The sequence below is a fragment of the Niallia sp. Kr1 genome (assembly GCF_050389805.1).
In the GTDB taxonomy this organism is placed as follows: Bacteria; Bacillota; Bacilli; order Bacillales; family Cytobacillaceae; genus Bacillus_BD.
In genome coordinates this window covers 5,095,687-5,151,560 of sequence record NZ_CP130945.1, presented here as the reverse complement: position 1 = coordinate 5,151,560, position 55,874 = coordinate 5,095,687, and the positions used below count along the sequence as shown (strand labels likewise).

The following is a 55,874-nucleotide window of genomic DNA, read 5'->3' as shown; positions in this document are numbered from 1 at the left end:
TGATATCCCTCCTTTTGTTGATGTTCGCATAAAAAACAATAGGTCATACGTGAAAGTACAACCTATAAATCATTACACGAATTTTATCTATGTGGATAAGTATATAATAAGGATAAATAACAGTTTTAGACAATATCCACCAATTGTGGACAAGATTTATTAACCTGCGTGGATAACTTATCCACATGTTATTAACAATTTGTGGATAAAATTTAAGTGTGGATAACTTGTTAAGGTGAAAACAAAAATATAATACCAGATAATATCGAGGTTAGCAATGGTTTTTAGAGGTTTATCCACAACCTAAACAACCTGTGGTTTAAAAATGTCCACAGGTAGTGGGTTTGTGCAAATCCTGTCAATATATGTTGTGGATAAAAGTTTTTTTGTCGAAAAGTATCCACATTTTTATAAAAGTAGATTTAGAGAAACCATTCATAGAAAAATTCTATGGTTAAAATTGTTAGTTTCCATTTTGAAGAAGTTCCATTATAATTTTGATCTGTAGTTGACAAATTTTAAATGGATTCTTTATAATAGTAATACTGTGTTTTTAGAAGCTAATTCCTCGAGGGAGGTGTAATATATGAAAAGAACATATCAACCAAAAAAACGTAAGCATAGTAAAGTACACGGATTCCGTGCACGTATGAGTACTTCAAACGGTCGTAACGTACTTGCTCGTCGTCGTCGTAAAGGAAGAAAAGTATTATCAGCTTAAGCCACTGACATCTCAGTGGCTTTTTTTCTCATTAAAAAAGAAATGCGCAAGTGCCTTGCTCAGCTCCGTATGGACTGGACCGGTTCTGACTTATCGTAGGGAAGAAACGGGAAGTTCGCTAGGAGCTAGGCGTTGGAGCTAGACAACTATCTAACTTCAAAGATTGCTTTTTTTATAAAATAGAATATGACTTTCTCGAGGTAAGCTTGTTTTGTAACGGGACAAAAGCTAAAATAGTCAAAGTAGCAAAGGACCAGGTTGATGGGAATGATGAAACACTGACAACCACTTCCTATTTAAAGATCATTTGAAGGTGTAGCGGATGAGAAAAGAGTATCGAATTAAAAAGAATAAAGAATTTCAGGATATATTTAAAAAAGGGAAATCTGTAGCAAATAGACAGTTTGTTTTGTATACATTAAAACAACCTGAGCAAGCACATTTTCGTATAGGGCTTTCTGTTAGCAAGAAAATAGGAAATGCTGTTACGAGAAATAGAATTAAAAGATATATTCGACAGGTTTTTCATGAATTAGATGAACAGATACATAATGAGTGGGATTATATCATCATTGCCCGTAAACCTACAGCAGAAATGGACTTCTTTGAAGTTAAACAAAGTCTTACGCATGTATTAGGGTTAGCTCGTGTTTTGAAAAAGTCAAAGAATATGTCGAAAACTGTAGAATTAGAAAAGAGAACCCATTAAATTGTAAATATTTTTCTTCTACTATTTTTACATTTTTAAAAGCGTTTCCTAGTAAAAGGTGGTAGAATGAAATCTAGGCAAAAATAACAAGTGAAAAAATTTAAAATAAAAGAACCCAAGTGTTTTAAGGAGGAAAATACGTTTGAAGAAGCGAACTGCGTTAATAATCGGTCTTATTCTTATTGTAGCTTTCTTATCAGGCTGCACAGAAACAAATGAACCGATCACTTCTGAAAGTGAAGGATTTTGGAATCAGTATATCGTCTATCCACTTTCGCTATTAATTATAAAAGTAGCCGAGTTTGCGGGTGGAAGCTTTGGTTTATCCATTATTATTGTAACGATTCTGATTAGACTAGTCATTTTACCGTTAATGATCAAACAAACGAAAAGTTCTAAAGCCATGATGGCCATACAACCGGAATTGAAAAAACTTCAAGAAAAATATAGTTCGAAGGATCAAAAGACACAGCAAAAATTGCAACAGGAAACGATGGAACTATTCCAAAAACATGGTGTTAATCCAATGGCAGGCTGTTTACCGTTATTTGTACAGATGCCAATTTTAATTGGAATTTATCATGCGATTATGAGAACACCTGAATTGCAACAACATGCAAACTTCCTATGGTTTGACTTAGCAGCACCTGATCCAATATTTTTACTTCCAATCATTGCGGGGGTTACAACCTTTATCCAGCAAAAAATTACGATGGTTGGTATGGAGAACAATCCGCAAATGGCGATGATGCTTTGGTTAATGCCTATTATGATTGTTGTGTTTGCTATTAACTTCCCAGCTGCGCTCGCTCTATACTGGGTAGTGGGGAACTTATTTATGATTGTTCAAACGCTTTTAATTAAAGGGCCAGATATGAAAAAGGCAAAAGAAGCTGCCAATGCGGGAGGAGCGAAAAAGTAAGTGAAACAGATTACTGCTACAGGACAAACTGTCAAAGAAGCAGTGGAATCAGCTTTAGCTCAGTTACAAATAACAGAGGATCGTGCAGAAATTTCTATTGTTGATGAAGGTAAAAAAGGGATCTTCGGGATTTTTGGATCACGTCCCGCTGTTGTGAAGGTATCCGTCATTATTGACCCTATTGAAGAAGCAAAGAAATTTTTGCAGGTTGTAAGTAAAGAAATGGGTGCTCCGATCACAATTGATGTAGACCAAAGTGGAAAACAGGTCAAATTTGTATTATCGGGTGAAAAAATTGCCTTATTAATAGGGAAAAGAGGGCAAACTTTAAATTCATTACAGTATTTGACTCAACTTGTGATTAATCGCTATTCCAAACATTATTTACATGTAACACTGGATGCTGAGCATTATAGGGAGAGACGGAATGAAACATTGGTCCATTTAGCACAGCGTCTTGCTCAAAAAGCTGTCCAAACGGGGAAGCAAGTAGCTTTGGAACCAATGCCATCCTATGAGCGAAAAATTATTCATACTGCTTTATTGGAAAATAAAAAGATTAAGACATATTCTAGCGGTGAAGACCCACATAGACATATCATCATAGCGCCAAAATAATATGAAATGGTAGGCACCGAAGCTAGACGTCTTAATTTAGCTTCAATAAATACTCTCATGACATAAAAATACTCCTGAAGTCTTTTCAGGAGTATTTTTATGTCTTTTTAACTTCCTTCAGCAGCGGGATCCTAATTCAAAAAGTGACGAGATGAATGCATGCTTTTATCAATCCAGTGGGGGTCCAAATTCTGGCTGAATGAAGTGAAAGCTTCCGGTGGATGTCTTGGATTTTTTAAATAAATTTCTCAAGTGAGATCAGAGATTGTATCCGGATGCAAATTCGACGGGTGAATTTGATACTATGTTTTTAGATATGAAAGACTGAATGAATGTGGATAATTCATACGTGATTTATTGTTATTCACATGTGGATAAGTTAAAATGGAATAATGGTAATCTTGTGCTTGTGTATAAGAAAATTAATATTAGACTGGATGATAGGTTTGAAAATGAACTTAGAGTATGGTCTTTTAGGTAGGTGTAAAAGAAGAAATGGAATTTGATACAATTGCAGCGATTTCGACGCCGATGGGTGAAGGAGCTATCGCTATTGTTCGATTAAGTGGAGATGAGGCTTTTCCTATAGCTGAGAAGCTTTTTAAAAGTATAAATGGTAAAAAAATAACGGAGGAAAAATCGCATACGATTCATTATGGTCATGTCGTGGATCCAATGACATTAGAAGTAGCAGAAGAAGTCATGGTTTCGATTATGCGAGGCCCTAGAACTTTTACAAAAGAAGATGTGGTGGAAATTAACTGCCATGGTGGGTTAGTTTCGGTAAATAGAGTATTACAGTTATGTTTAAAACATGGAGCAAGACTTGCGGAGCCTGGTGAATTTACGAAACGGGCCTTTTTGAATGGAAGAATCGACTTATCTCAGGCAGAAGCAGTCATGGACTTGATTCGTGCAAAAACGGATCGAGCTATGAATGTAGCGTTAGGGCAAATGGAGGGGAGATTATCTAGGCTTATTCAAAGACTACGGCAAGAAATCCTTGAAACATTAGCTCAAGTTGAGGTAAATATAGATTATCCTGAATACGATGATGTCGAAGAAATGACCCATAAGATGCTTAAGGAAAAATCTGAGTATGTAAAAAAAGAAGTTCAACGTTTATTGCAAACCTCTCAGCAAGGGAAAATTTTACGAGAAGGATTGTCTACGGTTATTGTAGGTCGACCGAATGTCGGAAAATCCTCTCTTTTAAATAGTTTGGTACAAGAAAACAAAGCGATCGTGACGGATGTTCCTGGCACAACTCGAGATGTAATTGAGGAGTATGTGAATGTACGAGGTGTCCCACTAAGGTTATTAGATACAGCCGGGATCCGTGAAACAGAAGATATCGTAGAAAGAATAGGTGTTGAACGGTCAAGACAGGTTCTGAAAGAAGCGGATTTAATTTTATTAGTTCTTAATTATTCAGATGAGTTAACGCCTGAGGATGAAAAACTATTTGAAGCAGTAGCCGGTATGGACGTGATTGTTATTGTCAATAAGACAGACTTGCCACAGAAAATTAATATGGATCGAGTACAACAGCTTGCAGGCCATCATAAAGTGATCACAACGGCGATTATTGAGGAAAAGGGAGTTGAAGAGCTTGAACAAGCGATTGCAGACCTTTTCTTTACGGGCTCTATTGAAGCAGGAGATATGACGTATGTATCTAACAGTCGCCATATCGCTCTATTGAATCAAGCCTATCAGTCCATTAATGATGTTTTAGAAGGAATTGAGTTAGGTACTCCAATTGATATTCTGCAAATTGATTTAACAAGAACATGGGAATTACTTGGGGAGATTATTGGTGATACTGTACAAGAAAGTTTAATTAATCAATTGTTTTCACAATTTTGTTTAGGAAAATAGTGATTCGGAACACGAATAAAAGTTTCGCAACCCGTTCTGAGGTTTTTCGGAAGGCCTTCGAAGGGTTCCGAATGTCCGCTATAGAAGTAGATTTGTTTTTTATTAAGAAAGTATAAGTTTTTTGAAATTTGATTATGTATAGCGCAAGCAGTCATCCCCCTCTATTCGCCACAAGCTTGTCTAGTGTCGGCTCCTAGTGCTCGGGTCTAGTCAAGTACTTCTAAAGGCAAAGAACGCCTTAAGAAGTACTTGTCAAGACATAAGTCCCTGGGTAGTCACCTATACATTTCTTACAATTCGTCAAGAAGATTAAAGATCAATCTTCTTGACGACTCGTCTTGTGCAGACTTCAGGGGGAGCATGCGCTTGCGCTTTTCAAAAGGGAGGCACTTTTATGCAATATGATGCAGGAAGTTATGATGTGATCGTTGTAGGGGCGGGACATGCAGGCTGTGAGGCAGGACTTGCAGCTGCACGTCTCGGTGCCAAAACATTAATGGTCACGATCAATTTAGATATGGTTGCCTTTATGCCTTGTAATCCATCTGTTGGTGGACCGGCAAAAGGGATCGTAGTAAGAGAAATTGATGCACTCGGTGGTGAGATGGCAAAAAATGTAGATAAGACCTATATTCAAATGAGAATGTTGAATACAGGCAAAGGTCCTGCCGTTCGAGCCTTACGAGCTCAAGCAGATAAAAATGCTTATTCAATGGAAATGAAAAAGACACTTGAAGGTCAAAAGAATCTCACATTAGTTCAAGGAATGGTTGAGGAGCTAGTTGTTGAGGACGGCATTTGTAAGGGAATTATTACGCAGACGGGGGCTGTTTATTCAGCTAAAACTGTCATTATTACGACAGGTACGTATTTGCGTGGTGAAATTATTCTCGGTGAATTAAAGTATTCAAGTGGTCCCAATAATCAGGTACCATCGATTAAACTGTCTGAGAACCTACAGGAGCTGGGTTTTAATCTAGTTCGTTTTAAAACAGGAACACCACCAAGAGTAAATAGTCACTCAATCGATTACAGCAAGACCGAAATTCAACCAGGTGACGATGTTCCACAAGCATTCTCATATGAAACAACGAAATATATAACAGACCAATTGCCATGTTGGCTTACTTATACGAATGAAACGACACATTCCATTATCAATGAAAATCTTCATCGTGCTCCTATGTTCTCTGGCATGGTAAAAGGCACGGGGGCTCGTTATTGTCCTTCGATTGAGGATAAAATTGTCCGTTTTAGTGATAAACCGAGACATCAAATCTTCCTTGAGCCTGAGGGGCGTAATACAGATGAGGTCTATGTTCAAGGGTTATCGACGAGTATGCCTGAAGATGTCCAGCATCGGATTTTAAGAACGATACCAGGCTTAGAAAACGCTCAAATGATGCGAGCAGGATATGCCATTGAATATGATGCAGTTGATCCATCACAATTATGGCCTACATTGGAAACGAAGATTATTAAAAACCTTTATACAGCAGGGCAAATTAATGGGACATCCGGATATGAAGAGGCTGGAGCTCAAGGGCTAATGGCAGGGATTAATGCCGGATTAAATGCGTTGGATAAAGGGGATGAATTAATTCTAAGTCGTTCAGAGGCCTACATTGGAGTTTTAATTGATGATCTTGTTACAAAGGGGACAAATGAGCCTTATCGATTACTAACTTCAAGAGCGGAATACCGACTACTGCTGCGACATGATAACTGTGACTTACGCTTAACTGAATATGGATATAAAATCGGACTCATTTCAGAAGAACGTTATGAGAAGTTTAAAGTGAAAAAGGCGGCAATTGAAACTGAGATTAAACGTTTAAAGAACTTGATTTTAAAGCCAAATGAACAGGTACAAGAGCTAATCAAGAGTGTTGGCGGAAGTGGACTTAAAGATGGAATCAGAGCTTCTGATTTATTAAAACGACCTGAAATGAATTACGGTCATATTGAATTACTTGCTAAAAGTGACCAAGAGCTTGATTACGAGGTAAAAGAACAAGTAGAAATTCAAATAAAATATGAAGGTTATATCGAAAAGTCATTACAGCAAGTAGAACGACTCAAAAAAATGGAGGATAAAAAAATCCCCGAAAATATCGACTATGACGCAATAACAGGAATCGCTACAGAAGCTAGACAAAAATTGAAAAAAATCCATCCACTATCCTTAGCACAAGCATCACGAATATCGGGTGTTAATCCTGCTGATATTTCAATTTTACTTGTCTATTTGGAGCAAGGAAAGATAGCACGAGTATCTAATGAATGAAAGATAAAGATATAACGGTTTAGCTTTTACTTTTTTTTGCTGTGTTAAAGGTAAATGTTGATTTAGAACTACTGTTGATTTAGGGAAAGCACGAAGACTCTGCGGGGGAATTGCTATCCCAACACAAAAGTGTCAAGGTAGCTCAGGTGTAGCTGAGCGGAAGGTGAAGTGTATGAAATGGAAATCAACAACGGAGTTTAACCGAGCATTTCTTTTAGAAAGGATTGACCCATGAATAAGGAACAGTTTATTACAAGTTTAGCGGAGAAAGGGATTGCTCTTACTCCGCTCCAAGTACAGCAATATGAATCCTATTATGAAACGTTGGTTGAATGGAATGAAAAAATGAATTTAACCGCTATTACAGAAAAAGAGGATGTTTATTTAAAACATTTTTTTGATTCCGTTACAGCTGGATTTTATTACGATTTTAATCGTCCACTTAAGATTTGCGATGTTGGGGCCGGTGCAGGTTTTCCTAGCATACCAATTAAAATTGCCTTCCCAACGATAAAAGTAACAATTGTTGACTCGCTTAATAAAAGAATAAACTTTCTTCAACATTTAGCAGATGGGCTAAAATTGGAAAATGTCCAATTTATCCATGACCGTGCAGAAACCTTTGGTCACCTCCCTGAACATCGAGAATCCTATGATGTGGTGACAGCAAGGGCTGTTGCAAGAATGTCTGTATTAAGTGAACTATGCCTACCGTTAGTCAAAAAGGGCGGGGTATTTATTGCGATGAAAGGTGCTGGAGGGGGAGAAGAACTTCAGGCTGGCAATAAGGCTATTTCATTATTAGGAGGACAAGTAAAAGAGTCATACTCCTTTACCTTGCCTGTGGAGGAAAGTGAACGGAATATTTATATCATTGAAAAGGTAAAGTCTACTCCAAAGAAGTACCCTAGGAAACCCGGTACACCAAATCGAAGCCCAATTGAATAGTGTACCCTTTTCTATCAAATTATGGCATAATTTTTAATAGACATGAAAAATATTAGGATAGTGATAGAAGGACTTGTCATTTTTTTCAAGAATAAATAGTATAGGGACTTTCATAAAGGTGGTGCAGGGTGATGAAAAATTCTTTTTCACGACTTTTTGGACTAGGTGAAAAGGAAGAACGGGAAACAATAGAGGAGTCAGTTGAATCTGCCGAACTAGACGAAATGGTAGAAAATGAAGAAGTTAAAAAAATTCCAATAGATCAAATTATCCCAAATCGGTTCCAGCCAAGAACCGTTTTTGATGATGAAAAAATTGAAGAATTAGCTCGTACAATCCATACCCATGGAATTATTCAACCCATCGTTGTTCGAGAGTTTGATCCAAAAAACTTTGAAATTATTGCTGGTGAACGACGATGGCGTGCGATGAAAAAACTAGGCTGGGATTTAGTCCCGGCAATTGTTAAAAATTTTAATGATACGGAAACGGCATCCGTTGCATTAATTGAAAACTTACAAAGAGAAGAGCTCTCACCAATTGAAGAGGCCATGGCCTACGGAAAACTGCTCGAATTACATCAGTTAACACAGGAAGCATTAGCCCAGCGCTTAGGAAAAGGTCAATCAACGGTTGCAAACAAGCTTCGCTTACTGAAGCTTCCTCAAGAAGTACAGGATGCACTCTTAAATAAAACCATTACGGAAAGACATGCACGAGCACTTATTCCATTAAAAGATCCCGAAAAACAAATCAAATTGCTGCATGAAATGATTGAAAAAAATCTCAATGTAAAACAAACAGAAGATCGTGTTGCCAAATTACTTCAGCAAAATAATGAGAAACCAAAGCCAAAAAGAAAAGCATTTAGTAAAGATATGAGAATAGCGGTTAATACCATCCGCCAATCATTATCTATGGTTTCAGATAGCGGGATTAACCTTGACTCAGCAGAAGAGGAATTTGAGGATTATTATCAATTTACAATTAAAATACCAAAGAAAAAGTCTTAATGATATTTTTTATTCTCTTAAACTACTTTAATATATACCTCAGATATGAAAAGAAACTAAACATGTGGATTTTAGTTTCTTTCTTTTTTGCAAATCATTGATTCCAAATATCCATCTATTATTTTATTAATCATGATAAAATAGATAATATGATTTACAATCTTAAATTCTTGTAAATTAGATTTTCCTTAAAGCCTCCGGCGGATGTCTCGGATTTTTTAAAGGAAATTCGACGGACAAATTTGATTGATTTCCATGGAAATAAAGGTAGGTGACAACATGGGCAAGGTGATATCAATAGCCAATCAAAAAGGCGGCGTTGGAAAAACGACCACTTCTGTTAATTTGGGTGCCTGTTTGGCTAATATTGGTTATAAAGTGTTAATGGTTGATATTGATCCCCAAGGTAATGCTACTAGCGGAGTTGGTATTGAAAAAGCGGATGTTGACCAATGTATTTATGATGTATTAGTAGATGATGTAGAGGCAAGTATTGTTATTAGACCGACAAATGTTGAAAACTTATATTGTATACCAGCTACAATTCAATTAGCTGGAGCGGAAATAGAATTAGTTCCAACCATTTCAAGAGAAGTTCGTCTAAAACGAGCACTTGAAGGTATCAAAGATGATTTTGATTATATTATCATAGATTGCCCTCCTTCATTAGGGCTACTGACATTAAATGCACTTACTGCTTCTGATTCCGTTATGATCCCTGTTCAATGTGAATACTATGCATTAGAAGGTTTAAGTCAGCTTTTAAATACAGTTAGGCTCGTTCAGAAGCATTTGAATGAGGATTTAAAGGTTGAAGGTGTTCTTTTAACGATGCTTGATGCTCGTACCAACTTAGGGCTACAGGTCATTGAAGAAGTGAAAAAGTATTTTCAAGATAAAGTGTATAAGACAATTATTCCGAGGAATATCCGTTTAAGTGAGGCTCCAAGTCATGGAGAACCAATTATTGTTTATGATCCTAAATCTCGTGGTGCAGAAATGTATATCGATTTAGCAAAGGAAGTGGTGACAAATGGCTAAAGGTCTAGGAAAAGGTTTGGATGCAATCTTTTCTAAAACGGATATTACGGAAATAGGAAAAGAGGAAGTCATCAGAGAAATAAAGACTTCAGAATGTAGACCTAACCCTTATCAACCACGGAAATTTTTTGATGCAGTCGCGATTGAAGAATTGAAACAATCCATTATTGAACATGGGATTCTTCAACCTTTAATTGTTCGTAAGTCTATTAAAGGTTATGAGATTGTGGTTGGTGAAAGACGCTTCCGTGCTGCCAAAGAGGCTAAATTAGACAAGGTTCCAGTCGTTGTACGGGAACTTTCAGAGCAGCAGATGATGGAACTGGCTGTTCTAGAAAATCTACAACGCGAAGATTTGACACCGATAGAAGAGGCATCAGCCTATCAACTGCTATTAGAAAAATTAAAAATTACGCAAGAGGAATTAGCCAAACGGTTAGGAAAAAGTCGCCCACATATTGCCAATCATGTTCGGCTACTCTCGCTTCCAACAAAGATTCAAGAGTTAATTTCTGATGGAAAAATTTCGATGGGTCATGGTCGTGCCCTTCTAGGACTTCGCAAGAAGGAAGCTCTCCCTTCTGTAGTTGAAAAGGTTATTAATGAAGGATTAAATGTACGTCAATTAGAAAAGTTAATTCATCAATTAAATGAACCTGTTTCACGTGAAACACAAAAACCGGTTCAAGAAAAAGATATCTTTATCAAAGAGCAAGAATCAAATTTAAGAAATCGATTTGGAACACCTGTTACCATTAAGCAGAGTAAAAATAAAGAAAAAGGGAAAATCGAAATTGAATTTCTCTCAACAGAAGATTTAAATCGGATTCTAGAATTATTAGAAACCCACTAATGATAAACCATCATAAATGAGATGGTTTATTTTTTTGTATTGGGCTCCATAGCCTAGTGAATAGTGAATTCCCGTTTCTTCCACAACCATTACGATAACATCGATTCGCCCTGTCGTGCCTATCGTTTTTCCTCTTGCGCTTTTCTCATTTAGTGATAATATGTTCATATTCATTTTGAAATTTTTCTTATAGAGATTATGGGGTGGAATCAATGGTTCTGTTAGGTACGATCGTTAATAGTGCACTTATTATTGCAGGGGCCTTTTTAGGAAGGGTTCTTAGTAATATTCCAGAAAAAACAAAAGAGACGGTCATGGGTGGAATTGGACTCGCCGTCATTGTGATGGGACTGCAAATGGGCTTTGAAAGTAATAATTTTCTTATTGTTATATTAAGTATTGTTTTCGGAGCGATTTTAGGAGAGTTTTTTAAATTGGAAGACCAATTGAATAATCTCGGGCTTTGGTTAGAAAAGAAATTGGGAAAGATATTGAAGTCAGGTGGTAGTATTTCACAAGGTTTTGTATCTGCTACATTGATCTTTGTCATTGGTGCCATGGCCATTCTAGGGGCTTTAGATAGCGGAATTAGAGGTAATCATGATATCTTATTCACAAAAGGGATTCTTGATGGTTTTACGGCTCTTATTTTAACAACAACTCTAGGGTTAGGTGTATTATTTTCAGCAGTCCCTGTCTTCTTATATCAAGGTTTGATTGCCTTATTTGCCACTCATATTAATCAGATGGTTCCTGCTGCATTAATGGATCAATTTATTACTGAGATGACAGCAACTGGTGGAGTGATGATTTTGGCAATCGGTCTAAACATGCTAGGGTTAACCAAAATCCGTGTTGCAAATCTTCTTCCGGGAATATTGATTGTTGCGATTATTGTGACCCTTCTCCATTACATGAACTAATCATTTTTAAAGAAAGGCCGCTTTCATACAAATTTGTTAGAAAGCGGCTTCTGTTAAGGGGTTTTTTCTTGTTCTTTATTAAGTATCTGTTGAAGATCCACAAATGTAGGTTTTCGATGATAGTGTAGGCTAGTTTGGTAGATTCCATTCGCAATGGTTTTTGCCATTTCCATGACAAGATGTAATCTTGTATTCTGCAAAACGAAATACTCCATAAATCCACTAACATTGACAATTCCTGTTATATGAATGTTACCTACTTCAGGAAGCTCTTTATTAACTCCAGTACCTGGTTTAACAGGACCATTTGCAATTTGTATGATTCCAACACTTTTCATTCTTCCTAAGCAAGCATCAATTCCAATAATAAAGGGATTGATATGAGTCAGTTGAATTTCTTCGATTCTATCTGCTAAATTTAAAGCATGAATGGGATCATCTAAAGTTCCGTACACATGAAAGGGATGAGGTTTTTTATCCTTGAGCAAGGTTCCAATTAATGGTCCTAAGGAATCTCCTGTTGATCGGTCTGTTCCAATACATACAAAAACAATAGGTCTTGAGCTCAATGTTGAAGGCAATTGTGCAAATAAAGCTTTGGAAACTAAATTTTGTGCATCCTGTTCGTTATGATGTATTCTAACCTCTCCATTTTTTGATTTATGAAATAAACTACTGTTTGATTTAAACAAGCACTTCACCCCTATTGTTAAGAAGCTAGGATAAATATTTGGGAAGTTTATGGTCTCTGTATGTCTAGGATTCCTACTCGAGAATCGCTTCTTTTAGTTTTACTATCATTATACGGTTTTTTTTTATTTTCTATACGTAACTGCTATACTAAATTTAAAATAAAAGATACTTATGCTTAAATGATCCTTTTATAAGGAATCGTTTTGTCCTTTTGTCTTTAATTGATACGAAAAAAACATCCCCAATATTTTGTGGAAAAGCGCTAGAGGAGGAGTTTAGAAATGGAAGAAAAAGAATTTGGATTGAATGATATTGTTGAAATGAAAAAAGCTCATCCCTGTGGAACCAACCGTTGGAAAGTAATTCGACTAGGGATGGACATTCGCATCAAATGTGAAGGCTGCGCCCATAGTGTTTTAATTCCAAGGAAAGAATTTGCTCGTAAAATGAAGAAGATATTAGTGAAGCATGAAGAATGAGATTTGCCCTTTTTCAGTAAAAAAACTATAATGGTGTGTGTTTATTATTCTTCAATATATTCATTTTATAATTTAAAAATTAGAAAGTGGTCTAGCTGCAGCGCCTAGCGTCTAGTGGACTTCCCATCCTTCCGCAACGATTGCGTCAACATCGATTCACACTGTCGTGTTCATCGTGTTTCCTTTATCTTGTGGAGGAACATCGACTAAAAACCGCAACATCTTGTTGCGAACGTCGATGTCTGCACATCCTGTGCAAGTCAGTCCACACTCTGCTTAAGCAATGCGCTTCCGCTTTTAATTTAGGGAGTGACGAGGATGGCTTTAACAGCTGGAATAGTGGGTTTACCGAATGTGGGAAAATCTACGTTATTTAATGCAATAACACAAGCAGGTGCGGAATCTGCCAATTACCCCTTTTGTACGATCGATCCTAATGTAGGAGTCGTAGAGGTTCCCGATGCTCGGTTGAACAAATTGACTGAGCTTGTCGTACCAAAGAAAACTGTGCCAACAACCTTTGAATTCACGGATATTGCCGGAATTGTTAAGGGAGCTAGTAAAGGAGAAGGATTAGGGAATAAATTCCTATCCCATATTCGTGAAGTAGATGCCATCTGTCAAGTAGTGCGTTGCTTTGAAGATGAAAATATTACCCATGTTGCTGGTAAAGTAGACCCAATTGATGATATTGAAACGATTAATATCGAGTTAATTCTCGCTGATATGGAATCTGTTGAGAAACGAATCGGTCGTGTTGAAAAATTAGCGAAACAAAAGGATAAAGAGGCGGTTATTGAATTTAGTGCGCTTCAAAAGTTAAAAGAGGCATTTGAAGCAGAAAAGCCTGCAAGAACGGTAGAATTTACAGAGGAAGAAGAGAAGTTTGTTAAAGCCCTGCATCTCTTAACTATAAAACCGGTTCTTTATGTAGCCAATGTTGGAGAAGATGACGTAGCAGATCCGTCAGAAAACCAATATGTCCAAATGGTAAAAGAATATGCTGCTAAAGAAGGGGCAGAGGTTATTACCATCTGCGCCAAAATTGAGTCTGAGATTGCTGAACTTGAAGGCGAAGAAAAAGAAATGTTTCTTTCAGAGTTAGGCATTGAAGAATCAGGATTAGATCAGTTGATTCGAGCAGCTTATAGCCTGCTTGGACTAGCTACTTATTTCACAGCAGGTGTTCAAGAGGTTCGCGCTTGGACTTTCCGGAATGGGATGAAAGCACCTCAGTGTGCCGGAATCATTCACTCTGATTTTGAGCGAGGTTTTATCCGAGCAGAAACCGTTTCTTACGATGATCTTGTGGAATATGGTAGCATGACTGCTGCTCGTGAAGCAGGCAAAGTGAGACTGGAAGGGAAAGAATACATTGTAAAAGATGGCGACATCATGCTATTCCGTTTCAATGTATAATATTATTTTAAAATTATTTTGATGAACATTGATTATCCTTATCTAATGTGATATAATTTGAACTTGCGAGTAATGAAAATTGCTCCTTGCCCGTTTAGGGCCGTTTAGACCAAAAGGAGGTGAACGTGATGAGAAAGTACGAAATTATGTACATCATCCGCCCAAATATTGAAGATGAGGCTAAAAAGGCTCTTATTGAGCGTTTTGACGGAATCTTAACTGATAATGGTGCGGAGATTGTAGAATCAAAAGAATGGGGTAAGCGTCGTTTAGCTTACGAAATCAATGATTTCCGTGATGGTTACTATCAATTAATTAAAGTTAATGCAGAACCAGCGGCTATTGAAGAGTTCAATCGTTTAGCAAGAATTAACGAAGATATCATTCGTCAAATTGCTGTTAAAGAAGAAAAATAAACTGATATAGAGGTTTTCGATTTTACATGTTTTTCCGTATAAAACATGTACTAATAGGAAGGAGTTGATTCTGATGATCAATCGAGTAATTCTAGTTGGTCGTTTAACAAGAGACCCTGAACTACGCTATACCCCAAACGGAGTAGCCGTTGCTACTTTTTCGTTGGCTGTGAATCGTACATTTTCTAACCAACAGGGTGAGCGTGAAGCCGACTTTATTAATTGCGTAGTTTGGAGAAAACAAGCAGAAAATGTCGCAAACTTTTTGAAAAAAGGAAGTCTTGCCGGTGTTGATGGCAGAATTCAAACACGTAATTATGAGGGACAAGATGGGAAACGCGTATACGTTACTGAAGTTGTAGCGGAAAGTGTCCAATTTCTTGAACCAAAAGGTAGCAGTTCAGGTGGTAGAGGCGATTACGCTTCTGCTTTTGGTGGAGCTCCACAAGCAGCGCCATTCGGAAATGACCATCAGAATCAACCACAGAGTCCAAATCGAAATAACCAAGGCTACACTCGTCTAGATGAAGACCCTTTTGCCAACGACGGTAAAATCGATATTTCTGACGATGATTTGCCATTCTAAAATATATGTTACGGAATAAAAAAATGAGTAAAGGAGTGAAATCACTATGGCAATGGGTGGACGCAGAGGCGGACGTGCAAAACGTCGTAAAGTTTGCTACTTCACAGCAAACGGAATTACTCACATCGATTACAAAGAAGTTGATTTACTTAAAAAGTTCATTTCTGAGCGTGGTAAAATCCTACCTCGTCGTGTAACTGGTACAAGTGCTAAATATCAACGTAAATTAACGTCTGCGATTAAACGCGCACGACAAATGGCATTACTTCCATACGTATCTGGTGAGTAATCCTAAAGGGACATCATTCTACATGGTGTCCTTTTTTTATTGATTATTTGTTTTTGAAGTAAGATTAATGTCTAGCTCCAGCTCCTACCATTTCGAGGTCATAAGGTTTTTCTGAGGGCTTCAGCCCTAAAGGATTGTTCAATCAGACTCTGTATGACAAGTTGACTAGTGGCTGCTCCCCGGGCACAGTCACCGATACATTTCGTTCATTCTGCAAGAAAATAAAGGGCAATATTCATGCCGGATATCGTCCTGTGTTTGGCTGTACCGGCATAAGTGCAACTACTCCTAATCTCCGCCTAAAGGCTTGCCGGTCGGAGAATTTTCTTTATCGGGGTGAGCAAAGCGCTTGCGCTTTTCTTGGTCTATATAGTTGAACCTCGAAACGTTGGTCGTTAAAATATAAGTACAGAATAAATTTTAGAAGGAGTGTAAAATTGAGAAATGTACATAGACTGACTGAAGGTGCAATCATACTTGCTATTTTTGTTATCCTTTTGTTAATCACCATTTACGTACCGATCCTTGGGACTGTCGTTAACTTTTTTCTTGCTTTACCCTTTATGATGTTTGCGGCCAAAAATAATCGGAAAGATGCTGCGGTTTTTCTTATTGCATCCCTCCTCTTATCTTTACTAGTTGGTACATTATTGGCTATTCCGTTAACGCTCGCCTATGGATTAACGGGAATTGTGATTGGTGATTTTATACGTAATGGAAAATCAAGAAATGCTGCACTTATAGCAGGGTCCCTAACATTCCTTCTTAATCTTGTTCTTCAATATGTCATTTCAATTTTATTTTTTAACCTGAATTTTATTGAAGAAAGCATTCTATTATTAAGGGAAAGCATTGATCAATCGATTTCTATGATTACTCGTTTCGGGCAAGAACCTAATGAAGCAATGGTCCAACAACTATATTCTTCTATTGATTTAATTGGAACACTCATTCCTACATTGTTTGTGTTGTTCTCGTTCCTCATTGTTATCATTATTCAGCTTGTTTCATATCCAATCTTAAAGAGGTTTGGTCTGAAGGTAGCTTTGGGCAGCCCTTTTAGAAGTCTTAAATTGCCAAGAAGTATTCTTTATTATTTTCTTATTGCCTTTTTGGCAAGTTGGATCATTCAACCAGAACCAGGTAGCTATTTTCATTTAGCTTTATCAAACATCTCATATATATTACAATTATTAATAATTGTACAAGGATTATCTTTCATCTGGTTCATTTCTTATCATAAAAAGTGGTCAAAGGCAGTACCGGTATTAGCTACCGTCACTCTATTCCTCATGCCAATGGCACTTTATATTATTTGGATTTTAGGTATAATTGACCTAGGTCTAGATTTAAGGAAAAATTTGATTCATTAGTATAACACTACTGTTTGGGAGCTGAAATTATGCCGTTTAACTTAAATAAGAAACCTATTTATTCCTTTTTATATGGATTAATAGGGATAACAGTGGTGCTTCTTGGGCTATTAGCCTTCTATAATTGGATATTGAGTGTAGTTGGGGCTGTTTTAGTTGCAATCCCTTTCACGTTTATCTTTATACTTGATCAAAAAGAAAAAAAAGAAATTGAAGATTATATTGCGACTTTGTCCTATCGAGTAAAGAAGGTTGGAGAAGAGGCATTAATGGAAATGCCGATCGGGATCATTTTAATTAATGATGATTATTATATTGAATGGGCCAACCCGTTTATCGCCTCTTGTTTTTCGGAGGATAAATTGATTGGAAGGTCGTTATATGATGTTGCAGAATCACTTGTCCCGTTAATTAAACAAGAAGTGGATACTGAAGTTATTTCCTTACATGAACGAAAGTTTCGTGTGATCCATAAGCGTGAAGAAAAACTTCTCTATTTTCTAGATATCACGGAGCAATCTGAAATCGAAACGCGTTATGAAGAGGAAAAGACTGTTATAGCTCTTATTTTTCTAGATAATTATGATGACGTGACTCAAGGAATTGACGATGCTACGAGAAGTAGTTTAAACAATTCGGTTGCCACAATTCTAAATAAATGGGCACAAGAATATGGCATCTTCTTAAAACGTATATCGTCTGATCGGTCTGTAGCTGTGTTTAGTGAAAGGATCCTTCAAGAGCTGGAAAAAGGGAAATTTACGATATTAGATGAGGTCCGCGAAACGACGGCTAAACAGAACATTGCTCTAACGTTAAGTATTGGGGTAGGTTCAGGGGTAACCTCACTTCCAGAGTTAGGGGCACTGGCTCAATCAAGTCTTGACCTTGCTTTAGGTAGAGGCGGGGATCAAGTAGCCATTAAGCAAGCAAATGGGAAGGTTAAGTTCTTTGGTGGAAAAAGTAATCCCGTTGAAAAACGGACTAGAGTTCGTGCTAGAGTAATTTCCCATGCATTAAAGGAATTAGTGATTGAAAGCGAAAAGGTATTTATTATGGGGCATAAAAGCCCTGATATGGATGCAATTGGCGCTTCCATTGGGATATTGAAGGTTGCTCAGGCAAATAACCGTGAAGGCTATATTGTCATTGATTCCAATGATATTGATACGGGTGTAAGAAGGTTAATGGACGAAATTCGTAAAAATGAAACCTTATTTTCACGATTCGTGACGCCAGAGCAGGCCATGGAAATTGCCACAGATGATTCACTACTCGTTATTGTTGACACTCATAAACCATCAATGGTAATAGAAGAAAAGTTACTTTCCAAATTGGATCATGTAGTGGTGATTGACCATCACCGACGCGGGGAAGAGTTTATTAAGCAGCCTTTATTGGTTTATATGGAACCATATGCTTCATCAACATCAGAACTGGTTACAGAGCTGTTAGAATATCAACCGAAGCAAGGTAAAATTGAGATGCTAGAGGCAACAGCCCTTTTGGCTGGTATTATCGTCGATACAAAAAGTTTTACTCTTAGAACTGGTTCTAGAACCTTTGATGCCGCCTCCTATCTCAGGGCACATGGGGCTGACACGGTTTTAGTACAAAGGTTCTTAAAAGAAGATATACAAACGTATATTCAACGAGCGAAATTAATTGAAAATGTTACAATGATTCAAGAAGGTATTGCGATTGCAAAGGGAAGCAACGAGGATATTTATCATCAAGTCCTCATTGCCCAGGCTGCTGATACATTATTATCAATGAATGGAATTAAGGCCTCCTTCGTTATTTCAAAGCGGTCTGAAGATGTAATTGGGATTAGCGCTCGTTCATTAGGTGAGATTAATGTCCAACTTATCATGGAAGCCCTTGGTGGAGGCGGACATTTAACAAATGCGGCAACACAATTAACAGGGGTTCCCGTTGAGGAGGCCGAAAGACAACTAAAATTGGCCATCGATGAATATATTGAAGGGAGAAAGCAAGCATGAAAGTAATTTTTCTAAAAGATGTAAAAGGTAAAGGTAAAAAAGGTGAAGTGAAAAATGTAGCCGATGGCTATGCACATAACTTTTTAATTAAACAAGGGTTAGCGGTAGAGGCGAACCCGTCGAATGTCAGCTCATTAAATGCCCAAAAGAAGAAAGAAGAAAAACTTGCGGCTGAGGAACTAGCTGAAGCGAAGGAATTAAAGGCAAAACTAGATGAAATTACAGTGGAGTTAACTGCTAAATCTGGTGAAGGTGGTCGTTTGTTTGGCTCCATTACGAGTAAACAAATTGCCGAGGAATTGCAAAAGAAGCATTCAATTAAGATTGATAAACGTAAAATTGAACTGCATGATGCTATTCGTACACTAGGATATACAAAAGTACCTGTTAAACTTTATCCAGATGTAACAGCTACTCTAAATGTTCATGTTAAAGAGGCGTAAAGTACCGTTCCTTTATTTGACAGTCCTTTTTTAACTTAAACATGTTATGATAGTCAGGTAAGTAGATGTGATCGGATGTTTCTCCGGTCACATCTACAATAGAATTCAATTCAATTAAAAATGATTATTAGTTCCCTCTTTCACTTTTTGTTAAGCCCAAATCACATTCATCTTTTGTGATCAGTGTTTAGTAGTCGAAAAAGGGTTTTTTATTTTGAGATAATAATTTAATTATAGTGTTATAGTTTTGGAGATATATTTAGGTTTTAATAGATTGATATTCATATCATTATATTTTATATCTATATATCGTACTCTTAAAGTCTGAAGATGCTTTTCTAGCAAATTATAAGTATATTGAAGTTAGAAGATGTCTAGCTTCCGCGCTTAGATCCTAGTGGATTTACCGCCTCTACGAAAGTGTCAACACCGATTTGAACTAACGTGCTTATCGTGTTTCCTTTTATCTCAAAGGGAGAGCATCGTCTAAAAGCCGGCACATCCTGTCAAGCAAGGCATGAACAAGTTCTTTCGGGATGAAGCCTAAGGATCCTATCGCGAACGTCGATGTATGCATATTCTGTGAAAGGCAGTCCATACGGAGTAGAGCAAGGCGCTTATGCTTTTTGAATAAGGGGGTTCATTTAGTGAGTGAAATTAGAGCAGATCATTTACCACCACAAAATTTAGAAGCTGAGCAGGCTGTATTAGGGGCGATTTTTCTAGAACCCTCATCTCTTACTACAGCATCTGAAATTTTGGCTCCAGACGATTTTTATCGTGGAGCCCACCAGCGTATATTTGAAGCGATGTTAAAGCTGAATGATAAAGGTGAGGCAGTCGATTTAATTACGGTTACCGAAGAATTATCTTCAGCCAATATTCTAGAGGATATCGGTGGTATAGGTTATTTAACAGAACTAGCGGGTTCTGTTCCAACAGCATCTAACATTGAATATTATGCAAAAATTGTAGAAGAAAAGTCGATTCTCCGACGCTTAATTCGAACAGCGACGAATATTGTTCAGGACGGATATACTCATGAGTCTGAAGTTGAGGCCTTATTAAGTGAAGCAGAAAAAAGTATTTTAGAAGTTTCACAAAAAAAGAAATCTGGATCCTTCCATCATATCAAGGATGTACTTGTACGGACTTATGATAATATTGAAACCTTACACAGTCGTGTAGGTGATGTTACAGGGATTGCAACAGGATTCGCTGAACTTGACAAAATTACAGCTGGTTTCCAACGCAATGATTTGATTATTGTAGGTGCCCGTCCATCGATGGGGAAAACAGCCTTTGCCTTAAATATCGCTCAAAATGTGGCAACGAAGACTGGTGAAAATGTAGCCATCTTTAGTTTAGAGATGGGTGCAGAACAACTGGTTATGCGTATGCTGTGTTCAGAGGGAAATATTGATGCTCAAAGACTACGTACAGGTTCTTTAACGGATGAGGATTGGGGAAAACTCATTATGGCGATGGGAAGTCTATCAAATGCTGGAATTTTCATCGATGATACACCAGGAGTGAAAATTCAAGACATTCAAGCTAAATGTCGTCGTCTTAAGCAAGAACAAGGTGGTCTTGGAATGATCATGATTGACTATTTACAACTTATCCTCGGTAGCGGAAAAAATCCTGATAACCGTCAACAAGAGGTATCAGAGATTTCTCGTTCTTTAAAAGGACTTGCTCGTGAATTGCAAGTACCTGTTATAGCACTTTCCCAGCTATCTCGTGGTGTTGAGCAGCGTCAGGACAAACGCCCGATGATGTCTGATATTCGTGAATCAGGAAGTATTGAGCAGGATGCCGATGTTATCGCCTTTTTATACCGTGATGACTATTATGATAAAGAATCGGAGAATAAGAATATCATTGAAATCATCATCGCGAAACAGCGTAACGGTCCTACTGGTACCGTATCCCTTGCCTTTGTGAAAGAGTATAATAAATTCGTCAACCTTGAGCGGCGGTTTGACGACTCCTCGCTCCCGCCAGGAGCATAGAATTAGACTGGGTGACAGGCGCCATTTACATGATGGAAGGCGCCTGTCACCCCTTTTCCGTATGAAAAACATTTTTTTAACATAAATGTTCGTGTTTAGTTGCTTTTACCTCCATTGTTTTGATACACTTTTAGTTGTTAGAAAGCTAAAAAAATTGAACAAGAATTCTTGGAGGTGCTTTTCGTGTCATCAGTTGTAGTTGTTGGAACTCAATGGGGAGATGAAGGAAAAGGGAAAATTACCGACTTTCTCTCTGAAAATGCAGAAGTAATCGCACGTTATCAAGGTGGAAATAATGCAGGGCATACGATTAAATTTAATGGTGAAACCTACAAGCTTCACTTAATTCCTTCAGGCATTTTTTACAAGGATAAGATTAGTGTCATTGGAAATGGCATGGTGGTTGATCCGAAGGCATTAGTTCAAGAATTAGCTTATTTACATGATAAAGGAGTAACAACAGACAATCTTCGTATTAGTAATCGTGCGCATGTGATTTTGCCTTATCATATCCGTCTTGATGAAGTAGAAGAAGATCGTAAAGGGACAAATAAGATAGGTACGACGAAAAAGGGAATTGGACCTGCTTATATGGATAAGGCAGCTCGGATTGGAATTCGAATCGCTGATCTTTTAGATCATGAAGTGTTTCAAGAAAAGTTGACCCAAAATTTAAAAGAAAAGAATCGAATGTTAGAAAAGTTTTACGAAACGGAAGGCTTTAAACTAGAAGATATTTTAGAAGAATATTATGAGTATGGACAACAGATTAAGAAATATGTATGTGATACTTCTGTTGTGTTAAATGATGCATTAGATGAGGGGCGCCGCGTACTTTTTGAAGGGGCACAAGGGGTTATGTTAGACATTGACCAAGGTACCTATCCATTTGTTACCTCATCTAACCCTGTTGCTGGTGGTGTTACAATTGGTTCTGGCGTAGGTCCATCAAAAATCAAGCATGTTGTTGGGGTATGTAAAGCCTATACCACTCGTGTTGGGGATGGACCATTTCCTACTGAGTTAAATAATGAAGTTGGGAATCAAATTCGGGAAGTAGGTCGTGAGTATGGAACCACAACAGGACGACCACGTCGTGTCGGTTGGTTCGATAGTGTCGTCGTACGTCATGCGCGTCGTGTTAGTGGTTTGACAGATCTATCTTTAAACTCAATCGATGTTTTATCTGGAATTAAAACATTAAAGATCTGTGTAGCTTATCGCTACAAAGGTGAAGTGATCGAAGAGTTCCCGGCAAGCTTAAAAGTATTATCAGAATGTGAACCAGTCTATGAAGAACTACCAGGCTGGCAAGAGGACATTACGGGCTGTCGCTCACTAGATGAACTGCCAGTAAACGCTCGCCATTATGTAGAACGTGTATCACAGCTTACTGGAATTCCATTAACGACTTTTTCTGTAGGTCCCGATCGTACACAAACCAACGTTATTCGCAGTCCTTGGCGTCAAAACTAAATGTTAATTTTAAAAAAAGAGAGGTCCTCTCTCTTTTTTTAGTTTTTTTCAGAAAAAGTATTGTCAGTTCCTACTTTTCTATGTTAGTATAGAAAACGTCCTGTTAATTAAGATGAGCCATTAGCTCAGTTGGTAGAGAAACGAATCGTCCCATAGGGGATTCGTTTTGCGACAAAAGCCTGAAGCTTTTGAAGCACAAGACCACAATCAAGCTTTAGGGGCAAAAATTTAATTACGAGCCATTAGCTCAGTTGGTAGAGCATCTGACTTTTAATCAGAGGGTCGCAGGTTCGAATCCTGCATGGCTCACCATTTTTCATTGGCCCGTTGGTCAAGCGGTTAAGACACCGCCCTTTCACGGCGGTAACACGGGTTCGAATCCCGTACGGGTCATCTAAAAAGCGAAAGCGCCTTACAACATTTGAGGGGATAGGCGCTGTCGCTAGGTCATATAAACGGTCCGGTAGTTCAGTTGGTTAGAATGCCTGCCTGTCACGCAGGAGGTCGCGGGTTCGAGTCCCGTCCGGACCGCCATTTTCTTTTATAATCTTAATGAAATCTTATATAAATATGTAATGAAAGCTGGTTAGTAGTTCAAAATAGAAACTGCTAATTGGCTTTTTTGTTTTTACAGAGAATCTTTCTCCTTATTCTAGTTCAATATAGCTATAACGATAGTAGCAATTCCATCCAACTCTCTTAAATAGATGAAGAGAACGGGAAAAAGTGTTAAAGTAAAATAGATATCGTCTATTCATTAAAGAAACTATCTAATAAATATGTTCCTATGTAGATGAAATGGAAAGGAATGTCTGTCTATATGAATAAAAAAATACTTGTTGTAGATGATGAAAAGCCAATTGCAGATATATTACAATTTAACCTTAAAAAAGAGGGCTATGAAGTAGAATGTGCTTATGATGGCAATCAGGCTCTTGAAATGGTCGAGGACATTAAACCAGACTTAATTCTATTAGACATCATGCTTCCACAAAAAGATGGCATGGAGGTATGTAGAGAAGTTCGGAAAAAATACGAAATGCCAATCATTATGCTAACTGCTAAAGACTCCGAAATTGATAAAGTTCTCGGTCTAGAACTAGGAGCAGATGATTATATTACGAAACCTTTTAGTACAAGAGAATTAATTGCTCGAGTAAAAGCTAATTTAAGAAGACATACTCAAGTAGCAACTGCACAAGAGGAAGAAGACAATAATGAAATCGTTATTGGTTCTCTCACAATCCACCCAGATGCTTACATTATTTCTAAGCGTGGAGAAACCATTGAATTAACTCATCGTGAATTTGAATTGCTTCACTATTTGGCTAAACATATAGGTCAGGTGATGACTCGTGAGCATCTATTACAAACGGTATGGGGATATGACTATTTTGGTGATGTTCGTACGGTCGACGTAACGGTAAGACGCTTAAGGGAAAAAATTGAAGATAACCCAAGTCACCCACTTTGGATCGTAACAAGAAGAGGAGTTGGCTATTACTTAAGAAATCCTGAGCAGGAGTAATTTCACATGAAGAACGTAAAGATTTTTCAATCGATGCACTCAAAAACGGTGCTCATTTTCATGTTATTAGTTCTTCTAGTCATGCAGATTATTGGCGTCTATTTTGTAAGGCAATTAGAAACGACACTGAAGGACAACTTTAAAACTTCGATACAAGATAAGGTAAACCTACTCTCTTATTATATTGAGGAGCAATTAACAAAGGAAAGATCAGAGGATAGTCCATCATTAGAGGCGGAATTAAGGAGCCTATTGCAAGGAGAATATCCAACAGAAGATATTCTTGAGGTTAAGGTCATTGATGGACAAGGTCAATCATTGAAAATACTAGGGATCTCTGATACAAATAACCAACATCTTGTTGGACAAAAGTATACAGACACGAGAATTAGAAGAGTGATTGCAACAGGTCAACCAGATAATCAAGAATTCATTGATAATGATAATGGCAATCGTATTTGGGTCTTGTCAACGCCGATTACAAAGGACGGACAAGTAATAGCGGCCATTGATTTTGTCACAAATATAGAAAGTGTTTATAAGCAAATGCGTGATATTAACCAAATATTTGTTACAGGTACAATTATCGCTTTATTTGTGACGATTATGGTAGGGATCCTCCTTGCTAATGCCATTACCAAACCGATAAAAGATATGAGAAAACAGGCCCTTGCTTTATCAAGGGGCAACTATTCTCGAAAGGTTAAAATTTATGGCAATGATGAAATTGGCCAATTAGCGTATACCTTTAATAATTTGACGAAAAAACTTCAAGAAGCTCAATCGACGACGGAAAGCGAAAGAAGAAAACTATCATCTGTCCTCTCATATATGACAGATGGAGTGATTGCTACTGACCGTAGAGGAAGAGTCATTTTAATCAACGATATAGCAGCAAAGATGCTAGATGTTTCACGTGAAACGATACTGGCAACTCCGATTGTAGAACTGCTAGATTTAGAAAATGATTATACCTTTGAGGAATTAATTTCTGAAACGAACCATATTCTTCTTGATTATAGTACCCAATCAACCCCGTATATTTTACGGGCTAATTTTTCTGTCATTCAAAGGGAAACAGGATTTGTAAATGGTCTTATTGCTGTTTTACATGATGTAACTGAGCAGGAAAAGATCGATATGGAACGTAGAGAATTTGTAGCGAATGTTTCGCATGAATTAAGAACCCCTTTAACAACAATGAGAAGCTATTTGGAAGCGTTAAGTGACGGTGCTTGGAAGGATGAAGAGATTGCTCCTAACTTTTTAGAGGTCACTCAGACTGAAACAGAGCGGATGATTCGTTTAGTTAATGATCTATTAAAGCTATCTAAACTAGATAGTAAGGATTACAAATTATCTAAAGAGTGGGTTGACTTAACAGTTTTCTACAATAAAATTATTGACCGCTTTGAAATGACAAAGGAACAGAATGTTATTTTTGAAAGAAAGCTACCTGATAAGGCCATTCTGCTTGAAATTGATCCAGACAAAATCACACAGGTGTTGGATAATATTATTTCAAACGCCTTAAAGTACTCACCAAAGGGTGGGAAAGTTACATTTAGAATAAAAGAACAAGAAGATGAAGTGATTCTTAGTGTGACGGATCAAGGAATGGGGATTCCAAAAGGAAACGTTGAAAAGATTTTTGGACGCTTTTATCGCGTTGATAAGGCGAGGACGAGGAAACTTGGAGGAACAGGACTAGGTCTTGCAATTGCAAAGGAAATGGTTGAGGCGCATAATGGGCGAATTTGGGCGAGAAGCATTGAAGGAAAAGGGACAACCATTTTCTTTAGTCTGCCATATGAAAGGTATGAGGGGGATGAGTGGAATTGACATATGAAAAAGGAAAATCCATCATCTTAACCGGCCTTGTTGTGTTAAGTAGCATTTTAACGTGGAATCTATGGACTTACCAGCCAAATGTCGAGGAGTTTGAAAAAAAATCCACGATTAAAGAAGTAATGCTAAGTTCCCCAAAGGAGATTAAGGAAATTGTTAAAATAGACCAAGTCCTTTTTACAATGGATGAGAAATATTACGGAACTGTATCAAGTGAGAAAATTAATTTGGTGATGAATGAGATTAGCAATTTGGAATTTAATGCTTTTACTCGTATCCCTCCCCATCAGGTTAATCCGAATGCAATAACAAGACAACATGATTCAGTTCTCATTCAATATCCAAGTGATATATCTACCAAATTATTTTCAACCATTTATAAACTAACCGGGGAATTTCCTGCATTTCATTTCAACCAAATTTTAATAGACTTTGAACATTCTCACGGGCAAGATGGAGTCGTTTATTTTATTTCTCAGGAAAATGATGAGATTTATTCATCTAATGTATCATTAAGTTCAATCCATTATTTCGAGAATGCCTTACTAAATGAAGTGAAAGACTACGCTCAATATTTCCCTTTAACTTTAGAAACAGGGAAAACTATCTATTTGCCAGAGGGTGAAACAGAACTCGTCTTTAATCAATATTTAATTAAAAATAATGTTGATGCAGACCAGTTAAAAAATGCCTTATTTAGCGACCCTAGTCTTGTACAAAAGAGTATTATTTCGAATGTCGAAGAGTATACCGATGGTCAAAATCTATTGAGGGAAGATAATGACAATCATATGATTATGTACATTAATCCTTCAGAGGATGAAAACAATGATACTCCTAATGATAATAACTTAATCCAGAAAAGTATTGATTTCGTAAATGACCATGGGGGTTGGACAGACCAATATCGGTATTTTGAATTGAATAAAGAGCGGGACACTGTTCATTTTCGCATGTATGGTCCTGACGGGTATCCTGTTTTTAGTGAAAATAGTAGGATCTCTACACTTGAGGTAGGATGGATTTCATCGGAAGTAAGCCGTTATAATCGCAATAATTTCTCCCTTGGGCAATTGGCAATCAATCAAATAAAGAAATTAGATTCTGGTCGTGTTGCTTTAGAAAAAATTAAGGCTCAAGAAGCATTTAATCCAGAGAAATTACAAGATATAAAAATCGGTTACAAAATAAATTTGAACGCTCAAACTCGATTGGTGTCTTTAGAACCTAGTTGGTTCTACCTTTATGAGGATAAATGGGTGCCTCTTGCCGAGAGTGAGATCGGAGGGGATGAAGTTGGACTGGAGTAAAATTAAGAACATATTCATTTTTACTTTTCTCATTCTTGACTTGTACTTGATTTATGAGCTTATGGGTGTGCACCAATTAAGTAAATATGATGTGAAGGCTGAAACGGAATCTTCCATAGAAATGAGATTAAAAGCGGATGGAATTGAGTACGTAAGCTTGCCCAAAAATTTTACACAGGATTATTATTTAAAGGCAAAACCTAAGACGTTTTCGACTGAGGATACTCAAGAAGCCATTCTCTCTAATCAACATGTAACCCTTCAGAATAATGGAACTATGCTTGAATCGATGCTAAAAGAACCCATTAAAATAACAGAAAAATTTGGAGTCAATGAGTTAAACCAGTATATAAAAGAAAATGTTTTATACGGGTCTCAGTATCAATTTTGGAAAAGAAGTAGTGACGGGTCGGTCATTACCTATACACAGCAATATCAAACGAAAAAGTTATTTGAAAATGATTATTCAAAGCTCACCTTTTATGTAAATGGTGAAGATGAAATTTATTCTTATACTCAAACCTACCTTGAAGAAATTAAGGAACTCTCAAATGCAAATGCAGAAAAAATCATACAGCCGATCAAGGCTATTGAAATTTTATTTTTAAAAGGGGATCTGCCACCAAAAAGTAAAATAACGAATGTGGAGTTAGGCTATTATACACTTGTTCCGAATCTATCTGATACAAGGCAGGTATTAAATCCAGCCTGGAGCTTTGAGGTAGAAGGAAAAGGAAGATTGTATGTAAATGCCTTTGAAGGTGAGATTGTTAAAGAATTAGATCAAAACATACAGAAAAAAGCAATGGAGTGAGGAGAAATGGCGTTAAATTTCAGTGTCCTCGCGAGCGGGAGTACGGGGAATGCTATCTATGTGGAAAACGAGGAACATTCTTTTTTAGTTGACGCCGGTTTAAGTGGAAAGGCTATGGAAGGTCTGTTTCAACAAATTGGACGTAACATCAAGGACCTTTCAGGGATTTTTGTAACCCATGAACATAGTGATCATATAAAAGGAGTCGGAATCCTTGCACGGAAATATCATTTGCCCATTTATGCGAATGAAAAAACGTGGAAGGCAATGGACCCGCTTATTGGAGAAGTACCAACGGAACAAAAGTTTATTTTTAATATGGAAACGGTCAAAAGTTTTGGCTCTGTTGATATTGAATCATTTGGAGTTTCCCATGATGCGGCTGAGCCGATGTTTTATGTTTTTCATCATGAGGAGAAAAAAATTGTTCTTATTACCGATACGGGTTATGTAAGTGACCGAATGAAGGGCACGATTTCAAATGCCGATATTTATGTGTTTGAAAGTAACCATGACGTAAGCATGCTGCGAATGGGCAAATATCCTTGGAATATTAAACGTAGAATTTTAAGTGATGTTGGACATGTATCGAATGAAGATGCAGCGCTTGCTATGAGTGATGTAATTGGGGACCAAACAAAACGAATATATTTAGCTCACTTAAGTATGGATAATAATATGAAGGATTTAGCAAGAATGTCCGTAACACAAACGTTAAAGAGTCAAGGGATTATCGTCGGTGAACAGTTTTCCCTTTATGATACAGATCCAAAGAATCCAACCCCTTTGACTGCGGTCTAAGGGGGTTTTTATTTAATTTTTTTGAAGTTGACGAGTATAATAATAATTATAAAGGTAAAATAAGACATAGTGAATTAAGGGAGAAAGGATGGATGTCAACTTGGGTTTTTATGATCAGCAAGAAGACGAATATCGTTATAGACCTCAGAAAGGGAAAAAGAGGAATTATTTTCTCATTAGTTTAGCAGGTGCTATTATAGGGGGCTTGCTTGTCATTTTAACTCTGCCCGCCCTTTCAAATTCTGGACTCCTTCCCTATTCGATCCAACCTACGAACGGGGTTAAAATTGAACAAGGTAATACCGGGAATAATGGGGTTACACAAAATGTATCGCTTGAAGTGGAAACGGGCATTACAGAGGCAGTTGAAAAGGCAGGAGATGCTGTTGTTGGAATCACCAACCTCCAATCCTCCAGTTTTTGGCTAGATCAAGGAGCAAACCAAGAAGCTGGAACAGGCTCTGGTGTGATTTATAAAAAGGCAGGAGATAAAGCGTACATAGTGACCAATAACCATGTTATTGAAGGGGCAGATCAACTGGAAGTGACATTGGCTGACGGAACAAAGATCCCAGCTCGTTTAGTTGGAACAGACCCTTGGACAGATTTGGCGGTTATTGAAGTGGATGGAGCCTCTATAAAAACAGTTGCGGAATTTGGAGACTCGGATACATTAAAAGCAGGTGAACCCGTAATTGCCATTGGAAATCCATTAGGTTTAGGTTTCTCAGGCTCTGTTACAAGTGGAATTGTTTCAGGTTTAGAGAGAACCATTCCAGTTGATTTGAATGGTGATGGTGTTGAAGATTGGCAAGTAGAAGTACTTCAAACCGATGCCGCTATCAATCCTGGTAATAGTGGAGGTGCTTTAATTAATATTGCTGGGCAGGTTATTGGGATTAACTCGATGAAGATTGCCCAAGAAGCAGTTGAAGGAATTGGGCTTTCCATTCCCATTAACTCAGCGATTCCAATTATAGAAGATCTTGAGCAATTTGGAGAAGTAAAAAGACCAACAATGGGGATTACACTTCGGAATTTAAATGAAATTTCCTCCTATCACCAACATCAAACCTTATTACTACCTGATGATGTAAAGGCAGGGATTATTATTGAAAGTGTTCTACGAAATTCCCCGGCTGACCGTGCAGGTTTACAGGAGTTAGATGTGATTGTCGAAATGGATGGAGAAAAGATTACGGATGTCATTTCATTGCGAAAGCATCTATATAATGAAAAACAAATTGGAGATAAGATGACGGTGAAGTTTTATCGTGATGGAAAATTACAAGATGCTGAATTAACGTTAACCGGTGAAACTTACTAAATGTGGATAAGTAAAGGAGAGCAGTAGATGCTCTCCTTTTTTTGGGTGTTATGGTAAAATAGCGAGGATATCCACATGTTGATAAGTCTTTAAATGATGTCGATAATGATAAGATACTTTTGAGATGTTAAAAAGGCATTTTTTTATACAAATGTTGATTTATCAAGGTTTTTAGAGTAAGAAATGAGACAATTTTCAGATACTAACAACCGTAAAAATCATGTCGAATTAAGGCGCATATCTTGTAGGGAACGAATGCTCTCCCACAAGATGTGGAAAAATTTGTGGATATGTGGATAAGTATTGTGGATATGTTGTTTGTAAAATGTTTGTAAAGTGAGGATAAACTGTGAATATCTCAATTATTACGATAGGAAAGTTAAAAGAAAAATATTTAAAGGCAGGAATAGACGAGTATTTAAAAAGACTTTCAAGCTATGCCAAAATCGAAATAACGGAATTGGCTGATGAAAAGGCTCCAGAAGAGCTAAGTCCGGCAGAAATGGAACAAGTGAAACAAAAAGAAGGAGAAAAAATTCTGAGTAAGATCTCTCAGGATACATATGTGATTGCCCTTGCCATTGATGGCAAAATGAAATCTTCAGAAGAACTGGCGGATTCTCTAGATAAGCTTGCTACGTATGGGAAAAGTAAAATAGCTTTTGTGATTGGTGGTTCCCTTGGTTTAAGTAACGATGTATTAAACCGGGCAGATGAGAAACTATCCTTTTCAAAAATGACCTTCCCCCACCAGCTCATGCGACTCATCTTATTAGAGCAGGTGTATCGGGCTTTTCGAATTAATCGGAATGAACCGTATCATAAGTAAATGAGGTTTTTTCAAAAATAAAAAAGCAAGGAAAACTTTAAAGTGTACACATTGTAAAAGATAAGGTTTGTTGTATGTATGCGCACTGACAAAAGTCTTGCTGAATGACTCAGCAAGACTAAGTATTGTGATAAGAATTAGAGCACCGGGGTTTACTAAAAAATTACATTTATTTAATTTAGTTTATCGTTTAGATGGCGATTTAATGCTATATCTCCATTATTATCAAGTAAATGATTCATCCCACGTACTAACGAATCATCTTCTAGTAGACTCCACAGATGATACCCTAAATCTTCTCTTTTTAATAATACTTCTTCTAACACTTGGACGGTGCCAAAGTCATTAAGCTCATGAGCACGCTTAATCGTTTTTCTTAGCATTCCTTGAATTTTAATTTCATGCTCGAGGTCATTCCGAAGAAAGTCTCGCATGGTGTATCGACCTTCTACTTCATGTTTAATATAAGATATTTCATGCTGTGTAACCGGGTGAGCTGTTGGAACGACTCCTAGTCGTGCCACACGTTCCCCTACTTTATCAATATGATCCTGAGTTACATCTATATGCTCATCTAAAATATGGTGTAGACTACCAAAAGATTCAGCTCCCTCAGTAAGCCAATGATGCTTTGTATATTGATGTAATGCTACGTTTAAGGCGCATAAATGTTCATCAAGCATTAACCCCATTTCTAACCGTGTATCATATGGAAGACTAATTCCAGAGCCTTCTTTTCTAGCCGTTCTTGGCTCTTGACGCAGAATCATTTCATTTACATGGGGACTGTCATGTCCCGGCATTTGTGGATCGAAACCTGATTTTGATAGTTTAAATTCATCTGGTGAAAACCCTTGTAGATCGTGATTTTGCAATATAATCCCTCTTCTCTTATGATGGGTTATTTATATATCTTTAACTTTGTACTTTATATTTTAAAAATAATGATCACCGAATCATCTCAAGTTTTGTTGAATCAATTGATTTGTTTGCATTTGTGTTTGTTGATACGTTTGTATTTGCTTATTAATCTCCATATTAGTTGCAGTAGAAGATGTATTATACCAGCCCTGCTGAGACATTAATTGGTACGTTTGACTCTGAAGGTTTAACGTACCTTGTAAAAGTTGTTCAAACATTTGACGAACGACTGGGCAGTTCGCCTCGGTTGCTGCTGTGGTGTATTCTCTTGCAGAACGTTTCAAGTCGGCTAAATAAGAATAGACAATGTCTTTTTCTTGGAGTAAAGGTGTTTGTTGATTCACTGTTAATCCTCCTTATTGGTTTCACTGCATTTTTGGTGCAAGTGGGACATGCTGATGAAGAGTCGTCAACAATTGTTGATAATGCTGCTGGTGTTGTTGGGATAATTGTTGAAATAATTGTTGAACGGCTGGTGTTTGTGAATGTGATAAGGACACAATAGCTTGTTTAATGAGCAAATCTTCATTTGACATTGAATCAACAATATACTCAACTTCCTTTGTAGTCATTGGTTGTGGCATATATGATCTCCTCCTTTTTACATATTCTATTAAATTTTCTCCTTTTGCTTTATTTTCATTACTGTTACTATGTGTAAAATACATTAAAAATTGGTAAAAGATAATGATTTTAAATAGGTTGTCCATTGAAGTTGTTGGTAACGATACAAAAATGGTGGATTGTAAGGTGTGGAAGAAAGGTGAAATATACCTATCTTTAAAGTGTTACAAATTTCGTTGTTGTTGTGGTGGATAAGCGTAAAGAGGGGTAAGAAGAAAAGAAAACCATCTCCTATAAAGAAAGCTAAAGTGAACTGGACACTGGAATATTTAACAAAGCACCGTTCTGAGGATAATACTATAGATAGCAGTAGGTATTAAAACTTAAGTATGTAACTAAATGAGATTGTTAACGGTAAGACGAGACTTAAACATAACCTCCTTAATGCTTCTTTCTTGGAAAGAAGCACTAAGATTTAATAGATTATTATCTTTTTAATTGAACATTGGTAGATGAACATTTTACTTAAACTTGAGGTTCTAATGTTCGCTTTTTTTACCATTCTTTTGGCTCATAATTCAATTCTCTAAATAATTGAGTTCGCTCTTTTTTTGATAAATCTCTCCATTGTCCTGGAGGAAGATTGCCTAAATGAATATTCATAATTCGAATTCTTTGCAAACGGTAAACCTCGTATCCCAATTCGGCACACATACGGCGAATTTGACGATTTAGTCCCTGTGTCAAAATGATTTGAAAATCGAATTTTGATAATTGAACTACTTTACAAGGAAGTGTTTTTGTCCCTAATATTTTGACTCCCTCTGACATCTGCTTCAAGAATTCAGGAGTAATAGGCTTGTCTACTGAAACGACATATTCTTTTTCGTGCTTATTTTCAGAACGTAGGATTTCGTTAACAATATCGCCATCGTTCGTAAGAAGGATTAAGCCCTCTGAATCTTTATCCAGACGCCCAATATTAAATATTCTTAATGGATGGTTGACTAAATCAACAATATTCCCCTTAACACTTTTTTCTGTCGTGCTAGTGATGCCTACAGGTTTATTTAAGGCAATATAGACATTATTCCTTGCCACTCGGATTGGATTTCCATCTACTCGGACGTCATCCCCAGGTTCAACTTGGCTCCCTATCGTTGCACGTCTGCCATTAATCGTAACTCTCCCATCAGTAATTAATTTATCAGCACCACGTCTAGACGCTTTTCCAGATTCACTTATATATTTATTAATACGCATGTTAACACATCCTTAATCAGAAGGGTTGGATTGTTTGATTAGATACTAACTATACTTTATTTTAAGGAGGTATCGCAAACTTCTTATATAGACATAACGGATAAAAGTTTGTTTCAAAAGAAACTTCTTTTTTTCAAATGCAATTGTTATTTTTATTTTCAAGACTAATTCCTTTTAAATAAAGTTAAAAGTTTAATATTCTTAAGTAAATCGTAATATAGGTTTATATGGATTTTAGAATTTAAAATAAATTTTATAACCTGTGAGGGGGAAAGGAAAAGTGAATAGTATTTTATTTAATATTATGAATAAATACACTACCCTCAGCGAAGAGGAACAACAGGATATCGTGAAAAATATTCTTATAGAAGAATATAAAAAGGGAACAGTGCTCCTCAGACAAGGAGATTTTCCAAGTAGATGTTATTTTGTGTTGAAAGGTTGCATCAGACAGTACTCAATAGATAAAAAGGGAAAAGAGGTAACATCCAATTTCTACATTGAAGAACAAGCCTTTGGATTATTCAATGATCATAAACTAGAAAAACCTTCAGAGTACACGTTTATTTGTCTTGAGGACTCTGTATTAGTTGTTGGTGACCTAAAAACAGAAAAAGACATGTATAACAAATATAATCAGTTGGAATCAATGACACGCCAGATGATGAAAGAAAACTTAGGTAAAGTACAAGATGAGTTTGCTGCATTTATTGCTACTACACCTGAAGAACGTTATAAAGCAATATTACGGAAACGACCATATTTAATCAATCGCGTCCCCCAGCATCAGTTAGCCAGTTTTCTGGGGATGACCCCTGAGTCATTGAGCAGAATTAAAAAAAGAGTCCGTATGGATGGAAATCAGGAATAAATTAACCCTTTTTTATAGGGTACTTCCCACCTTGTAATAATAACCATAATCCAAATCCAAGTTCCCCTAAAATCATGGGTACAGTAAAAATGACCTTTAGTGTTTTAATCATGACATCAAAATAAGGAAGGAAAGTGATGAATAGGTGAATGGCTATATAACCTAATGAAGCAATCATTAATAAGATGCTAATGATTTTAGGTATTTGTTTTGAATGAAAAGCTAAATATCCCACAATTATGAGGTGCCCTCCGAAAATAATCAAACCGATAGACCAGATAAAATGAAATGCTTCCAACAAAAGCAAAATGAGGGTTTGAAGTTGTTGTTCGCCAAATAGAAATAAATAGTCAGTGCTACTTGAGAGAAGGGATACAAAAACTAAATTTAGTATGGCAACACCTAATACAGCCGTATAACTTAGGCGTAACAAAGCCCCGAGTAATGAAATGTTTTTATTTATCGGTTGCAGGAATATATAAAGGGCCCAAGCCACTACTACATCACAAATAAATATGAGAAGCCACCCAAAAATTCCAGCGTTGAAAAGTGCGGTAGAAGAAATGATATTGTTAAACGTAACTGTGGCATCATTGGGCACCACAAGTTTTCCTTGGACATAGCCATTGGAAAAAGATGCTGCAAGTGCCATAATAATGAGAGCTATGCCAGCAGTTAGAGCATATTTTCGATGAAATTGTTTATTTTTTTCAAAGTTAACCATCTATGAACCTCCTCTTTTTTCCTTATAAGGGCATTATAAAAGATAAATTCTAGATGATCATTAACTTAAATCAATAAACTAAACCATTGCGAGGATTTACAAATAGTTGTTATGAACTGTAACCATAAATAAAGGAAGTTGTTTTGCAAAAAATGACATAAAATTAGGAGAATAGCCATGAAATTTAAAAAAGTACGTTGGGGAATTATTGGATGCGGTGATGTGACCGAAGTGAAAAGCGGACCGGCATTTCAAAAAAATGAAAATTCAGAGCTGGTTGCCGTCATGCGGAGAACCGCTGTGTTAGCTAAGGACTACGCAGAAAGACATCACGTTCCAAAATGGTACGATAATGCGGATGATTTGATTAACGATCCAGATGTTGATGCCGTCTATATTGCGACACCCCCTAGTTCACATAAAGAATATACCATTAAAGTTGCACAGGCAGGCAAACCAGTCTATGTAGAAAAGCCAATGGCGCTAAATTTCGATGAGTGTAATGAAATGATTGCCGCATGCAAGGCTGCCGGCGTTCCTCTTTATGTTGCCTACTACCGCAGGGCTTTGCCCAGATTTTTAAAAGTAAAACAGTTATTAGATAGTAAAAAAATCGGAGATGTTCGTTTCGTATCAACGACCCAGCATCAAAAGGCGTCGGATGATGTATTGGATTCAAGTAATCTCCCATGGAGAGTTCAAGCTGAAATAGCCGGAGGTGGTCTATTCTTTGATTTAGCCAGTCACACACTTGATTTATTAGACTTTTTATTAGGACCCATTGAGGATGTTCAAGGCTTTGCATCCAATCAAGCAGGTTATTATCGTGCGGAAGATATCGTTACAGGTACCTATCGATTCCAGTCGGGAGTCCATGGAATAGGTAGTTGGTGTTTTACTGCTTTTGAAGATGTGGATGTGAATGAAATCGTTGGCAGTAAAGGGAAAATTACCTTTTCAACCTTTGGTAATGAGCCCGTTCTTTTGACAACATCTAGCAGTAAAGAGCAATGGAGCTTTGAAGCGCCGATGCACGTCCATCAACCCCTTATCGAAACAATGATGGCTGACTTAACAAAAGATAGCACAAAGTGCCCGAGTACTGGAATGACCGGTGCGAGAACGAGTTGGGTCATGGATGAAATCGTTAAGAACAGAAAATACCAACGTCCTCTCGCCTAGATTTTAGAGAGGGATCGGGGTTTTATTGGGAATGATATAAAAAAGTAGGAATGGCGAGGTAAAAATATGAGTGATATAAAAGTCGGTATCATTGGAATCGGCCATATGGGAAAGACCTATGCGCTACAATTGGATAAAGGACTAGTAGAGGGAGCTGTATTAACAGCGGTTTGTGGCCGAACAAAGCAGCTTGAGGATCTTAAAATGCAAGTGAAGGGCAATGTACAATCTTACCAGGATGAAGCTGTGTTTTTTCAAGAATCGGGAATTGATGCGGTGATTATTGCAACTCCGCATTTCAGTCATCCGGAATTAGCTAAGAAGGCATTTGCCAAAGGAATTCATGTTCTTGTTGAAAAACCAGCAGGGGTCTATAGCAAGCATGTAATGGAAATGAATCAGTCGGCAAGAGAAAGTGGAAAGGTATTTTCCATTATGTTAAATCAACGGACAAACCCATTGTATCAAAAATTAAGAGAAATGATTCAGACGGGAGAACTAGGGGCAATAAAACGGACAAATTGGATAATTACAGATTGGTATCGACCACAAAGCTATTACGATTTAAGTAAATGGAGGGCTACCTGGAAAGGTGAAGGTGGTGGGGTCTTATTAAATCAAGCACCACACCAATTGGATTTGTGGCAATGGGTAACTGGACTTAAACCTAAGCGTGTCCATGGATTCTGTCACTATGGCAAATATCATGATATTGAAGTAGAAGATGATGTAACGGCATATGTTGAGTATGAAAATGGTGCGACAGGCGTGTTTATCGCTTCAACAGGGGAAGCCCCTGGAACGGATCGCTTTGAAATTGCCGGTGATCGTGGGAAACTCGTAGTTGAAAATAATGAATTGACATTTTTTAAACTAGCTCAATCAGAACGAGAATTTAATGCTACATACAAAGGCGGATTTGGTATGCCTGAATACGAAAGAATAGATATACCTGTCGAAAGTGATAATCCAGGCCACCTTGGAATCATTCAAAACTGGATCAATAGCATCCTGCAAGGGACACCTCTCCTTGCCCCTGGAGAAGACGGTTTACAAAGCGTCGAAATTGCGAATGCTATTTATTTATCTTCCTGGATGAACGAAACGGTTGAATTCCCGGTTGATGCTGATCTTTATTACGAAAAGTTGCAAGAAAAGATGAGATAATTGAATTTAAATTTATCGAGATGAGTTAGATAGATATTAACAAAAAAATGATAGATAACAGGAGATTTAAAATGATAAGAGTGGTTTGTAAAGGAAAGCTTAAACCTGATGCGAGTATCGAAAAATATATGAGTCTTGCTAGAGAAGTGGTCCTAGAAACAAGAAAAGAAAAAGGATGCATCATGTACACCTATCATCAAGATATTCATGACCCAACTATCCTTACTACGATAGAAGAATGGGAGAATGAAGAGGCGCTTCAGCAGCATAATCAAAGTGAACATGTCAGAAGAATCGTTCCCAAACTAAGAGAAATGCGGGAAAGTACAGAAATGAATATATATCGCGAAATATAAAGAATAAATGACCTTTTCTTGGAAGAGTATCCAAGTTATTTTTGATTTTGTATAATTATTTAACAAGGATCATACTGTAAAAAACAAACTTCAACTATATCGCTGAAACAGTCTAATTCGAATGATTAGGCTGTTTTTTTTATTATAGAATTTAATATTTTTCTCATTTTAACTATCGATATGTTAAAAACCATTGTTTTTTTACGAAGATGATATATAATAGGTTTTATTAATTTTCGTAAATAAATTAAATTTAACCTATAAACTTAATAAAACCCTTAAAATTTTATGCAATAGTCGAACGTATACTTTGTTAAATAAAATTAATATTCGTATTTAATTTTTAGGTTGGTTGAATAAGAAAAGGAGTTTGGATATGAGGAAATTTGATAATAAGTGGATTCGTGCTGTACTTCCGGCATTATTAATTCACTGTAGTATTGGTACAGTTTACTGTTGGTCATTATTCAAGGGTGATATTGCCGCTTATATTGGCAGTTCTGTCAGTGAAGTAGAATGGGCATTTAGTATAGCCATTTTTGTTCTGGGTATGTCTGCAGCTTTTGGAGGAAAACTGGTTGAAAAAGACATTCATAAGTCGTCACTGATTTCCGCATTGTTTTTTGTCGTAGGAATGGCAGGCACAGGGTTTTTTATTTATCAAAAGTCATTGATTGGTATTTATGTTTCTTATGGAGTTGTGATGGGGATTGGACTTGGTATCGGTTATTTAACACCGGTTAAAACATTAATGCTTTGGTTTGAAAAGCAAAAAGGGTTAGCAACAGGCCTTGCTGTTGCGGGTTTTGGCTTGGCGAAGGTCATTGCAAGTCCTTTAATGGAAGAACTACTTGGAGAAAGAAACAATACTGGAGTTTTAGCCAATCCTGAAAATATATATACCATGTTTTATATATTAGCAGGGATATATTTAGTGATGATGGTAATGGGACACTTGCTAATAAAGAAACCAGCAGGACATGAAGAAGAAAGTGTACAAAGTGCAAGCTTTAGCTATCGAAAAGTATTAACTAATAAAACATTTATCGGAATTTGGTTCATGTTCTATATTAATATTACATGTGGATTAGCGTTAATCGCACAAGAAAAAGGCATCTTAGCATTCATTGGATTTGGGGCAATTGGTTTAGTTAGTTCGTTAACAGCTGTTTTTAATGCAGGCGGACGAATTGCTTTCTCCTCATGGGCAGACAAATTAAAAGATCGTAATTCAATCTATAAAATCATTTTCATTTTATCGATTGCATCCATACTGTTAACCGTAGTTTTTGATGCAATCAATAATTCGGTTGCGATCCTTATTATCGCTTTACTTTGTATTGTTAATGCTGGATATGGTGGAGGATTTTCTTCTTTACCACCATTATTATCTGACCGCTTTGGGTTAAATAGTGTTTCTACCGTACACGGACTAGCTTTATCTGCTTGGGCATTTGCAGGACTGACAGGGAATCAGCTAAGTGCTTTTGTTCTTGATAAGACAGAATCCTATGACATGGTGCTGTATGTTATTTTAGCTCTCTTTGTGATTGCGACATTAATTAGCATCTTCGTTGTTAAACCTGATAGAGTAACTTTGGAAAGTGAAGACGCAAAAAAGGAAATATTAGCAGGTTGAGTATATATTCAACAAAGCAAACAAGGATGCTTCCATTTAGAAGGCATCCTTGTTTCTTTTTACTAAAGGGCGGTCTTGTAAGTATAAAGCAACATCTGGACAGTCTCCTTCAACAATCTCGTTTACAATCAGTTTCGACAGCATTTGGCTATAAACCGTCCCATTATCTCCAAAGGCAAATAGGAAATAGCTATTAGGATATTCATCATACTGACCGATAATCGGTATGCCATCCAATGTACCTCCGTAAAATGCGGCTAAGTAATATTCTGGCTGTACTTTTATATGGGGAAACATTTTATTAAATTCTTCAATGAGTTTATTCTTCTTGTGTACTAGTTTACTATCGCGATCTTCAGAATATGTAGCATTATCATCAAGTCCGCCTATGATAATCCGGTTATCCTTAGTTGTACGCATAAATAAATAGGGACGAGCCGTTTCCCAAATCAGTGTCTGGTTATACCATTCGGAGAGATCTTCTACTGGGTTGGTTGTAACCGTATACGTGCTCACAAAGGAAGTTTTTTTCTCTTGTTTAATTTCTACTCCTTCATAACCTGCTGCAAATATAACATAGCTTGCTTGTATCGAATGTCTATTTTTCGTAGAAACAATCATTTTTTCATTTTCTTTATCATAATGGTGACCGTTCATTTCTGTATTTTCATATATACGGACTCCTTTTCTTGCGGCATAATCTAATAGTGCATGAGTGAATCTGAAAGGATTGATCTCTGCATCATTGTATGAATAAATAGCAGCATCCCTACTAAAAGGATATTTTGCTTCAATATCTTCCTTGGATAAAAAAGCAACATCACAGTTTTGCTGCTTTAAAAATTCATATTCCCTTTTTAGACTTTCAACGTCTTCTGCACAGCTCGCCGAATATAAGGTATCTCTTCTCTTAAATTCACAATCAATTGTGGCGTTCTTTGAGGCTGTTTCCATTTCATTAATGGCTTCTTTTAGTAATTGTAAATGCCTTTCTATGTAGCTTTCTCCAAAGGTGTTAATCAAATTTGTGAACATTTTTTCACCGGAATATTGAATGAGGGCTGTATTCGTACTTGTACTACCGCCACCAATTTCCCCCTTTTCAATTACAACCACGTTTAAATCTGTGTCGGCAAGATAATAGGCACACTGTGCCCCTGAGCTTCCACCCCCAATGATTAATACATCACAAGATAGATCTTCTTCTAATGCTGGATATGATGGAGCATCAGGAAAGGTGGTAGGCCAATAATAGGTTCCAGATTTTAAATTCATTGATGAATATCCTCCAGTTTTTAAATAAGTATAAAGTTACTATTTCCAACTGGACTCTAGGTATGCAGTAATCATACTCACAGTTAATGAATAGTACAAAAAAGGAAGGAGTTACTTTACCCTGATGCAAATGAACTTGAAGCGGAATTAAATTTAAGTATTGATGCTTAGGAAAGTCCCCCAGTTTTCCTGAATTGTAAACTGAGGATAAGCTGATAAGAAGTGAATGATGATGGAGGCGTTATCTAAATAGGGGTATGTGTTAAATAACAATCGATCGCCATATCGAATAGCCTTTAATGCAAGTGGTAATTCACGTCTAAATATTTCAATGCGTTTAGATGCTATATGTTGATTGTATTCTCCTTGATCAATATACAGATAAACACAATAGTATAAGGTACTTCCATTTGATTTCCATTCCCCTAATACTTCATCTCTCATAGGGTTGATTTTATTCCAGGCATAATTCATTCCAATGTTTAAAAATAATTCTCCGGTTACATCAGAGTGAGTGAGTGTGTAACGCCTAGGAATAATGGGTTTTGTAAAAGTAACACCATCCATATATTCCACAGATAGTTTTCTTGGATCAAAAGTGCTCAAGTCATCAACTCCCATCGGTTTATTAACAAAACCAGCATGATTAATGAAAGCGGTGATTCAATACAAACAGTTTGTAGAATTAAAATGGCTATGATAAGGGAGTCTGGCTCCCTTATCATTTTATTAAATTGCAGAATGATTTAGAATGGATTTCAAATAGGCTTTGTAGTTTAGAATGAAAACCAACAGATTCATTTTTTCTTTTATGAATATCATTCTATTATTTGGTTAGGGGACAATTTAACAAAACTTAAGGCTTTAAAATATCTTCAACAGAATTCGTTATACGAATAGCCCGTGGTTTATAGTCGAAGTGATAATGAATGGTCCCTTGGCCGCCAAGATAGAAAGCGATGTTTTCTTGCTTTTGAGCAAATTCATCTAATCTTTGCAGTAGTGTAGGATCTGTTTCAAATGGGATTGTGGTTGTAGCAGATAACAAAACGACACTCGGTTTTAGTTTACATACCAAAGATTCAATAGACCCCGGGGCGGGAGAAGCTCCAACCAGTTGAGTTTTCCATCCTTTCATCATGAATTTCATGAGGACTAGATGTAATGGGACCTCATGATGTTCATATGGAAGACACGCTCCGAGCACAAATGGGGCAGAATCTCGGTATTGATAATTTCGTCGAATTTGGACTAAGAAATCCCTAACAACCAAACTTGATACAGATTCTTGATATTCACTCCACTCATGATTTTCCCACTTTCTACCCACTTCTTTTAAAAAGGGAATCGCGATATCAGTTAAAAAATGATCGATCCCTAAGTGATGATAGGCTTGATTAAGGATAAAGTTTAGTTCAATCTCATCACAGTGATTCCCTTTTTCTAAAAGGCGTAAAACATATTCATTCCATTGTTCATAATTGGGGGATTTTTGTTCATCCTTAAATAATGGCATTTTAGGTTCTTCTTCAACCTCTTTTACAAGAAGCGCCGCTTGTTTAAGCGAGTGACCCTGTTCCGAGAGTAATTTCACTTTTAAAAGTGTTTTAACATCCTCGTGACTATAGACTCTATATCCATTATCCAATCGCTTCGGTTGAATAATACCGTACCGTTCTTCCCATTTTCGAATGACTTGCTTTGATAATCCAGTCATATCGGCAACTTGTTGTATGGAAAATAATCCATTTTGGTTGGATTGCATCACTTTTATTTCATCCCCTTAGTAAGTCCAAATTCCTGTAGGCATCATTAGTATAACGAATTTGTATTTTTTGTACAATGTTATATCTACAAACATTATACAGTAATTAGTTTAAATCGTATTTATTAGGAATATAATATTGTATAATTAATTGTAAATTAGATTATACAAACATTTGACAAAAGAGGTTGTTTAAGTTCATAATAGGGTTAATCATGATTTTAATAATTTAAAAGTAAGGGCAGTGTTAAACATACAAATGTAACAAGACCCTAATACAAAGGAAGTGACGCTGTGTTTTTAGCTTGGAATGAAATAAAAAAAAATAAACTTCGCTTTGCTTTAATTACTGGCATTCTCATGCTTGTTTCCTATCTTGTATTTTTTCTCTCTGGACTTGCAACAGGACTCGCTAATTTAAATCGGGAAGCGGTCGACAAATGGGATGCATCAGCCATTATTTTGACCGAAGAATCGGATAAAAACCTGTATCAATCATTCATGTCAACCGATCAACTAAAGGATATTACAGCGCAAGAAACAGCTGTAATTGGGCAGTTAAATGCCATCGCTAATAATGGTGATCAGAAGCAAAATATCTCTCTCTTCGGTATTCATAAAGAGGAGTTTTTAATGCCAAATGTCACGGAAGGAAGGGCGTTTGAAAAGACTAATGAGGTGATTGCCGATGATTCGCTTAAAGAAGAAGGATTCAAACTAGGTGATACATTATCTCTATCTTCTAGTGACGAAACTTTAACCATTGTTGGGTTTACAGACAATGCTCGATTTAATGCGGCACCTGTTCTCTATGCGGACCTTATAACTTTCCATAAAGTAAAATTTGGTGAAACCGCTGATCAGAATAAGGATCAAATCAATGCAATTGTTGTCGGGGATGAATCGATCTCTAATCACACACAGAATAAGGAGCTAGAAACGATTGAAATCCAATCATTCATAGAAAATTTACCTGGATATACGGAACAAAAATTGACACTCAATTTTATGATTTACTTTCTTTTTGGGATTTCATCGATTATCGTCGCTATTTTCTTATATGTGTTGACTGTACAAAAGATTAGCATGTTTGGAGTTATGAAGGCTCAAGGGATTTCTAGTTCGTATTTATCCTGGTCTGTAGTAGCTCAAACTTTCATACTATCATTTATCGGAACGGCTCTAGGCTTTGCTTTAACCATTATTTCAGGAGCCTTTTTGCCAGCAGCAGTTCCAGTTTCGTTTGATCTGACCTTGATGGTAATCTATGGTCTCATCTTGATGTTGGTTGCAACGGTCGGTGCTGTTTTTTCCGTTTTAACCATTGTTCGGATCGATCCATTGAAAGCGATAGGAGGGTAATGTTATGGCAGTATTAGAGTTACATGGAGTTAAAAAGAGTTATGGGAGTGGTCATAAAAAAGTGGACGCTTTAAAGGAAACCCATTTTCTTGCTGACCGAGGGGAGTTAATAGCCATTATTGGTCCATCAGGTTCTGGCAAAAGTACATTTCTCTCCATTGTCGGAGGATTATTATCCCCAACCTCAGGTGATGTAATGATCAATGGGAATAACTTAACCGTTTCAAATGAAAAAGAACGATCCAAAATTCGACTCAAGGAAATCGGTTTTGTGTTACAAGCATCTAACTTAGTCCCGTTTCTTTCCGTATCTAATCAATTGAAGTTGTTAGATAAAGTAAAAAATGGGAATCTCTCGAAAGCAGAGCGGGACCAACTTTATGAGGACCTAGACATCGCAGGCTTACTTAAGAAATATCCTTCTGACTTATCTGGTGGACAACGACAGCGTGTAGCGATTGCTAAGGCTTTGTATAGCAACCCTTCTATTATTCTAGCTGATGAACCTACAGCTTCTCTTGACTCCGACCGTGCCTATGAAGTTATGAGTCTATTTAAAAAGATCACAAAACAGAAAAAAACAACAACGATTGTAGTGACGCATGATATTCGGCTTATAGACTATTGTGATAGAGTTTTTAATATGACAGATGGTGTTCTGTTAGCGGTAGAAAGGGAAGATAAGAGGATTCAGATTGCGGGGAAATCTCATTAAATCAAAGACATAAAGAAGGTATTCGATAGGTTATCATATCGAATACCTGTTTTTGTTTTAGCATCTTTCTTGATTTGAAAATTATATAATCCCTTGTATTTGTGATATAGTATACACAAATGACAAAGTAAATGAGGTAATTAAGAAAATGAAATTAATTGCATCAGATTTAGACGGGACTCTTTTAAATGAAAAAGGTGAAGTCAGTAGAGGAAATGTCGAGGCAATAAAAAGTGCTGAAGAAAAAGGACTGACCTTTGTTGTCGCAACAGGAAGATCCTATGATTCTGCTAAAAGAATCTTAACGAAAGCAGGAATCTCATGCCCCATTATAAGCCTTAATGGCGCTACTGCATATGACATTGATGGAAACTTAATCAGAAGTATCCCAATGGATAAGGCGGTTTGCCGTAGGATTATTTCAGTTTGTCAGAAAGCGGAAATGTATACAGAGTTATTTATGGAAAACATTGTTCTTTCATCCGGGAAAGATGATTTTATGAACGTGGCCATTCAGATGTTTAAAGACGCCATGCCTAACTCTACAGAAGAAGAGATTTGGCAGGTCGTGGAACAAAGATTTCAAGATGAAAACGTGCAGGTCATTACAAATCTAGAAAAAGTTCTTTCTAGTGAGAATCATGAGGTTTTTAAAATACTCGGTTTTTCCCTTGATGAGAGGAAATTAACAGAGGCGTACAATGAATTAAAAAATGAAGATGGGATCATCATAACATCTTCTGGTCATTTAAATCTTGAGTTTAACCATCCTAATGCAAACAAGGGACTTGCATTAAAGGAATACGTTGATAACTTAGGGATTGAGATGAAGGATGTCATGGCGCTTGGAGATAACTTGAATGATAAAACTATGCTTCAGGAAGCCGGTCGTGGCGTTGCAATGGGAAATGCTGCAACAGAAATAATTGAATTGTGCAAGTATAGAACGAAACAAAATACAGAGGACGGCGTAGCATATGCCATTGAGGAAATGCTAAAGGAGTATCATCTTTAAGAAATAGGCATCATCCAAAACGGATGATGCCTATCGTCTTTTGCCATTAAAATAATCTAGACCTAGTGACTTAACTACAATCTGCTACGTATTCATATTTAGTGAATGATTTTCCCAAAAAGAGTGGGAATTCCTGTTTGTATGATTAAAAGTCTCCCATAGGTTCCAAGGGAAGGTGCTAGGTGGAAAGGAAAAACCTCCAAGTGGTTCTTTCTTAACTGGGTGCTCGAAATGAAGTGAATGGGTCCACAATGCCCGTTGTTGTCCAGTTTTAGTAAGATGCTCCCCATATTTTTGATCCCCAAAAATGGGTGTTCCCATTGTTGATAACTGAACTCGAATTTGACGAGGTCTCCCCGTGTGTAGATTTACAGATAGTAGACTATATCCTTTTTTTGATTACAACAGCTCGAAATATAGTACGGCTTTTTTAGCGTTTGGATGTTTAGAAGAAACCACATACACCTTATTTTTTTGATTATCCTTATAAAGATAATTCACGAGTTGCCCTTTTTTTATTAGGGGTTCCGCGAACAACAGCTACATAATTCCGTTCAATCATATGTCTGCGATCATATCTGATAATCTAGAAGCAGCTTTAGAAGTTTTGGCAAACACCATGGCACCCCCAACAGGGCGGTCTAGGCGATGTACAAGTCCCAAATAAACATTACCAGGCTTTTGGTAGCGTATTTTAATGTCCTTTTTTAACATGGATAAGAAATCAAGATCCCCACTACGATCTGCTTGTACTGGAACATTAATTGGCTTTTCTACCAAAAGCAGATGATTATCTTCGAATAATATTGGTATTTTCATAGATTGTTCGATCTCCTTAAGGCATATTGCCTCTATCATAACATTGTTTTTTGAATGAAGGCTAATAACTGTTATTTCCACTCCATTGTTTGTTAAGGGTTAATAGATTACATCGTTCGTCCCACAATACCCTCTGTAAAGTTCATTAAATTGACTTTATTTTATTATTCTGAAATAATTGTATATAAGATGCTAATACAATTAAAAGTATGTGAGAAGGGAGATTGCGATGGAATTAGGATTAACAGGCAAAGTAGCCTTAATCACAGGTTCAAGTAAGGGAATTGGATTAAAAACGGCGCTTTATTTAGTGAGTGAAGGAGCTCAAGTGACGATTTGTGCAAGAAATACGGATCGGTTAACAGAAGCAGCCTCCTATATATACCAGCAAACAGGGAAAGAAGTATTTTACATAGAATGTGATGTAACAAAAGAAGCGGATTGCCAAAACGTAGTATCTGCTACTATTGAAAAATATGGGCGTTTAGACATTTTAGTCAATAATGCTGGCACATCTCAAGCGCAGCCATTTGATAACGTGAGCACAGAGCTTTGGAAACAGGATCTTGATTTAAAGCTTTTTGGTGCTATTCATTGTTCGCGTTATGCTGTTCCTTTTATGAAAAAAGTTGGAGGTGGTGCCATTATTAATGTGACAGCTGCTATTGGGAAAACCCCTCCGGAATCATCTTTACCTACGTCAGTTAGTAGAGCAGCTGGTATGGCTCTGACTAAAGCAATGAGTAAAGATCTTGGTCCAGACAATATCCGAGTGAATACGGTATGTATTGGGTGGATTCGAAGTGAGCAAGTAGAGAGAATGTGGAAGGAACAGAGTTCAAATCTATCTTGGGAACAATTTTCAAGTCAGGATCGTCAAATTCCTCTAGGTCGTATTGGGGACACAGAAGAAGCAGCCAAAGTCATTACATTCCTTGTATCAGATGCAGCTTCCTATGTCACAGGTACATCAGTCAATATTGATGGTGGAATGATTGGTACTTTGTAATTCTTGTTAATGAAAAATATGTTGACAACATATTCTTTTCCTGTAATAATAACGGTAATTAAATACTGGTACCTTTAAATCAGTCCCGTGAGGCTGACAAGGACAGCGGAAATAGATCATCATTGTGTGCATACCCTATGGATATAGGTGTAGGCTCACTTTGTTCTCTATGCAAAACGGGCTTCTTGTCAGATAATGACAAGAAGCCTTTTTTGTTCCGAATTTTTATCGAAGCTATCTTCGGTACCAGTTTCTTAAAAACCTATTTATTGGAGGAATTGGTATGTCAAAAGTAGATAAAGAATTTTCATTACAGGCAGTGCCGCAAGGAAACCGAAACGGATTTTGGAAGGTTCTAGCGGTCATGATGTCCCTTAGCTTTTTCTCAGCAAGTATGATGTCTGGGGGAACATTAGGATTGGGACTACAGTTCAAACAGTTTATCTGGATTGTTTTAACAGGCAACCTTGTTCTTGGACTTTATACAGGTGCGCTAGCCCATATTGCCGCAAAAACAGGGTTATCTACTCATTTATTAGCTCGGTATTCATTCGGAGAAAAAGGTTCTTATCTTTCTTCCTTTTTACTCTCTTTTACACAAATTGGCTGGTTTGGCGTTGGTCTAGCAATGTTTGCTGTTCCTGTCGCAAAAGCGACTGGTGCAAATGTGTATGTTCTTATTACAATCTTTGGATTAGCCATGACCGCTTCTTCTATTTTTGGAATCAAGGCTTTAACGATTTTAGGAATTATTGCAGTCCCTGCGATTGCTATCTTCGGAAGTTACTCCATGTTCGATGCAATTGGAACGGTTGGTGGATTTCAGGAATTATTCGCTTATGAGCCAACACAGGCAATGAGTGTGGCATTAGCTCTAACGATTTGTATCGGGTCCTTTATTAGCGCGGGTACACTTACTCCCGATTTCGCTCGTTTTGCAAAAACTTCTCGTGCCGCTGTATCTTCAAATATTCTTGCTTTCTTTCTAGGAAACTCACTTATGTTCCTATTTGGTGCAGTCGGAGCGATGGTATTTAATAAGGCTGATATTTCAGAGGTGATGTTTTTACAAGGCTTAATGATTCCGGCCATTATTGTTCTTGGATTAAACATTTGGACAACAAATGATAGTGCCTTATATGCTTCTGGATTAGGAGTTTCTAATATTACAAAATTGCCAAAGCATAAAGTGGTTGTTTTCAATGGGATAATTGGAACACTAACAGCAATGTGGCTTTATAACAACTTTGTCGGATTCTTAACGATTCTTGGTTCAACACTGCCATCAATCGGAGCAATTATATTAGCTGACTATTTCTTATTAAAGCGTGGAAAGTACCAACCATTTGAAACCATGAAATTTAAAGCAGTAAATTGGATTGCAATCATTGCCTGGGTCGGTGGGGTTGTAGTTGCAAATCTTGCACCGGGAATCCCTCCTATTAATGGACTTTTAGGAACAGTAGTTATTTATGTTGTAGCGATGAAGTGTGTACCGCAACAAGCAGCATCTACGAGCAAACTAAACGGTAAGGGTGAGATGATCAGTGATTATTAAAAATGCAACGCTTAGAGGAAAAGATGGAGTTTGGCACATCCTTATACAGGATGGAAAAATTGAAAAGATTACACAACAACTAGAGCATTCAGACGGAAAAGAAATCATTGATGTCGATGGTTGTCTAGTTCTCCCGCCTTTTATTGAGCCGCACATACACTTAGATACAACTTTAACCGCAGGGGAACCCGAGTGGAATATTAGTGGGACATTGTTTGAAGGAATTCAAAGATGGGCGCAAAGAAAAGAAACATTAACAATTGATGATGTGAAAACAAGAGCGAAGACGGCTTTAAAATGGCAAATGGCTCAAGGTATTCAACATGTTCGTACACATGTCGATGTAACCGATCCAGAGTTAACGGCATTAAAAGCCATGCTTGAAGTGAAGGAAGAAATGGCCCCATTCGTTGATATTCAATTGGTTGCTTTCCCGCAGGAAGGGATTCTGTCGTACCCTAGCGGAGCAGAATTGCTTGAAGAATCGTTGAAAATGGGTGCAGATGTTGTAGGTGGAATCCCTCACTTTGAATTTACAAGAGAATACGGAGTGGATTCTCTAAAAATGGCTTTTGACCTTGCGGAAAAATATGATCGATTAGTTGATATTCATTGTGATGAAATTGACGATGAACAGTCACGTTTTGTAGAGGTTGTAGCGGCAGAGGCTTATAAACGTGGGTTAGGGACGCGAACAACTGCGAGCCATACAACGGCAATGGGCTCTTATAACGATGCCTATACGTATAAATTATTTCGCTTATTAAAGCTGTCTTCTATTAACTTTGTATCTAATCCATTGGTGAATATTCACCTTCAAGGAAGATTTGATACGTATCCAAAACGCAGAGGTTTAACACGGGTAAAAGAGTTGCAAGAAGCCGGGTTAAATGTTTGCTTTGGTCATGATGATATATTTGACCCATGGTATCCACTAGGTACAGGAAACATGCTTCAAGTCTTGCACATGGGAATTCACGTTACACAACTAATGGGCTATGATCAAATTGTAAACTCCATTGATTTGATTACGAAAAATAGCGCGAAAACTTTACAAATTGAAGAGAAGTATGGAATTGAAGAAGGAAAAACGGCTAACTTCATTGTTTTGTCTGCAGAAAATGAATATGAGGCCATTCGCAAGCAAGCAACAGTTCGATATTCTTTTAGAAATGGCAAAATCATTGCTGAAACAAAGCCTAGTGAAACGACAATCACGTTAGGCCAATCAGAAGAGAAAGTTGATTTTAATAAATAGAAATTAGTAAAAGGCACTCGTGTAGAGTGCCTTTTACTATTATTTAAGAGGTCCATTTCCATTAGATAAGTGAAAATCTAGATCGATTATGGAGAATTCCTTCTCAATTAAAAATAAATTGCGAAAAACGAACGGAATAGAATCTACTTGAATAGTTGTTATAGTAGGGTTCAAAGGACTTGAAATGGGGATAGAGGTATAAGGGAAAAAGTGTAATAATGAAGTTTATAAAATTAGAGTTTTTTTTATGAGGAAAGAGGAACAAAAAATGAAAAAGAAGGTATTATTTATCAGTAGTTCTATTGGTCTTGGTCATGCAGCAAGAGATTTGGCGATTGTAAAGGAACTGAGAAAACGGGACCCTGATATTGAAGTCTCTTGGTTAGCGGGAGATCCAGCACTTAGAGTAATACAAGAGTCAGGTGAATATTTGTTGCCAGAATGTAAGTCGCTTGGCGAAGAAAGTAAATTAGCAGAAAAGGTATCCAACGGTTTTGAAATGAATGTAAATACATATTTGTTTAGGGTTTTATTGGAGTGGAGGAAAAGTATTGTTACCATAAACCGACTTACCAAAAGGGAAAAGTACGATTTAATTATTGCAGACGAGGCCTATGAGTTAATACTAGCCTATTTTTTATATCCAAGGATGAAGAGGAAGGCTCCGTTTGTAATGATTTATGATTTCTTTGGGTTCGATGCTACAACAAAAAGTCCGCTAGAGAAGTTAGGAACCTATTTTTGGAATTTTGCCTGGATCACAATTAATCGCACTCCTTGGGTGGAAGATTTATCCCTATATGTAGGAAATGCGGAAGACATTGCAGATAAATCTTACGGATTAGGGTTGCCAAATGCTAGAAAGCATGGGCAAAAGCATTATAAGTTTTTGGGGAATATTTTGCCTTTTAACCCACATGAATATCGTCATACATCAGAGATGAAAAGCCGACTTGGTTATGGAGAAGGTCCTCTTATCATATGTTCTGTAGGCGGAACATCCATTGGTGTAGACCTTTTAAATCTATGTTCAAGAACTTATAAGATTCTAAGGGAAAAGATCCCCGAATTACAAATGGTTTTAATTGCAGGTCCAAGAATTGATCCTAATTCAATCACGGCAACCGAGGGGATTCAAATAAGAGGATATGTACCTAAATTGTATGAGCATCTTGCAGCTTGTGACCTAGCAATTGTTCAAGGTGGAGGAACGACAACGATGGAACTGGTCGCTTTAAATAAAAACTTCCTATATTTTCCAATAGAAGAGCATTTTGAACAAAAGCTTGTTTCTGATCGATTAATTAGAATGGGAGCAGGAGTTAAAATACGTTTTTCAGAAACCGATGAAAATACCCTTTCTACAGTCGTCTTGGATAACATCGAAAAGGGGATTGAATACAAAAATACGGAGAATAATGGGGCAGTGAAGGCTGCTGAGTATATATTAAATCAGTTAAGATAGGGAAAGGCACTTTTGAATTGTTTATTATGTTGATTATGATGTATGCAAAAGGTAATGGTACGATTAGGTGTGGTTAAGAGGACGTATGTTCCGTTATTTGAGTCAAGAATAACGATTTCACATTTTATTGGACATACAATCCGCTATTTACTTGAAAGGATGTCATTTTTTCGTAATGAGTAGCAAATAACGTACTCGGTGTCCAGAAATCCACCAAATTAGCGTTATTCATAATAATAACGCACTCAATGTCCGCGGAAGTTAGAACCGAATGAACTTGTGTAATGTTTTAGTATGAATTAGATAAAACAAGCAAAATGTAACCCATGATATTCCCATGTGTTACATTTTGCCGTAGCCTTTATTTTGTATAATTATCAAAGTAACCTTGGATATAAACCATAGGTGTCCCTTTATCACCACTGCCTGAAGTTAAATCCGATAAGGACCCAATGAGATCCGTTAATCTACGAGGGGTAGTTCCTTGGGATTCCATTGCACCCACCAAGTCTTCGTCTTTATTCTCAATGAATTCAGAAATGGCTTTTGTTAGTTCCTCACCACGAAGATGGGAGAAGTTGTTATCTGCCAAGTATTTTAATTTTACTTCATTTGGAGTTCCTTCAAGACCCGCTGTAAATGCTGGAGATACAACTGGGTCTGCAAGTTCCCAAATTTTTCCGACTGGATCTTTGAATGCACCGTCCCCATAAACCATGACTTCAATGGTTTTACCCGTAAGCTCTTTAACTTTTGCTTGAATCCCGTCAACTAATCGCTGACATTGATGTGGGAATAATTTCACGCTATCATCTGTTGATTTATTAGAACCAAGCAGACCATACTCTTCATTATAGCCGCTGCCATTGATGGATTCTTTTAGAATGTCATCAAGTCCATATACTTTTTCTGCACCATTGTTTGTTAAAATGCGTTTTGTACGGAAACGTGTGTGAATGTCACAGGTTAAGACATTCTTTGTGTAATCTAGAATGGTTTTGGCATTGTTAGAGAAGATAACCTCGCAAGTTGCTCCCTCAGCTTCAATGAGGCTTTTATAATATTCAATATAGTCAACACCAGTAAAGGTGTGTTTATTAAAGCCAAAATGTTGACGGAATTCTGCCTCTGTTAGTACATCTGTCCAAGGATTGATTCCTTTTTCATCTAATTCGTCAATGGTAATCAAGTGGTTTCCAACTTCATCAGAAGGGTAGCTTAACATTAAGACCACCTTCTTAAGCCCTCTTGCAATTCCACGAAGGCAAATGGCAAAGCGGTTACGGCTAAGAATGGGAAAAATAACCCCAACTGTATCATCGCCAAATTTGGTTTTTACATCTGTGGCAATATCGTCAATGGAAGCATAATTTCCTTGGGCACGTGCAACTATTGATTCAGTAATAGTAACAATGTCACGGTCTTCGATCGAAAACCCTTCCACTTTTGCGGCATTTATAACGGTATCGACAACAATTTCTTCTAAGTTATCACCTTTATTGATGATGGGGCCACGAAGACCTCTTACTGTTGTTCCAACTACTCTTTCCAATCAAATCTCTCCTCTTGTAAATCGTAGACTATTTTATAACCTTTGTAGGTAACATGTTTACTATACCGTTTTCATATGGTATAAGTAAAATTAATATTAATTATATCAGGTATTAGGAGAAGTTATATGATTGGAAAATTAGATTTATATCGAATCTTTCATGTAGTGAGTCGAAACAAAAGCTTTTCAAAGGCCGCAGAAGAGCTTTATATGACACAATCAGCTGTTAGTCAAGCTATTTCAAAGCTTGAAAAGGAGTTAGAGGTACAGCTCTTTTATCGAACTCCAAAGGGGGTCGTATTAACAAATGAAGGAAAATTGTTACATGATCCGATTACATCAGCTTTAGCCATGGTCAATGCCGCAGAGCATAAAATTCTTGATGTTAAAAGGCTGAAGACTGGGGAATTGCGAATAGGCGTTGGGGATACGATATCCCGTTATTTTCTATTGCCATATTTAGAAGAATTCCATGCTAAGTATCCTGGAATTAAATTAAAAATCCTTAATGGTACAACGTCCGATATCCTTGGATTTATTAGATCGGGAGCAGCAGATGTTGGGATTTGCAATTTGCCGGTTCAAGATGATCAACTACAGGTCATTCCATGTAAAGAGATACATGACACTTTCGTTTGTGGTGAAAAATACAAGGAGTTATCGCAAAAAACCATCCAATTAAAGCATTTAATCGAATTACCTCTTCTGTTTTTAGAAAAACCAACCATTTCTCGAATGTATGTAGAGCGTTTTTTTAAAAAGAAAGGTCATTCTCTGTCCCCTATGTTTGAACTTGGTTCCCATGACTTATTAGTTGATTTTGCTAAGGCTAATTTAGGGATCTCGTGTGTCATTAGAGAGTTTGTCGAGGAACCGTTGCAAAGAGGGGTTCTGTTTGAATTAACGTTAGAAGAGGAAATTCCAAGTCGCAGAATTGGGATTGTTTATCTAAAATCCGTCCCATTATCACGAGCAGCTGAAAAGTTTGTAGGAAGCATTGAACAGCATTTATAAGGAAATACAAGTAAAAAAGACGATGTTAATGGATGTGAAAGTCACACCTATCGAACATCGTCTTTAGGTTATTTCTTGATGGAAGTGGATTAATAAACAACCACCGGATCATAGGTATTTAAATTATCATATATATTTTTCATTAAGCTAGGTTGTACATTGACACAGCCGCCTGATCCATTGGAAATATAGGCATTTGATGACCAGTTTGAACGCCAGCTAGCATCATGGAAGCCTTGACCACTATTTGTAAATGGAACCCAATAATTGACCTTTATTGAATACTCTGAGCTGCCTGCTCTACTTCCGTTAAGTACATAAGGAGTTCGCTTGTAGAGAACGTACCAAACCCCTTTGGATGTATCCTCGTTTGTATTGTGGTTGCCTGTTACGACATTCGTCGTAAAGACCATTTTCCCTTCTCGATAAATCCACACTCGCTGTTCAGCGATCGATACTTCGGCATAATTATTCCCAATCCCATTATTCGCCGTAACACCGTAGCCATATCCTTCACCACTCCAGCCATGTCCTTTAATATGTGAAGCTGAAACAGATGGATCACCGTTTTCAAACGCCTGTTGAACCTGAGTTGTTTCTTTTTCGACATCTAAGGCCCATCCATATCCTTGACCCTTCACTGAAATAACATTTCCAGAATGGGTTTTAAAGGTGAAATCTTTATCTAAAGTTGATTGGGCATCATTTATCTCGGCAATTTTATTTTGAATAAGCTCTGGATCAATTGTTACTTTCATGTCATGTGTTACAAAGGCATTTTGAATGAGCTCGTTTCCTTTTAAAGAATGTACTGT

Annotated in this window: 53 protein-coding genes, 3 tRNA genes and 1 pseudogene (1 of these 57 running past the window's edge); 44 read left to right on the top strand and 13 right to left on the bottom strand. The window is 37.1% G+C overall.

Going from position 1 to position 55,874, the window contains the following annotated elements; all coding sequences use genetic code 11:
• The first annotated feature begins 586 nt into the window (after positions 1 to 586).
• The 10 genes from rpmH to Q5760_RS25470 all read left to right on the top strand — a co-directional run bounded on the left by rpmH (position 587) and on the right by Q5760_RS25470 (position 10,993).
• A complete protein-coding gene (gene rpmH / locus Q5760_RS25515; RefSeq protein WP_428910286.1) occupies positions 587 to 721 on the top strand; it encodes a 50S ribosomal protein L34 in 135 nt (44 codons plus the stop codon).
• Positions 722 to 1,043: 322 nt separating this feature from the next.
• The gene (gene rnpA / locus Q5760_RS25510) at positions 1,044 to 1,430 is read left to right on the top strand and encodes a ribonuclease P protein component (protein WP_428910285.1); all 387 of its coding nucleotides are present in this window, start codon (positions 1,044 to 1,046) and stop codon (positions 1,428 to 1,430) included.
• Between the two features lie 142 nt (positions 1,431 to 1,572).
• Positions 1,573 to 2,352, top strand: coding sequence for a YidC family membrane integrase SpoIIIJ (gene spoIIIJ / locus Q5760_RS25505; protein WP_428910284.1), 780 nt, complete (start codon positions 1,573 to 1,575; stop codon positions 2,350 to 2,352).
• On the top strand, positions 2,353 to 2,970 hold the full coding sequence (gene jag, locus Q5760_RS25500; RefSeq protein ID WP_428910283.1) for an RNA-binding cell elongation regulator Jag/EloR: 618 nt from the start codon (positions 2,353 to 2,355) through the stop codon (positions 2,968 to 2,970).
• A 495-nt stretch (positions 2,971 to 3,465) separates the two neighbouring features.
• Positions 3,466 to 4,851: a tRNA uridine-5-carboxymethylaminomethyl(34) synthesis GTPase MnmE gene (gene mnmE, locus Q5760_RS25495; protein ID WP_428910282.1), complete on the top strand. Its 1,386-nt coding sequence runs from the start codon at positions 3,466 to 3,468 to the stop codon at positions 4,849 to 4,851.
• 394 nt (positions 4,852 to 5,245) lie between these two features.
• Positions 5,246 to 7,138 carry a tRNA uridine-5-carboxymethylaminomethyl(34) synthesis enzyme MnmG gene (gene mnmG / locus Q5760_RS25490; RefSeq protein WP_428910281.1) on the top strand — a complete coding sequence of 631 codons (1,893 nt, stop codon included), beginning with the start codon at positions 5,246 to 5,248 and terminating at the stop codon, positions 7,136 to 7,138.
• 231 nt (positions 7,139 to 7,369) lie between these two features.
• Positions 7,370 to 8,086: a 16S rRNA (guanine(527)-N(7))-methyltransferase RsmG gene (rsmG, locus tag Q5760_RS25485; protein ID WP_428910280.1), complete on the top strand. Its 717-nt coding sequence runs from the start codon at positions 7,370 to 7,372 to the stop codon at positions 8,084 to 8,086.
• A 131-nt stretch (positions 8,087 to 8,217) separates the two neighbouring features.
• On the top strand, positions 8,218 to 9,099 hold the full coding sequence (noc, locus tag Q5760_RS25480; RefSeq protein WP_428910279.1) for a nucleoid occlusion protein: 882 nt from the start codon (positions 8,218 to 8,220) through the stop codon (positions 9,097 to 9,099).
• Positions 9,100 to 9,378: 279 nt separating this feature from the next.
• Positions 9,379 to 10,140 carry a ParA family protein gene (locus Q5760_RS25475; protein WP_428910278.1) on the top strand — a complete coding sequence of 254 codons (762 nt, stop codon included), beginning with the start codon at positions 9,379 to 9,381 and terminating at the stop codon, positions 10,138 to 10,140.
• Positions 10,133 to 10,993: a ParB/RepB/Spo0J family partition protein gene (locus Q5760_RS25470; protein WP_428910277.1), complete on the top strand. Its 861-nt coding sequence runs from the start codon at positions 10,133 to 10,135 to the stop codon at positions 10,991 to 10,993. Before Q5760_RS25475 ends, Q5760_RS25470 begins: the two co-directional genes overlap by 8 nt.
• On the opposite strand, the gene Q5760_RS25465 is transcribed toward Q5760_RS25470, so the two are convergent.
• Positions 10,979 to 11,167 carry a hypothetical protein gene (locus Q5760_RS25465; RefSeq protein ID WP_428910276.1) on the bottom strand — a complete coding sequence of 63 codons (189 nt, stop codon included), beginning with the start codon at positions 11,165 to 11,167 and terminating at the stop codon, positions 10,979 to 10,981. The genes Q5760_RS25470 and Q5760_RS25465 overlap by 15 nt on opposite strands.
• A gap of 38 nt (positions 11,168 to 11,205) precedes the next feature.
• Here Q5760_RS25465 and Q5760_RS25460 point away from each other — a divergent pair, with 38 nt between their 5' ends.
• Positions 11,206 to 11,916 carry a DUF554 domain-containing protein gene (locus tag Q5760_RS25460; protein ID WP_428910275.1) on the top strand — a complete coding sequence of 237 codons (711 nt, stop codon included), beginning with the start codon at positions 11,206 to 11,208 and terminating at the stop codon, positions 11,914 to 11,916.
• Between the two features lie 53 nt (positions 11,917 to 11,969).
• Here the strand turns inward: Q5760_RS25460 and yyaC are convergent, their stop codons facing one another.
• Entirely contained in the window at positions 11,970 to 12,608 is a 639-nt protein-coding gene (yyaC, locus tag Q5760_RS25455; protein ID WP_428910274.1) for a spore protease YyaC, read from the bottom strand.
• 282 nt (positions 12,609 to 12,890) lie between these two features.
• Here yyaC and Q5760_RS25450 point away from each other — a divergent pair, with 282 nt between their 5' ends.
• The 20 genes from Q5760_RS25450 to rlmH all read left to right on the top strand — a co-directional run bounded on the left by Q5760_RS25450 (position 12,891) and on the right by rlmH (position 31,565).
• Entirely contained in the window at positions 12,891 to 13,088 is a 198-nt protein-coding gene (locus Q5760_RS25450) for a DUF951 domain-containing protein (RefSeq protein ID WP_428910273.1), read from the top strand.
• A gap of 318 nt (positions 13,089 to 13,406) precedes the next feature.
• Positions 13,407 to 14,507: a redox-regulated ATPase YchF gene (gene ychF / locus Q5760_RS25445; RefSeq protein ID WP_428910272.1), complete on the top strand. Its 1,101-nt coding sequence runs from the start codon at positions 13,407 to 13,409 to the stop codon at positions 14,505 to 14,507.
• 128 nt (positions 14,508 to 14,635) lie between these two features.
• Positions 14,636 to 14,923: a 30S ribosomal protein S6 gene (rpsF, locus tag Q5760_RS25440; protein ID WP_428910271.1), complete on the top strand. Its 288-nt coding sequence runs from the start codon at positions 14,636 to 14,638 to the stop codon at positions 14,921 to 14,923.
• A gap of 73 nt (positions 14,924 to 14,996) precedes the next feature.
• Complete coding sequence (ssb, locus tag Q5760_RS25435; protein ID WP_428910270.1) at positions 14,997 to 15,509, top strand: single-stranded DNA-binding protein; 513 nt, start codon at positions 14,997 to 14,999, stop codon at positions 15,507 to 15,509.
• A 52-nt stretch (positions 15,510 to 15,561) separates the two neighbouring features.
• A complete protein-coding gene (gene rpsR / locus Q5760_RS25430) occupies positions 15,562 to 15,798 on the top strand; it encodes a 30S ribosomal protein S18 (protein ID WP_428912694.1) in 237 nt (78 codons plus the stop codon).
• A gap of 437 nt (positions 15,799 to 16,235) precedes the next feature.
• Complete coding sequence (locus tag Q5760_RS25425; protein WP_428910269.1) at positions 16,236 to 17,171, top strand: YybS family protein; 936 nt, start codon at positions 16,236 to 16,238, stop codon at positions 17,169 to 17,171.
• A gap of 29 nt (positions 17,172 to 17,200) precedes the next feature.
• Positions 17,201 to 19,174: a DHH family phosphoesterase gene (locus tag Q5760_RS25420; RefSeq protein WP_428910268.1), complete on the top strand. Its 1,974-nt coding sequence runs from the start codon at positions 17,201 to 17,203 to the stop codon at positions 19,172 to 19,174.
• On the top strand, positions 19,171 to 19,617 hold the full coding sequence (gene rplI, locus Q5760_RS25415; protein WP_428910267.1) for a 50S ribosomal protein L9: 447 nt from the start codon (positions 19,171 to 19,173) through the stop codon (positions 19,615 to 19,617). Before Q5760_RS25420 ends, rplI begins: the two co-directional genes overlap by 4 nt.
• A gap of 647 nt (positions 19,618 to 20,264) precedes the next feature.
• Positions 20,265 to 21,632: a replicative DNA helicase gene (gene dnaB, locus Q5760_RS25410; RefSeq protein WP_428910266.1), complete on the top strand. Its 1,368-nt coding sequence runs from the start codon at positions 20,265 to 20,267 to the stop codon at positions 21,630 to 21,632.
• 183 nt (positions 21,633 to 21,815) lie between these two features.
• On the top strand, positions 21,816 to 23,108 hold the full coding sequence (locus tag Q5760_RS25405) for an adenylosuccinate synthase (protein WP_428910265.1): 1,293 nt from the start codon (positions 21,816 to 21,818) through the stop codon (positions 23,106 to 23,108).
• A gap of 236 nt (positions 23,109 to 23,344) precedes the next feature.
• Positions 23,345 to 23,420, top strand: a tRNA-Lys gene (locus Q5760_RS25400).
• 9 nt (positions 23,421 to 23,429) lie between these two features.
• Positions 23,430 to 23,501: transfer RNA gene (locus Q5760_RS25395), tRNA-Glu, on the top strand.
• A 64-nt stretch (positions 23,502 to 23,565) separates the two neighbouring features.
• A tRNA-Asp gene (locus tag Q5760_RS25390) sits at positions 23,566 to 23,642 on the top strand.
• Between the two features lie 286 nt (positions 23,643 to 23,928).
• The gene (yycF, locus tag Q5760_RS25385) at positions 23,929 to 24,636 is read left to right on the top strand and encodes a response regulator YycF (RefSeq protein WP_428912693.1); all 708 of its coding nucleotides are present in this window, start codon (positions 23,929 to 23,931) and stop codon (positions 24,634 to 24,636) included.
• Between the two features lie 6 nt (positions 24,637 to 24,642).
• Positions 24,643 to 26,478 (top strand): cell wall metabolism sensor histidine kinase WalK, encoded by a 1,836-nt coding sequence (gene walK, locus Q5760_RS25380; protein WP_428910264.1) that lies wholly within the window; start codon positions 24,643 to 24,645, stop codon positions 26,476 to 26,478.
• Positions 26,475 to 27,794, top strand: coding sequence for a YycH family regulatory protein (locus Q5760_RS25375; protein WP_428910263.1), 1,320 nt, complete (start codon positions 26,475 to 26,477; stop codon positions 27,792 to 27,794). The genes walK and Q5760_RS25375 overlap by 4 nt, the downstream gene beginning before the upstream one ends.
• Positions 27,781 to 28,608 carry a two-component system regulatory protein YycI gene (locus Q5760_RS25370; RefSeq protein ID WP_428910262.1) on the top strand — a complete coding sequence of 276 codons (828 nt, stop codon included), beginning with the start codon at positions 27,781 to 27,783 and terminating at the stop codon, positions 28,606 to 28,608. Before Q5760_RS25375 ends, Q5760_RS25370 begins: the two co-directional genes overlap by 14 nt.
• A 6-nt stretch (positions 28,609 to 28,614) precedes the next feature.
• A complete protein-coding gene (locus Q5760_RS25365; protein WP_428910261.1) occupies positions 28,615 to 29,409 on the top strand; it encodes an MBL fold metallo-hydrolase in 795 nt (264 codons plus the stop codon).
• 100 nt (positions 29,410 to 29,509) lie between these two features.
• A complete protein-coding gene (locus Q5760_RS25360) occupies positions 29,510 to 30,736 on the top strand; it encodes a S1C family serine protease (protein ID WP_428912692.1) in 1,227 nt (408 codons plus the stop codon).
• A 349-nt stretch (positions 30,737 to 31,085) separates the two neighbouring features.
• Positions 31,086 to 31,565, top strand: a complete 480-nt coding sequence (gene rlmH, locus Q5760_RS25355; RefSeq protein ID WP_428910260.1) for a 23S rRNA (pseudouridine(1915)-N(3))-methyltransferase RlmH — start codon at positions 31,086 to 31,088, stop codon at positions 31,563 to 31,565.
• A 173-nt stretch (positions 31,566 to 31,738) separates the two neighbouring features.
• Here rlmH and Q5760_RS25350 read toward each other — a convergent pair whose 3' ends face one another.
• From Q5760_RS25350 to rluF, 4 genes are all read right to left on the bottom strand, one after another.
• On the bottom strand, positions 31,739 to 32,440 hold the full coding sequence (locus tag Q5760_RS25350; RefSeq protein WP_428910259.1) for a Dps family protein: 702 nt from the start codon (positions 32,438 to 32,440) through the stop codon (positions 31,739 to 31,741).
• Positions 32,441 to 32,521: 81 nt separating this feature from the next.
• Positions 32,522 to 32,830, bottom strand: a complete 309-nt coding sequence (locus Q5760_RS25345; RefSeq protein ID WP_428910258.1) for a spore coat protein — start codon at positions 32,828 to 32,830, stop codon at positions 32,522 to 32,524.
• A 21-nt stretch (positions 32,831 to 32,851) separates the two neighbouring features.
• Positions 32,852 to 33,070 carry a hypothetical protein gene (locus Q5760_RS25340; protein WP_428910257.1) on the bottom strand — a complete coding sequence of 73 codons (219 nt, stop codon included), beginning with the start codon at positions 33,068 to 33,070 and terminating at the stop codon, positions 32,852 to 32,854.
• A gap of 535 nt (positions 33,071 to 33,605) precedes the next feature.
• On the bottom strand, positions 33,606 to 34,313 hold the full coding sequence (rluF, locus tag Q5760_RS25335) for a 23S rRNA pseudouridine(2604) synthase RluF (RefSeq protein ID WP_428910256.1): 708 nt from the start codon (positions 34,311 to 34,313) through the stop codon (positions 33,606 to 33,608).
• A gap of 280 nt (positions 34,314 to 34,593) precedes the next feature.
• Here rluF and Q5760_RS25330 point away from each other — a divergent pair, with 280 nt between their 5' ends.
• Positions 34,594 to 35,184: a Crp/Fnr family transcriptional regulator gene (locus tag Q5760_RS25330; protein WP_428910255.1), complete on the top strand. Its 591-nt coding sequence runs from the start codon at positions 34,594 to 34,596 to the stop codon at positions 35,182 to 35,184.
• Position 35,185: 1 nt separating this feature from the next.
• Here the strand turns inward: Q5760_RS25330 and Q5760_RS25325 are convergent, their stop codons facing one another.
• Complete coding sequence (locus Q5760_RS25325; protein WP_428910254.1) at positions 35,186 to 35,908, bottom strand: DUF4386 domain-containing protein; 723 nt, start codon at positions 35,906 to 35,908, stop codon at positions 35,186 to 35,188.
• 177 nt (positions 35,909 to 36,085) lie between these two features.
• On the opposite strand from Q5760_RS25325, the gene Q5760_RS25320 reads away from it, so the two are divergent.
• The 4 genes from Q5760_RS25320 to Q5760_RS25305 all read left to right on the top strand — a co-directional run bounded on the left by Q5760_RS25320 (position 36,086) and on the right by Q5760_RS25305 (position 40,252).
• Positions 36,086 to 37,090 (top strand): Gfo/Idh/MocA family protein, encoded by a 1,005-nt coding sequence (locus Q5760_RS25320; protein ID WP_428910253.1) that lies wholly within the window; start codon positions 36,086 to 36,088, stop codon positions 37,088 to 37,090.
• Between the two features lie 66 nt (positions 37,091 to 37,156).
• Positions 37,157 to 38,257: a Gfo/Idh/MocA family protein gene (locus tag Q5760_RS25315; RefSeq protein ID WP_428910252.1), complete on the top strand. Its 1,101-nt coding sequence runs from the start codon at positions 37,157 to 37,159 to the stop codon at positions 38,255 to 38,257.
• Between the two features lie 71 nt (positions 38,258 to 38,328).
• Positions 38,329 to 38,613 carry a putative quinol monooxygenase gene (locus Q5760_RS25310; RefSeq protein ID WP_428910251.1) on the top strand — a complete coding sequence of 95 codons (285 nt, stop codon included), beginning with the start codon at positions 38,329 to 38,331 and terminating at the stop codon, positions 38,611 to 38,613.
• A gap of 376 nt (positions 38,614 to 38,989) precedes the next feature.
• Entirely contained in the window at positions 38,990 to 40,252 is a 1,263-nt protein-coding gene (locus Q5760_RS25305) for an OFA family MFS transporter (RefSeq protein ID WP_428910250.1), read from the top strand.
• A 36-nt stretch (positions 40,253 to 40,288) separates the two neighbouring features.
• Here Q5760_RS25305 and Q5760_RS25300 read toward each other — a convergent pair whose 3' ends face one another.
• From Q5760_RS25300 to Q5760_RS25290, 3 genes are all read right to left on the bottom strand, one after another.
• Entirely contained in the window at positions 40,289 to 41,527 is a 1,239-nt protein-coding gene (locus Q5760_RS25300; RefSeq protein ID WP_428910249.1) for an NAD(P)/FAD-dependent oxidoreductase, read from the bottom strand.
• A 153-nt stretch (positions 41,528 to 41,680) separates the two neighbouring features.
• Positions 41,681 to 42,133, bottom strand: a complete 453-nt coding sequence (locus Q5760_RS25295; protein WP_428910248.1) for a staygreen family protein — start codon at positions 42,131 to 42,133, stop codon at positions 41,681 to 41,683.
• A 250-nt stretch (positions 42,134 to 42,383) separates the two neighbouring features.
• Positions 42,384 to 43,292 carry a MerR family transcriptional regulator gene (locus Q5760_RS25290; protein WP_428912691.1) on the bottom strand — a complete coding sequence of 303 codons (909 nt, stop codon included), beginning with the start codon at positions 43,290 to 43,292 and terminating at the stop codon, positions 42,384 to 42,386.
• A gap of 294 nt (positions 43,293 to 43,586) precedes the next feature.
• On the opposite strand from Q5760_RS25290, the gene Q5760_RS25285 reads away from it, so the two are divergent.
• The 3 genes from Q5760_RS25285 (at position 43,587) to Q5760_RS25275 (ending at position 46,384) form a co-directional block, all read left to right on the top strand.
• A complete protein-coding gene (locus tag Q5760_RS25285) occupies positions 43,587 to 44,654 on the top strand; it encodes an ABC transporter permease (RefSeq protein ID WP_428910247.1) in 1,068 nt (355 codons plus the stop codon).
• Positions 44,655 to 44,658: 4 nt separating this feature from the next.
• Entirely contained in the window at positions 44,659 to 45,369 is a 711-nt protein-coding gene (locus Q5760_RS25280) for an ABC transporter ATP-binding protein (protein WP_428910246.1), read from the top strand.
• Positions 45,370 to 45,517: 148 nt separating this feature from the next.
• Complete coding sequence (locus Q5760_RS25275) at positions 45,518 to 46,384, top strand: Cof-type HAD-IIB family hydrolase (protein WP_428910245.1); 867 nt, start codon at positions 45,518 to 45,520, stop codon at positions 46,382 to 46,384.
• Positions 46,385 to 46,468: 84 nt separating this feature from the next.
• Here Q5760_RS25275 and Q5760_RS25270 read toward each other — a convergent pair.
• Positions 46,469 to 47,203: pseudogene (locus Q5760_RS25270) on the bottom strand (RluA family pseudouridine synthase).
• Positions 47,204 to 47,432: 229 nt separating this feature from the next.
• Here Q5760_RS25270 and Q5760_RS25265 point away from each other — a divergent pair.
• The 4 genes from Q5760_RS25265 (at position 47,433) to Q5760_RS25250 (ending at position 52,493) form a co-directional block, all read left to right on the top strand.
• The gene (locus tag Q5760_RS25265) at positions 47,433 to 48,212 is read left to right on the top strand and encodes an SDR family NAD(P)-dependent oxidoreductase (protein WP_428910244.1); all 780 of its coding nucleotides are present in this window, start codon (positions 47,433 to 47,435) and stop codon (positions 48,210 to 48,212) included.
• Positions 48,213 to 48,495: 283 nt separating this feature from the next.
• Positions 48,496 to 49,770, top strand: coding sequence for a cytosine permease (codB, locus tag Q5760_RS25260; protein ID WP_428910243.1), 1,275 nt, complete (start codon positions 48,496 to 48,498; stop codon positions 49,768 to 49,770).
• Complete coding sequence (locus Q5760_RS25255) at positions 49,760 to 51,028, top strand: cytosine deaminase (RefSeq protein ID WP_428910242.1); 1,269 nt, start codon at positions 49,760 to 49,762, stop codon at positions 51,026 to 51,028. The genes codB and Q5760_RS25255 overlap by 11 nt, the downstream gene beginning before the upstream one ends.
• A 268-nt stretch (positions 51,029 to 51,296) precedes the next feature.
• Positions 51,297 to 52,493: a glycosyltransferase gene (locus Q5760_RS25250; RefSeq protein ID WP_428910241.1), complete on the top strand. Its 1,197-nt coding sequence runs from the start codon at positions 51,297 to 51,299 to the stop codon at positions 52,491 to 52,493.
• A 361-nt stretch (positions 52,494 to 52,854) separates the two neighbouring features.
• On the opposite strand, the gene Q5760_RS25245 is transcribed toward Q5760_RS25250, so the two are convergent.
• Entirely contained in the window at positions 52,855 to 54,045 is a 1,191-nt protein-coding gene (locus Q5760_RS25245) for a coenzyme F420-0:L-glutamate ligase (RefSeq protein WP_428910240.1), read from the bottom strand.
• A gap of 126 nt (positions 54,046 to 54,171) precedes the next feature.
• On the opposite strand from Q5760_RS25245, the gene Q5760_RS25240 reads away from it, so the two are divergent.
• On the top strand, positions 54,172 to 55,059 hold the full coding sequence (locus tag Q5760_RS25240) for a LysR family transcriptional regulator (protein ID WP_428910239.1): 888 nt from the start codon (positions 54,172 to 54,174) through the stop codon (positions 55,057 to 55,059).
• A gap of 89 nt (positions 55,060 to 55,148) precedes the next feature.
• Here Q5760_RS25240 and Q5760_RS25235 read toward each other — a convergent pair whose 3' ends face one another.
• On the bottom strand, positions 55,149 to 55,874 hold the end of the coding sequence (locus tag Q5760_RS25235) for a L,D-transpeptidase family protein (RefSeq protein ID WP_428912690.1). The gene runs 726 nt beyond the window's last position; 726 of the gene's 1,452 nt are visible here — the last part of the coding sequence; its start codon lies beyond the right edge, outside the window; the stop codon is at positions 55,149 to 55,151.

What these genes read in the sequence shown, in the direction of transcription:
- yycF (WP_428912693.1), top strand. Translation starts at nt 23,929, where the DNA reads ATGAATAAAAAAATACTTGTTGTAGATGATGAAAAGCCAATTGCAGAT.
- rluF (WP_428910256.1), bottom strand. Translation starts at nt 34,313, where the DNA reads ATGCGTATTAATAAATATATAAGTGAATCTGGAAAAGCGTCTAGACGT.
- rnpA (WP_428910285.1), top strand. Translation starts at nt 1,044, where the DNA reads ATGAGAAAAGAGTATCGAATTAAAAAGAATAAAGAATTTCAGGATATA.
- Q5760_RS25250 (WP_428910241.1), top strand. Translation starts at nt 51,297, where the DNA reads ATGAAAAAGAAGGTATTATTTATCAGTAGTTCTATTGGTCTTGGTCAT.
- rsmG (WP_428910280.1), top strand. Translation starts at nt 7,370, where the DNA reads ATGAATAAGGAACAGTTTATTACAAGTTTAGCGGAGAAAGGGATTGCT.
- mnmG (WP_428910281.1), top strand. Translation starts at nt 5,246, where the DNA reads ATGCAATATGATGCAGGAAGTTATGATGTGATCGTTGTAGGGGCGGGA.
- Q5760_RS25470 (WP_428910277.1), top strand. Translation starts at nt 10,133, where the DNA reads ATGGCTAAAGGTCTAGGAAAAGGTTTGGATGCAATCTTTTCTAAAACG.
- Q5760_RS25465 (WP_428910276.1), bottom strand. Translation starts at nt 11,167, where the DNA reads ATGAATATGAACATATTATCACTAAATGAGAAAAGCGCAAGAGGAAAA.
- mnmE (WP_428910282.1), top strand. Translation starts at nt 3,466, where the DNA reads ATGGAATTTGATACAATTGCAGCGATTTCGACGCCGATGGGTGAAGGA.
- Q5760_RS25365 (WP_428910261.1), top strand. Translation starts at nt 28,615, where the DNA reads ATGGCGTTAAATTTCAGTGTCCTCGCGAGCGGGAGTACGGGGAATGCT.
- Q5760_RS25320 (WP_428910253.1), top strand. Translation starts at nt 36,086, where the DNA reads ATGAAATTTAAAAAAGTACGTTGGGGAATTATTGGATGCGGTGATGTG.
- Q5760_RS25420 (WP_428910268.1), top strand. Translation starts at nt 17,201, where the DNA reads ATGCCGTTTAACTTAAATAAGAAACCTATTTATTCCTTTTTATATGGA.
- Q5760_RS25265 (WP_428910244.1), top strand. Translation starts at nt 47,433, where the DNA reads ATGGAATTAGGATTAACAGGCAAAGTAGCCTTAATCACAGGTTCAAGT.
- Q5760_RS25310 (WP_428910251.1), top strand. Translation starts at nt 38,329, where the DNA reads ATGATAAGAGTGGTTTGTAAAGGAAAGCTTAAACCTGATGCGAGTATC.
- Q5760_RS25280 (WP_428910246.1), top strand. Translation starts at nt 44,659, where the DNA reads ATGGCAGTATTAGAGTTACATGGAGTTAAAAAGAGTTATGGGAGTGGT.
- Q5760_RS25300 (WP_428910249.1), bottom strand. Translation starts at nt 41,527, where the DNA reads ATGAATTTAAAATCTGGAACCTATTATTGGCCTACCACCTTTCCTGAT.
- codB (WP_428910243.1), top strand. Translation starts at nt 48,496, where the DNA reads ATGTCAAAAGTAGATAAAGAATTTTCATTACAGGCAGTGCCGCAAGGA.
- Q5760_RS25290 (WP_428912691.1), bottom strand. Translation starts at nt 43,292, where the DNA reads ATGCAATCCAACCAAAATGGATTATTTTCCATACAACAAGTTGCCGAT.
- Q5760_RS25340 (WP_428910257.1), bottom strand. Translation starts at nt 33,070, where the DNA reads ATGCCACAACCAATGACTACAAAGGAAGTTGAGTATATTGTTGATTCA.
- rpsF (WP_428910271.1), top strand. Translation starts at nt 14,636, where the DNA reads ATGAGAAAGTACGAAATTATGTACATCATCCGCCCAAATATTGAAGAT.
- Q5760_RS25325 (WP_428910254.1), bottom strand. Translation starts at nt 35,908, where the DNA reads ATGGTTAACTTTGAAAAAAATAAACAATTTCATCGAAAATATGCTCTA.
- noc (WP_428910279.1), top strand. Translation starts at nt 8,218, where the DNA reads ATGAAAAATTCTTTTTCACGACTTTTTGGACTAGGTGAAAAGGAAGAA.
- Q5760_RS25315 (WP_428910252.1), top strand. Translation starts at nt 37,157, where the DNA reads ATGAGTGATATAAAAGTCGGTATCATTGGAATCGGCCATATGGGAAAG.
- walK (WP_428910264.1), top strand. Translation starts at nt 24,643, where the DNA reads ATGAAGAACGTAAAGATTTTTCAATCGATGCACTCAAAAACGGTGCTC.
- Q5760_RS25460 (WP_428910275.1), top strand. Translation starts at nt 11,206, where the DNA reads ATGGTTCTGTTAGGTACGATCGTTAATAGTGCACTTATTATTGCAGGG.
- Q5760_RS25240 (WP_428910239.1), top strand. Translation starts at nt 54,172, where the DNA reads ATGATTGGAAAATTAGATTTATATCGAATCTTTCATGTAGTGAGTCGA.
- Q5760_RS25475 (WP_428910278.1), top strand. Translation starts at nt 9,379, where the DNA reads ATGGGCAAGGTGATATCAATAGCCAATCAAAAAGGCGGCGTTGGAAAA.
- ychF (WP_428910272.1), top strand. Translation starts at nt 13,407, where the DNA reads ATGGCTTTAACAGCTGGAATAGTGGGTTTACCGAATGTGGGAAAATCT.
- rpmH (WP_428910286.1), top strand. Translation starts at nt 587, where the DNA reads ATGAAAAGAACATATCAACCAAAAAAACGTAAGCATAGTAAAGTACAC.
- Q5760_RS25305 (WP_428910250.1), top strand. Translation starts at nt 38,990, where the DNA reads ATGAGGAAATTTGATAATAAGTGGATTCGTGCTGTACTTCCGGCATTA.
- Q5760_RS25275 (WP_428910245.1), top strand. Translation starts at nt 45,518, where the DNA reads ATGAAATTAATTGCATCAGATTTAGACGGGACTCTTTTAAATGAAAAA.
- rplI (WP_428910267.1), top strand. Translation starts at nt 19,171, where the DNA reads ATGAAAGTAATTTTTCTAAAAGATGTAAAAGGTAAAGGTAAAAAAGGT.
- ssb (WP_428910270.1), top strand. Translation starts at nt 14,997, where the DNA reads ATGATCAATCGAGTAATTCTAGTTGGTCGTTTAACAAGAGACCCTGAA.
- Q5760_RS25450 (WP_428910273.1), top strand. Translation starts at nt 12,891, where the DNA reads ATGGAAGAAAAAGAATTTGGATTGAATGATATTGTTGAAATGAAAAAA.
- rpsR (WP_428912694.1), top strand. Translation starts at nt 15,562, where the DNA reads ATGGGTGGACGCAGAGGCGGACGTGCAAAACGTCGTAAAGTTTGCTAC.